The sequence below is a fragment of the Streptomyces sp. NPDC093591 genome (assembly GCF_044764885.1).
GTDB lineage: Bacteria > Actinomycetota > Actinomycetes > Streptomycetales > Streptomycetaceae > Streptomyces.
Window position 1 is genome coordinate 143,130 of record NZ_JBIWIY010000020.1, and the last position, 55,184, is coordinate 198,313.

Below are 55,184 nucleotides of genomic sequence, written 5' to 3' on the forward strand. Positions count from 1 at the left end.
GGGGGCCCCGCTCGGGTCACTCCGCCCGGCACTCCACCCGGGGGCCCCGCTCGGGTCACTCCGCCCGGCACTCCACCCGGGGGCCCCGCTCGGGTCACTCCGCCCGGCACTCCACCCGGGGGCCCCGCTCGGGTCATCCCGCCCGGCACCCCACCCGGGCGCACCACCGGGTCACCCCACCCGCGGAAACCGAGCCTGGAGTGTCCAGATGGCCGGGTTCTCGGCCAGGTCCTCGTGCAGGTCGATGAGGTCGGCGATCAGGTCGTGCAGGAAGTCGCGGGCCTCGCGGCGCAGCTCGGTGTGCGAGAAGGTCAGCGGGGGCTCCTCCGCCGGCATCCAGTCCGACTCGATGTCCACCCAGCCGAAGCGGCGCTCGAAGAGCATGCGGTCCGTGGACTCGGTGAAGTCCAGTTCCGCGTGTTGCGGCCGGGAGGCGCGGGAGCCGGCCGGGTCCTGGTCCAGCTGCTCGACGATGTCGCACAGGGCCCAGGCGAAATCGAGCACCGGCACCCATCCCCAGGCTGTGGACAACTCCCGGTCCGCCTTGGTGTCGGCGAGGTAGACGTCGCCGCAGAACAGGTCGTGGCGCAGGGCGCGGACGTCCGCGCGGCGGTAGTCCGTCTGCGGGGGATCCGGGAAACGGTTGGAGAGGGCGTAGCCGATGTCGAGCACGTAGGGGATGGTGTCACGCCCGAACTCATAGGATCACCGGCGTGTCCCGTTTCGTGCCCGTTGCCCTGACCGTCACCTCCGCCCTGCTCGTTCTCACCGCGTGCGGCGGCGTCCAGGGCACCCCCGGCGGTTCCGGCGTGCGCGACCCGTACTTCCCCAAGGCCGGCAACGGCGGCTACGACATCACCCACTACGCCCTCGACCTCGCCTACGACCCCGACGACCGCCACCTCACCGGCACGGCGGAGATCACCGCACGCGCCACCCAGGACCTCTCCGCCTTCGACCTCGATCTGAAGGGCCTGGACGTCGAGCGGGTCGGCGTGGAGGGCGAACGCGCTCGCTGGAGCCGTAACGGCCAGGAGCTCGTCGTCCGTCCGCGCGACGAGCTCGACAAGGGCGAGACCTTCCGGCTCACCGTCCGCTACTCCGGCACCCCCGAGACCGTCACCGACCCCGACGACTCCGCGGAAGGCTGGCTCCCCACCGCCGACGGCGCGCTCGCCCTCGGGGAGCCGACCGGATCCATGGCGTGGTTCCCCGGCAATCACCACCCGTCCGACAAGGCGTCGTACGACATCGACGTGACCGTGCCGGAGGGCCTGGAGGCCGTCTCCAACGGGGAGTTGGTGAACCGGAGGACCAGCGGCGGTCGAACGACGTTCCGTTGGCACACCTCCGAACCCATGGCGAGCTACGTCGCCACGCTCGCCATCGGCGACTACAGGATCAGCCGCTCCACCACCGGCAGCGGCCTGCCCGTGTACGTCGCCGTCGACCCGGGGCAGGCCGACGACAGCCGCGAGGTGCTCGCCCGGCTCCCCGAGATCATGGAGTGGGCGGAGGAGAACTTCGGCCCGTACCCCTTCTCCTCCACCGGCGCGATCGTCGCCGACGCGGACGCCGCCGACTACGCCCTGGAGACCCAGAACCGGCCCGTCTTCCCCGGCGCCCCCGACACCGAACTGCTCGTCCACGAGCTCGCCCACCAGTGGTTCGGCAACTCCGTGACACCGAAGAGCTGGCGGGACATGTGGCTCAACGAGAGCTTCGCGACGTACGCGGAGTGGCTGTGGCGGGAGGACGACGGCGGCGACAGCGCGCAGGAGACCTTCGACGCCCGGTACGACCACGGCGAGGACGACTACGAGGACCTCTGGGACTTCCCGCCCGCCGAGCCGACGAGCGCCGCGCACATCTCCGACTCCCCCGTCTACCAGCGCGGCGCGATGGTCCTCCACAAGATCCGCCAGACCGTCGGCGACGACGCCTTCTACGACATCGTCCAGGGCTGGGCGGCCGACCACCGGCACGGCAACGCGGACACCGACGACTTCACGGCCTACGTCGAGAAGAAGGCGCCGGACGAGGACTTCACCCCCATCTGGGAGGACTGGCTGTACGGGGACGGAAAACCCGACCACCCCTGAGGGGGGCTCCCGCCACTGAGCCCGGCCGACCGTCCCGCCCCCCAGTCAGGCCGTCCGTTCCGCCACTGAGCCCGGCTGTCCGCCCGCCCCCAGTCAGGCCGACCGTCCCACCACCAGGTCAGTCCGCCCGGTCAGGCCGTCAGGCCGCCCGCTCCAGATCCCGTCGCATCGCCGCACGCGCCGCCCATACCGCCTCGGCGTGCTGGAGGCGCCGCTCCTGCAACTCCGGGGAGTCGAGCGGTGGATCACCCGCCGCGAACACGTCCTGGAGGTCCCGCAGGGTCGCGTAGACCTTCTCGAGTACGTCCGACATCTCCTGCGGCGCGCAGATCAGGGCGGTCTCACGGGCCTCGTCGCAGCCCGACGCCCGGAACGCCTCCCGTACCGCCGCGGCCGTCTCCCGGGCCCCGTCCGCCCGGTCGCGACCGGTGACGGCCGCCGCGTGCATGCCCTCGTAGGCCAGCCGGTACTTGGTCAGGACGGTCACGTAGATCTGTTTGCGTTCCTGCCGGGTCCGGTCGGACAGGTCGCGGCGCCAGCGGGACCGGTCCGCGAGCAGCGTCGAGCCGACGCCGACGAGGGCGCCCAGGGCGGTGCCGGCGAGGGTCGTCCAGTCCATGCCGGTTCAGGCCCTCTTGCCCTCGTCCCACGTGTCCAGCAGCCGGGCCAGATCCGGTGGCCACACCGGCTCGGGGGTTTCCGCCAGCTCCTTCCGGGTCCACCAGCGCCAGCTGAGGATGCCGTCGGCGGCGTGGGCCGCGGGGAGGCCGGGGCCGGTCGGGGCGCGGTGGGGACCCTGGGTGACGTAGATGTGCTCGTGCTGGCGGACGGGAACGGAGGCGTGCGTGAAGTCGTGCTCCCAGGTGCACAGCAGGGGGCCCGGTTCCAGGTCCGTCCAGCCGGTCTCCTCGCGCAGTTCGCGCAGGGCGCCCTCGCGGGGCGTCTCTTCGGCCTCCAGGCCGCCGCCGGGGAGGGCCCAGTGCACGCCGACCTCGACGTTGTCGTACCGGAAGAGGAGGACCGAGCCCTCCGGGTCGAGTACGGCCACGCGGGCGGCTCGGCGCGGGGTGCGGGGGGAACTGGACAGCTGCTTGCGCAGGACCGTGCAGGGGCGGTCGAGTTGGCGGTCTCTTCCGTAGCCGATGGTCTCGTAGCCGAGGGCCGTCCAGAAGGCGAGGGCGTCGGGGTTGTTGTCGAGGACGGCGAGGCGTACGGCGGTGCGGTTCGCCGCGCGGAAGCGCTCCTCGACGAGTGAGGCCAACCGGCGTCCGTACCCCTGGCGTCGCGCGCCCGCGTCCACCATCAGGAGTCCGATCCAGGGGTCCGGGTCGGACGGGTCCGGATGCCGGGCCAGCGTGATCACGATCCCGGCCAGCTGTCCGGAGCTGCGTGCGAGCAGCACCTCGGCCCCGGGAACCCGCAGTTCCTCGGCCAGCGCGGCCGCCACCTGCTCCGGGCGGATGTCGTCCGGGTCCGGGAAGTCACCGCTGAGCGCGTGGAAGTCGCGGTTGGAGGCGTAGAGCGCGGTGAGTTCGGTGAGGAGCGGGCCCGGGATGTCATGGCCGGATATGCGGGGGAGGGGGTCGAGGATCATTCGGGCAACCTATCCAACGGCCCGAGCGCCAAGCCCCCCGACGCGGGGAGCCCCCGGCCGCGGCGTACCGCGGCAAGGGGCTCCGGCTCAGCGTGGCGTCCGTCAGACGTTCACGCCGAAGTCCTGCGCGATGCCCACCAGGCCCGAGGCGTAACCCTGGCCGACCGCGCGGAACTTCCACTCGGCGCCGTTGCGGTAGAGCTCGCCGAAGACCATGGCGGTCTCGGTGGCCGCGTCCTCGGAGAGGTCGTAGCGGGCGATCTCGGCGCCGCCGGCCTGGTTGATGATGCGGATGTAGGCGTTGCGGACCTGGCCGAAGTTCTGCGAGCGGTTCTCCGCGTCGTAGATCGAGACCGGGAAGACGATCTTGTCGACGTCGGCCGGGAGGCCGGCCAGGTTGACGTTGATCGCCTCGTCGTCGCCCGCGCCCTCGCCGGTGCGGTTGTCACCGGTGTGGACGATGGTGCTGTCCGGGGTCTGCTTGTTGTTGAAGAACACGAAGTGGGCGTCCGAGTAGACCTTGCCCTGCGTGTTCACGGCGATCGCGGAGGCGTCGAGGTCGAAGTCCGTGCCGGTGGTGGTGCGGACGTCCCAGCCGAGGCCCACGGTGACGGCGGTCAGGCCCGGAGCCTCCTTGGTGAGCGAGACGTTGCCACCCTTGGACAGGCTTACAGCCATTGTTGGGAGTCCCTTCCCTCGTTGCGGTACGGCTAGAAGCTACAGCTACCCCTATGAACGCGGAGAGGGGTACCTCAAGTTCCAGGTGTCTTTACTTTCTTTGCCAAAGAGCACCCGTAGGGGATATTCGCGTGACGTGGACCGGACAGGACAGGGAACATGGACGACATGTCTGGTCCCTACGTCATCCGCGGCTCCGTCTCCCTCCCCGAGGCCGAGCTCATGTGGCGTTTCTCGCGCTCCAGCGGCCCGGGCGGCCAGCACGTCAACACCAGTGACTCGCAGGTCGAGCTGCGTTTCGACCTGGCGAAGACCGAGGCGCTGCCCGAGGTGTGGAAGCAGCGGGCGCTGCAGCGGCTGGCGTCCCGCCTGGTCGACGGCGTCATCACCGTCCGCGCCTCCGAGCACCGCTCCCAGTGGCGCAACCGCGAGACCGCCGCCGTACGCCTCGCCGCGCTCCTGGCCGAGGCAACGGCCCCACCCCCCAAGCCCCGCAAGCCGACCCGCATCCCCCGAGGCATCAACGAACGCCGCCTGAGGGAGAAGAAGCAGCGCGCCCAGACCAAGCGGGGCAGATCGGGCCGAGACTGGTAGACCCTACGCACCTGCACCCGCGTACGGCGGCAAGGGGACGGGCCGGGGGGTGTCCGCCCGCAGAGTCGGGCGTCAAGAAACAGCACCTCCAGCCCGACGCCCACCGCCCGACCGAGGACGGACACCCCCCGGCCCGGCCCCGACCCACAACGCAACCCAAGGCGCTACGCGAACCCCCACCGAACACCAACAGGCCGCCGCAGGCACCCCCGGCCCAACCGCCGGAGGCACCCGTCACACCCGCGCCTCCCGATCCGTCATCCCACTGACGACGGACCGCGACGAGAGGCTGCGAGACATGAGCGCCGGAGACACCAACGACCCCGACTTCCTCGCCCAGCGCTTCGAGGCGCACCGCGCCCGCCTGCGCGCCGTAGCCCACCGCATGCTCGGCTCGGCCACGGAGGCCGACGACGCGGTGCAGGAGGCGTGGTTCCGGGTGAGCCGCTCCGACACCACCCGTGTCGACAACCTCGGCGGCTGGCTGACGACCGTCGTCGGCCGCGTCTGCCTGGACATGCTGCGCTCCCGCAAGTCCCGCGCGGAACAACCCCTGGACACAACGGCACCCGCTCCCGCCATCGCGGCGACCCCCACCGCCTTCGCGTCCGCCTTCACGCCCACCCCCGCGACCGACCCCGAGCAGGACGCGCTCCTCGCCGACTCGGTGGGCGTGGCCCTGCTCGTCGTCCTGGACGCCCTGACACCTGCCGAGCGGCTGGCGTTCGTACTGCACGACCTGTTCGGGGTGTCGTACGAGGAGGTCGCGGCCGTCGTCGACCGCACGCCGGCCGCCGCCCGGCAGCTGGCCAGCCGCGCCCGGCGCAGGGTGCGGGGAGCGGACGTGCCCGAGACCGACCGCGCCAGGCAGCGCCAGGTCGTGGACGCCTTCCTCGCCGCCGCGCGGGACGGTGACTTCGAGGGGCTGCTCGACGTCCTGGACCCGGACGTCGTCGCCCGCACCGAGATCGGCGTGGCCACGGGCGCGGCGGCGGTGGCGCGGGGCGCGGCGACGTTCGGCCCCCTCGCCGGTGTCGGGCGGCCCGCGCTGGTCGACGGCGCCGTGGGCTTCGTGGTGCTCGCCGAGGACAAGGTGGAGCGGGCCTTCAAGTTTGCGTTCGTACGGGATCGGATCGCCGCGATCGACATCGTGACGGACGCCGAGCGCGTGTCCCGGCTCGACGTGGCGCTGATCTAGCCGAGCTCCAGCACGCCCACCGTCTCGCCCTCGGACGTCTCCCCGTTGGGCCGGAAGCCCAGCCCGAGGTAGAAGCCCTCCGGACCGTCGGGCCCGGGGTGCCAGGTGACGTAGAGGTGCTCGCCGCCCCTGCGGCGGATCTCCGCGGCCACGGACTCGACCGCGAACCGTCCGTAGCCGCGGCCCTGCTCCTCGGCGGCGATGTTCAGCCGCCACAGTCCGGAACGGAACACGGTGCCGTCGCCACGCCAGTCGATGTCGAGGAACGCCATCAGGAACCCGACAGGACGGTCGCCGTCGACGATCAGGCGTGGCCAGGCGACGCCCGCGGGGTGGACGTATGCCTCGGCGAGGGACTGCATGACGGGGGAGACCGCGTGTTCCTGGTCGGGCCGGACTCTTATGCCGGTGGCGGCCTCGAAGTTTCCGGGTGTGATCTTTTCGAGCCGGGGCGCTGAAGTGGGTGACGTCATCCCGGCACGCTATGGCGGATGATCAGCCGGGGGCCAGGGAATTGTTCCCGACCTTCCCCCTTCCCGCCCTTCCCGCCCTTCCCCCCTTCCCGTCCCCCGCCCTCGACCGTGGAGTTCACCCCAACTGCCGGTACCGCCCCCGGAAATACGTCAGCGGCCCCCCGTCCGAACTCGGCAGCGAGGCCGACAGGACGCGGCCGATCACGAGGGTGTGGTCGCCGGCCGTCACCCGTTGCTCGGTGCGGCACTCCAGGGTGGCCAGGGCACCGCCCACCAAGGGGGCGCCGCTCTCCTTGCCGCGGCTGTACGGGATGTCGGCGAACAGCAGCCGGTCGCTGACGCGGCCCTTCATGGCGAAGCGGCCGGCGATGTGGCGCTGGCTCTCGGCGAGGACCGAGACCGCCCACAGGGGCTGCTCGGCGAGCAGGTCGTCCATACGGGAGCCCTCACGCAGGCTGACCAGCACCAATGGCGGGTCCAAGGACACCGACATGAAAGCCGTCGCCGTCATGCCGACGTCCTCGCCGACCGGCGCGTGCGGGTCGTCCGGGTCCAGCGGCGGCTCAAGGGCGGTCACCAGGACCACACCCGCGGCCAGCCGCGACATGGCGGCACGGAACTCGTCGTTGCTCACTCCCTCAGCATGCCCGGAAGCGCTCCGGGCGGCGGGGAGGACGGCGGTCACGGGCGGCGCGGGGGGAGAAGTGTTCGGCACGCCGAAAACGCTAATGTCGGTCCCGCACACGCCACATCGGCCATGCGCCCGAGAACGGACCTAGGACTACGGGCGGAGAGCCGACGCGCCTGTTCAGAACCGTTTGGTGGCATCTCCACACGCACACAAAGTTTGCGTTCAGTAAACACACAGGAAAAACGCAGAAACGCCGCTCAATTGTTCACGTTTCCCTGTGACTTGAGTCACAAGGGGCATTAATTGTTGACCCTGTGTACCGAGTGGGGAGCGCGCTGTGATTCAGTGGCGGGGAAGCTGCAAGGGCACGATCGATTAAGAAGCGCCGAAGAGCACCCTTGATTCGCTGCGAGGTCTCGGGGGGAGGGCGAGCATGGAGACCGAGTCGGAGCCGTACGTCCGTCTTGCGACCTTGCGCCAAGTGCACCAGGTCATGGCGGACATGAACACCGCCCGCAGCCTGGCGGACACGCTGCAGACCGTCGCCGACGGCGTCGTCGCCGGCCTCGGCTACGAGCTGGCGTGTGTCAACCTCGTGCGCCCCGACGGCGATCTCGTCGTCGCCGCCTTCTCCGGCAACCCCGCCGCCGAGGCCCTCATCACCGGCCGCGTCGGCTCCCGCGAGTCCTGGGACCGCCGGCTCGCCATGGGGGAGCGCTGGGGCGACCTGGTCTTCATCCCGCACACCGAGGGCTGGATACTCGACGACGACGACGTACCGCAGTGGTACACCGACGGCCCCGCACCCCGCTTCGAGGACGAGTGGCACCCCTCGGACCGGCTCTTCGCGCCGATGTACACACCGGGCGTGCAGGGCAGCGCCTGCGGCGAGCTGATCGGGGTCCTGTCCGTGGACCGGCCGCGCAACGGCCGGCTGCCGGGCGCGTGGGGGCGCGAGGCGCTCCAGATGTACGCGTTCCAGGCCGCCATCGCCATCAGCAACGCACGTCTACGCGCGAATATGCAGCGGGCACTGGTCCGCCTCGAGCGCGAGCAGCAGGCCCTGCGGGCGAGCGAGGAAAGCTTCCGGCAGGCCTTCGAGTACGCCCCCTCCGGCATGGCCATCGCCGAGATGGGCGGCGACCAGCACGGCCGGATCCTGCGCACCAACGACGCCCTGTGCCGCCTCCTCGGCCGCCCCGCCTCCGCGATGCGCCGCTACTCCTTCTCCGACCTCGTCCACCCCGAGGACATCGGCACCCTGCTGCGTACGTCGGCGGAGGGCGGCCGCGCGGAACTGCGCCTCGGCCGCCGCGACGGCACCTACGTCTGGGTCTCGCTGCGCAACTCCGTCGTCGCCGACGCCGCCGACGGCCCCCGCTTCCTGCTCACCCACGTCGAGGACATCGAGGAGCGCAAGCGCCGCGAGCTCCAGCTCGCCCACCGCGCCTCCCACGACTCCCTCACCGGCCTGCCGAACTCCGCCGAGCTGCGCTCCCGCCTCTCCGCGCGCCTGTGCGAGCGGCCCACCCACGTGGGTGCCCTGGAATCCACGGACGCGGCCTACGGCCACCCCGCCGTCTACGACGCCAACGGCCACGGCTTCGACTTCCCCGGCGCGGCGGTGTACGACGCCTACGACCATCACGAGCACACCGTCGCCCCGGTCGAGGGCGGGCGCGACGACGGCGCCAAGGGGCTCGCGGTCCTCTTCTGCGACCTCGACGGCTTCAAGTCGATCAACGACCGGTTCGGGCACAACGCGGGTGACGCGGTTCTCATCGAGGTGGCCCGGCGGCTGACGCGCGGGGTCCGCGACGGCGACACCGTCGCCCGGCTCGGCGGCGACGAGTTCGTGATCCTCGCCGACGGCCTCGGCCGGGCCGACGCCCAGGACCTCGCCGTACGCCTGCGCAACGAGATCATCCAGCCCATCCGGGCGGAGGGGCGCGCGGTCCGCGTCGGTGCCAGCTTCGGCATCGGGTGGGCACACTGCGGGATGACTGCGGACGAAGTGTTGAAGTCCGCTGACGAGCGGATGTACGTAGAGAAACGATCTCGTCCCAAACAGCACAGACGCGCCGGGTAACTCCCAGGTCAGCGAGCTGATGCGATCTGAGTCACCCGTTTGGGCCGGCAGGAGCGGGTAGGCTCGCCATTCTTCAGACCTATCGCATCCGCCCGCACCTGGTGAGGAGACCCAAGGGATGACGTCCGGCAACAACGGCGCCACTACGCCCGAGGACGACGACCCGTTCGGCTACCTCTACGCCGACGGGCAGGCCAACGGCGCCCAGCCGCCGTCCGGCGGCGGTGGGTACGGCTACCCGGGCTCCGTCAACCGGGTGCGAGCGGTCGGGCAGCGCCAGTACGGCCAGCAGCAGCCGACGTCGGCCTACGGCCAGATACCTCAGCAGCAGGGCGCGTACGGCCAGCCGAACGCGCACTACGCGGCGCCGGAGACGCACCCCGGCGGGGCGCCGACGGCCCAGCAGCAGCCGGCGTACAGCGGCGGCAGCGGCTCCGGCCGCGGCGGTGGCCCCAACACCAAGGGCCTGCTGATCGGCGCGATCGCTGTGGTCGCGGCGGTCGTCATCGGCATCGGTGTGGCGATGCTGGGCGGCGACGGCGACCAGGACGACAAGGGCAACGAGGCCGGCTCGACGCCGACGCAGTCCCAGCAGAGCAGCGCGCCGAGCCCGTCGAACAGCAACAGCCAGGCGGCGGAGGACGACCTGCCGACGATCGACGCCAAGGCGCTGGCCCTCGCCGGCGGCGCCACCACGGCGTCCGACATCAAGGGCGCCCAGGCGGACGGCGGCGTCTACGTGGCCGGCTTCAACCAGGTCGGCTCCTCGGTCACCTGGAAGGTGGACGGGATCCCCAAGGGCGGTAAGTACACGGTTTACGTCGGCTTCAGCGTTCCCGGCAAGGACGGCAACGCCACCCTGACGGTCAACGGCACGCCGTCCACCGCGCCGGTCAACCTCAAGAACTACGCGCACGGCCCTGAGGGCGACTACGAGAAGGGCTGGACGAAGACGTACAACTGGATCCAGCTCAACAAGGGCACGAACACGATCAAGGTGTCCTGCGAGCAGGGCAACCAGTGCGACGCCCTCCTGGACCAGATGTGGCTGGTGAAGGGCTGGGTCGAGTCGTAGCCGTCAGGCCGCGCTGACCTCCCCACTCACCGCCACCCGCCCCAGCAGCTCCTCGTAGGCCCGCTCGTCGAACTCCCCGGCCGCCGGCGCCACCACGCTCGCCGCGCTCAGCGCCGCCGCCCGGGCCAGTCGGTCCTGCCACGGCAACCGCTCGACCAGCCCCGACAGCAACCCCGCCACCGCCGCGTCGCCCGCGCCCGTCGGATTGCCGCGCAGGCGGGCCGGGGGAGTGGCTCGCCAGCGGCCCTCGGGGGTCAGGGCCAGCAGACCCGCCTCGCCGAGGGAGGCGACGACCGCTCGGGCGCCCCGCCTGCGGGCGTCCTGCGTCGCGCGCAGTGGCTCGTGGGAACCGGTGAGTTCGGCCAGTTCGTCGGCGTTGGGCTTGATGATGTCCGGGCGGGCGGCGACGCCCCGGCGCAGCGCCTCGCCGCTGGTGTCCAGCAGCACCGGAACCTCCGCCGCGCGTGCGGCCCGTACCAGACCGGCGTAGGCCCCCACCGGCACGCCCGGCGGCAGGCTGCCGCACAGGGCCACCGCGGATGCCGACGGGACGAGATCCTCGTACGCCTCCTGGAAGGCGGACCACTCGGCGGGGGAGATCGTCGGGCCGGGTTCGTTGAGCTGGGTGGTGTCGCCGGTCCGCTCGTCGACGACGGCGATCGTGCGCCGGGTCGCGCCCGTCACCGGGACCAGCGCGTCCACCACGCCCGGCGTGTCCGTCAGCCGCTCCTGTACGACCCGGCCCGTCGCGCCGCCCGCGAAGCCGGTGACCTTCACCTCGTGCCCGAGTGCCGCGAGGACGCGGGCCACGTTCACGCCCTTGCCTCCGGGGCGTTCGGTCACCTCGGAGATCCGGTGGGACGCGTGGGGCCGTAGCGCCCGTACGCGATAGGTGATGTCGAGAGCGGTGTTCAGCGTGACCGTGAGGATCACCTGGGCCGACCTCCCCCGAAGGAATTCAGAACGCTTTCGCCGTACGGAGGCTTGATCATGCCAAACGGACGGCGGCCCTCCCAGTCTCCCAGGACAACCGCCGCCCTCAACAGCAGGACACATCACCCCAGTTGGGGTTCAACCACCCATTCGCCGCGGCGCATCACGCCCTTGAGGTCGAAGTCGGCGTCCAGCAGCACCAGGTCGGCGTCCTTGCCGGGCTCCAGGGAGCCGATGCGGTCGTAGCGGCCGAGCAGCTTGGCGGGGTTGGCGGACAGGGCCGCCACCGCGTCCTCGACGGGCAGCCGGTCGATCGTCACCGCCCGCTTGAAGGCGCGGTCGAGGGTGAGGGTGGACCCCGCGATCGAGCCGCCTTCGACGAGGCGTGCCACCCCGTCGGCCACTTCCACCTCCAGCGGGCCAAGCATGTAGCGGCCGTCGCCGAAGCCCGCCGCGTCCATCGCGTCCGTGATGAACGCGACCCGGTCGGCGCCCGCGTGACGGAAGGCCAGCTCCAGCGCCGCCGGGTGCAGGTGCGTACCGTCGTTGATCAGCTCGACGGTCACCCGCTCGTCCTCCAGCAGGGCCGCGATCGGGCCCGGCTCGCGATGGCCGAGCGGCGGCATCGCGTTGAACAGGTGCGTGGCGACCGTCGCGCCCGCCTCGATCGCCTCCACCGTCTGCTCGTACGTCGCGTCCGTGTGCCCGATCGCCGCGATGACGCCGTGTTCGGCCAGGAGGCGTACGGAGTCGAGGCCGCCCGGCAGTTCGGTGGCGAGGGTGACCATCGTGGCGTGCCCGCGCGCCGCGTCGATCAGCTTGCGGACCTCCGCCGGATCCGGGTCGCGCAGCAGTTCCTCGGAGTGCGCGCCCTTGCGGCACGGGGAGATGAACGGGCCCTCGAAGTGGATGCCGGCGATGTCGCCCTGCTCGGCCAGTTCGGAGAGGAGGCCGGCTCGCTGGGCCAGGAAGTCCATGTCGCCGGTCACCGTGGAGGCGACGAGGGTCGTGGTTCCGTGCAGGCGGTGGGTGTGGATGCCGGTGACCACGTCGTCTGGCGTGCCTGAAGTGAACGAAGCTCCGCCGCCGCCGTGGTTGTGGATGTCCACGAAGCCGGGGACCACGTAGTGGCCGGTGACGTCGATGACCTGGGCGTTTTCTGGGGCTGTGCCGGTGATTCGGGTGCCGTCGACGATCACTTGGGCGTCTTTGACGGTTCCTGTGGGCATGACCGCGGTGGCGCCGGACAGGATGAGGGGCGCATTGCCGGTTGCGGGGTGCGGGTGGTGGGGGGCTGGTCGCGCCCCGCGGCGGAGCCGCATATCGGCGCTGTCCCGCGCCCCTGGGTGGGCTGGCATCAGGGAGTTACCTCCGTACGGTCGGTTCGGTCGAGGAGATCCCAGGCCAGGAGGCCCGCACCTAGACATCCGGCGGTATCGCCCAGGGCCGCGGGGACGATGGACGGCAGTCGTTGGAAAGTCACCCGCCGCCGGACGGCGTCCCGCAGCGGTGTGAACAAGACTTCTCCCGCCTCGGCCAGGCCGCCACCGATGATCAATATCCGTGGGTCCAGCAGAGTGAGGGCGGTGACCAGGCCGTCGGCGAGGGCGTCCACGGCCTCCTGCCACACCCGTACGGCGTTCGGGTCACCGGATGCGACGGCCTTCGCGCAGTCCGCCGCGTCCGCCTCCGGGTCCCCGCAGGCGGTGGCCCATGCCTCGCTCACCGCCGCCGCGGAGGCGAACCGCTCCAGACAGCCGTGCTGCCCGCACGGACAGGCGGGTCCGCCGGGCCGTACGACGATGTGGCCGATCTCGCCCGCGAAGCCGTGCGCCCCCGCCTCCACCCGGCCGTCGATGCCGATGGCGCCGGCGATCCCGGTGCCGAGCGGCACGAAGAGGAAACGGTCGGTGCCCTTGCCCGCACCGATGCGCCCCTCCGCGAGCCCGCCGGTGCGCACGTCGTGGCCGAGGGCTACGGGGAGGCCGCCGAGCCGTTCGGTGAGCAGCTGTCGCAGGGGGACGTCCCGCCAGCCCAGGTTGGCCGCGTAGGTGGCGATGCCCTGTTCCTCGTCGACGATCCCGGGGACGGCGACGCCGACGGCGGCCGCGGGCTCGCCGAAGTGCTGTTCGCCGTACGCGCGCAGCTCGGCGGCGAAGTCGAGGATGCCCTCGACGACAGCCTCCGGCCCGCGCTCGCGCCCGGTCGGGCGGCGGGCCTGGTGGAGGAGCTCGCCGCTCACGCGTGCCAGGGCGGCCTTCATCCCGGTGCCGCCCACATCGAGGGCGATGACATGTCTCACGGGGACAGTGTGTCTTGCGCACCCACGAGAGGTCTAGTCCACTTACGTGGTGTAGACCTTAGGGGGGCAATATGTATGACATTTCGAAAGTTTCGAACATGGGTGTGGGGCGGTTCTGCGTGCAGCGGCGTAGGCGTACGGAGCGTACGGAGCGTACGGGGCGTACCGGGCGTACGAGGACGATTGCGGCGGTGTCCGCGCTGGGCCTGACCGCGGTTCTGGGCGGCTGTGGGCTGACCGGTGGTTCGGACGAGGTGACGCTGAAGCTGGTCGCCGCGGACTACGGGGACAGTGGCGCGAACAGTTCCCAGAAGTACTGGGACAGACTCGTCAAGGAGTACGAGAAGGAGCACCCCGGCGTGCGGATCGACGTCACGGTGTACTCCTGGAACGACGTCGACGCCAAGGTCAAGGAGATGGTCGACGCCGGGAAGGCGCCGGACATGGCGCAGATCGGCGCGTACGCGGACTACGCCGCGAAGGACCTCCTCTACCCGGCCGACGACCTGCTCTCCATCACCGTCCAGGCCGACCTCGTCTCGCAGCTCGCGGACGCCGGGCAGGTCGACGGGGTGCAGTACGGCATACCCTTCGCCTCCTCCACGCGGCTGCTCTTCTACAACAAGACCCTCTTCCAGAAGGCCGGCCTCACCGCGCCGACCACCTGGAAGGAGCTGGCCGCCGACGCCGCGGCGCTCAAGGCGGAGGGCGTGAAGTACCCGTACGCGCTGCCGCTCGGGCCCGAGGAGGCACAGGCCGAGACGATGCAGTGGCTGCTCAGCGGCGGGGGCGGTTACACCGACGCCGACTACGGCACGTACAGCATCGACTCCACGGAGAACGTCGCCACCTTCGACTGGCTCAAGAACAACCTGGTCGGCAAGGGGCTCACGGGGCCGGTCGCGCCCGGCGAGCTCAACCGGGCCGACGCGTTCTCGGCCTTCGCGGCCGGGGACGTCGGCATGCTCAACGGCCACCCCTCGCTGATGCAGATGGCCGCGAAGAAGGGCGTGAAGTTCGGCATGGTGCCCATGCCCGGGGTGGACGGTCCCACCAAGATCTCCATGGGCGTGGCCGACTGGATGATGGCCTTCAAGCAGAACGGTCATGCCGAGCAGGTGGGCGAGTTCCTCGACTTCGTCTACGACGAGCGGAACGTCCTGGACTTCTCCCGCGAGTACGATCTGCTGCCCGTCACGAGCTCCGCGTCCACGGTGATGACCGGGGCCAAGCGGGATGCCGACCTCAAGCCCTTCCTCGAGGAACTCCCGCTGTCCGAGCTGTATCCGGTCGGACGGACCTCCTGGGCCGCGGTCAGCGCGGACATCAAGAAGCGGATCGGCAGGACGGTCGCGTCCGGGGGGAGTCCGTCCGTGGTTCTGGGGGAGTTGCAGTCGACGGCCGCGCGGGCGGAGAGTGCCGAGTAGCTCCGCCGGTGGTGTCGGTGGCGGGGTGGTGGCGTTGTCGGTGGCCGGGGCTACTGTGCGGGACATGAGCCAGGAACCGCCACCGCCCGAGTCCGCCGGCCTCGCGGAGCGTGAGCAGGCCATCCTCGCCCTGGAACGCCGGGGTTTTCCGGGGCCCGGTGCGAAGGAGCGGGCGATACGTGAGGAGCTCGGGCTGGCGCCCGTGCGCTACTACCAGCTGCTGAACGCCCTGCTGGATGACGCCCGGGCTCTGGCCCACGATCCGGTGACGGTGAATCGGTTGCGGCGGGTGCGGGAGGCTCGGCGGGCGGAACGGTGACGGGTGCGCGCCGGGCGGTTTCTCGCCCCCGCCGCCCCTACCCGTCCCATCCCCAGGGGCTCTGCCCCTTCGACCCCGCTCCCAGGGGGCTCCGCCCCCTGGACCCCCGCTCCTCAAACGCCGGAGGTGCTGGATTTCAGCCCGTCCGGCGGGGGTCTGGGGGCGCAGCCCCCAGGGGAGGGGAATGGGTAGGGGCGGCGGGGGCGAGAACCGTCCCGGGGCGGGCCCCCGCTGGATAGGGTCGCCCCATGGGCAGTCACAAGGATCTGACCGACTCCGGCTCGACCAACTCCACGGCCCCCCTGCCGACCCCCACCACCCAGCCCGGGCGCGACGGCCTCGCCGCCATCCTCGCCCGCCCGGAACGCGCACTGATCGCCCTCGACTTCGACGGCACCCTCGCACCGATCGTCCCGGACCCCGAGCAGGCCCGCCCCCACCCCGACGCCCTGCCGACCCTCGCCGCGCTCGCCCCGAAGGTCGCCGCCGTGGCAGTGATCACGGGCCGCCCGGCCGACATCGCCGTACGGTACGGCGGATTCACCGGAACCCCAGGACTGGAACACCTCGTCGTGCTCGGCCACTACGGCGCCGAGCGCTGGGACGCCGTCAGCGGTGAGGTCACCGCCCCCGACCCCCACCCCGGCGTAGCAGCCGTACGCGTCGAACTGCCAGGCGTCCTCGAAAGCACCCAGGGCACCTGGATCGAGGACAAGGGACATGCCATCGCCGTGCACACACGCCGCGCGGCCGACCCCCAGGGCACCTTCGACGCCCTCCGCGAGCCCCTCACCGACCTCGCCACCCGCAACGGCCTCATCGTCGAACCGGGCCGCATGGTCCTCGAACTGCGCCCACCCGGCATGGACAAGGGCGTGGCGCTCAGCGAGTACGTCCGCGAACTCGGCGCCGAGTCCGTCCTCTACGCCGGCGACGACCTGGGCGACCTCCCGGCCTACGCAGCCGTCGACGCCCTCCGCTCCGACGGCACCCCGGGCCTGCTGGTCTGCAGCGGCAGCGAGGAGGTCACGGAGTTGTCGAAGCAGGCGGACGTGGTGGTCGACGGCCCGGCCGGGGTCGTCCGGCTGCTGCAGGCGATCGCAGGTCAGACGGGCTGACCAGCCTCCTCGTCGGCCAGCGCGTGCAGCTGGTCCAGGAACCACTGGGCCGGCGGCAGCGCGGTGCCCGCGGCGGCCAGGCGCTTCGAGCGTTCCGCCCGCTCCTCCGGCCCCATGGACAGCGCCTCGTGCAGCGCCCGCGCGGTGTCCATCACGTCGTACGGATTCACGGCGATCGCGTCCTCACTCAGCTCCGCGAAGGCCCCCGCCTCCCGCGACAGCACCAGCGCGCACCCCTCGTCGGAGACGACCGGTACCTCCTTCGCGACGAGGTTCATGCCGTCCCGGATGGGGTTGACCAGCGCCACGTCCGCCAGCCGGTACGCGGCGAGGGAGCGCGCGAAGTCGTCCTTGACGTGGAGCACCACCGGGGTCCAACCCGGCGTCCTGTAGCGGGAGTTGATCTCCTCCGCCAGCCGCTGGACCGCCGCCGTGTACTCCCGGTAGACCGCCAGGTCCTGCCGCGACGGATACGCGAACGCCACGTGCACCACCCGCTCCCGCCACTCGGGGTGGTCGTCGAGCAGCTGCCGGTAGGCCAGCAGGCCGCGCACGATGTTCTTGGACAGCTCGGTCCGGTCGACCCGCACGATCGTCCTGCGGCGGCTCCCGTCCGCGGCCGAGCCGATCTCGTCCCGCAGCGCCGCCATCCGCTCGGCCACATCGGACTGATGCGCACGCGTTCGCAGGAAGTCCGCGTCCGCCCCGAGCCCGTGCACCCCGACCCGGGTGCCCCCGAGCCCTCCGGCGAACTCCGCGCAGCACGCCTCGAACGCGTCCGCCCACCGACGTGTGAGGAACCCCAGCCGGTCCGCGCCGAGCATGCCGCGCAGCACCTGGCCGGCGACATCGTCGGGCAGCATCCGGAAGTACTCCGGCGGCGCCCACGGCGTGTGCGAGAAGTGGCCGATCCGGAGGTCGGGGCGCAGCTCGCGCAGCATCCCCGGCACCAGGCACAGGTGATAGTCCTGCACCAGCACCGCCGCCCCGGGCGCCGCCTGCCCGGCCAGCGCCTCGGCGAAGGCCCGGTTGTACGCCTCGTACGACGCCCACTGGCGCCGGAACTCCGCGTCGAAGACCGGCTCCAGCGGCGTCTGGTAGAGCATGTGGTGGACGAACCAGAGGACCGAGTTCGCGATGCCGTTGTAGGCGTCGTCGTGTACGTCGGCGGGGATGTCCAGCATCAGGACGCCGTCCTCGCCGACCCCGCGCCGCACCGCCTCGCGGTCCCCGTCGGACAGCGCCGAGCACACCCACAGGGCGCCGGCGTCCGGCCCGATCGCCGACAGCCCGGAGACGACTCCGCCGCCGCCCCGCTTGGAGTGCAGCGAACCGTCTTCGCGTACCTCGTAGGAGACCGGGCCGCGGTTCGACGCGACGAGCACCTTGGCAGCACCCTGCGCATCCCGTGCGTCCTGCGTGGAAGCCATACGCCTCAACCTAGCCCGGCCCGGAACCGCTCAAACGTGCGGTTCACCTCACTGGCAGGGGCCGTATACGACGTTCAAGCCACCTTGCGGGAGGCGTACTCCGCGATCTCCGCCATCGGTGGCCGCTCCTCCGTGTCCACGGAGAACGTCCGTGGCTCGAAACCGTCCTCGCCCCGCTCGAACTGGGTGAGGGAGGGGCGGATGAGGTGTCCGCGGGCCAGCCGCAGCTGGGCCGTGCGGTAGATCGCGGCGGACATCCGGCCGAGGGCCTGCCCGTCCTGGTGGCGGTGTTTGCGGACGCCCACGTCCACCTGGGCCAGGGCGTCGAGGCCCACCAGGTGCAGGGCGTCGACCAGCATGCCGAGCTCGACGCCGTATCCGACGGGGAAGGGGAGCTGTTCCAGCAGCGAGCGGCGGGCCGCGTACTCGCCGCCGAGCGGCTGCACGAAGCCGGCCAGCTGCGGCCAGTGCATGTTCAGCAGCGGGCGGGCCATCAGCTCGGTCACCCGGCCGCCCTGCCCGGCCGCCGCGCCCAGGGGGCGGTCGTACATGGCCTTGACGAGGTCGACCTCGGGGTCGGTGAGCAACGGGCCGACGATGCCGGAGACGAAGTCGGAGGAGAACTCCTTCAGGTCCGCGTCGATGAAGCAGACGATGTCGCCGCTCGTGACGAGCAGCGAGCGCCACAGCACCTCGCCCTTGCCGGGCACGGTCGGGATGCGGGGCAGGATGTCGTCGCGGTGGACGACCCGGGCGCCCGCGGCGGCGGCCACCTCGGAGGTGCGGTCGGTGGATCCCGAGTCGACGACGACGATCTCGTCGACCAGCGGAACCTGCTGCATGAGGTCGTGACGGATGATCGCGACGATGTCGCCGACGGTCTCCTCCTCGTTGAGCGCCGGCAGCACGACGGAGACCGACTGGCCCGTGCGCTGCTTGGCGGCCAGGATGCGGTGGAGCGGGCGATCGGTCACGGACCAGGAGCGGGTGCTCAGCCAGCGCTCGACTTCTTCCAGCACGGTTGGCGGCTCCTCACTGTTGTCTCGCGGTTCGGACGGGCTCTCTCAACTGTCCTGGCCGTCGGTTACAGTCTTGAACAACGCGGATGACCATCGCATGTCCGGGGTCACGCCGCACACAACCGCATACAGCTCATCCAGAGGGGCAGAGGGAAACGGCCCGATGAAGCCCCGGCAACCCTCCAGTCGGTACTCGTAGCGATCACTGTCGATCGTCTCCGCGAGGCTCCCGGCTAGGGAAGGTGCCAAATCCGTCTCACGGCGAGATGCGTCGTGAGGAAGATGAGGAGAAAGGGCCTCGCCTCACATGGCTGTGCAGACTGTTGCAAGCACCACCGACTCCGCCGAGACCGTCGACCTCGGTCCCGCCGCGGCTCTTTCCTGCCGCGAGTGCGGTCACCGAGTACCCCTCGGACCGGTCTTCGCGTGCGAGGAGTGTTTCGGCCCGCTGGAGATCGCCTACGACTTCTCGGCCTACGACGCCGAGGAGCTCCGCAAGCGGATCGAGGCGGGTCCCGCGAACATCTGGCGCTACGCGCCCCTCCTGCCCGTCCCCGCCGACGTGGCCACCAAGCCGAACATCAACCCCGGCTGGACCCAGCTCGTCAAGGCCGACAACCTCGCGCGCGAGCTGGGTGTCGACGCCGGCCAGCTGTTCGTCAAGGACGACTCCGGCAACCCGACGCACTCCTTCAAGGACCGCGTCGTCGCCCAGGCCCTGGAGGCCGCCCGCGCCTTCGGCTTCACCACCCTCTCCTGCTCCTCCACCGGCAACCTCGCCGGTGCGGTGGGCGCCGCCGCCGCCCGCGCCGGCTTCCGGTCCTGCGTGTTCATCCCGCACGACCTGGAGCAGGGCAAGGTCGTCATGGCGGCGGTCTACGGCGGTGAGCTCGTCGGCATCGAGGGCAACTACGACGACGTGAACCGTTTCTGCTCCGAGCTGATCGGCGACCCGGCCGGCGAGGGCTGGGGCTTCGTCAACGTCAACCTGCGGCCCTACTACGCCGAGGGCTCCAAGACCCTGGCGTACGAGATCTGCGAGCAGCTCGGCTGGCGGATCCCGGACCAGCTGGTCGTGCCGATCGCCTCCGGCTCGCAGCTCACGAAGATCGACAAGGGGCTGCAGGAGCTGATCAAGCTCGGGCTCGTCGAGGACAAGCCGTACAAGATCTTCGGCGCGCAGGCCGAGGGCTGCTCGCCGGTGTCCGTCGCCTTCAAGGCCGGCCACGACGTCGTCCGCCCGCAGAAGCCGAACACCATCGCCAAGTCGCTGGCGATCGGCAACCCGGCGGACGGTCCCTACGTCCTGGACATCGCTCGCCGTACCGGCGGTGCGGTGGAGGACGTGACGGACGAGCAGGTCGTGGACGCGATCAAGGTGCTCGCCCGGACCGAGGGCATCTTCGCGGAGACCGCCGGTGGGGTGACCGTGGGTGTGACGCGCAAGCTGATCGAGAACGGTGTCCTCGACCCGACGAAGACGACGGTTGTGCTGAACACCGGTGACGGTCTGAAGACACTGGACGCGGTGGCCGGTACGGGGCTCACCGCGACCATTCGCCCCAACCTGGACTCGTTCCGCGAGGCTGGTCTCGTCTAGGGCCTGTCCCGTCGATTTCGTCTGCGGGCCGGGTGGGCCCTGGTCGCGCCCGCGCGGCGGTAGCCGCACATTGAACACAGCCCCGCGCCCCTAGGGGCGACTACCTGACCGGAGGTCACAACGTGAGCGTCACCGTCCGCATCCCGACCATCCTGCGCACCTACACCGGCGGGCAGGCTGAGGTCGCCGCCGAGGGGGGCACCCTCGGCGAGGTCATCGCCGACCTGGAGAAGAACCACACCGGGATCGCCGCCCGTGTCCTCGACGACCAGGGCAAGCTGCGTCGGTTCGTCAACGTCTACGTCAATGACGACGACGTCCGGTTCGAGCAGGGGCTGGAGACGGCGACGCCGGACGGCGCGGGTGTCTCCATCATTCCGGCCGTCGCCGGCGGCTGACCGAATGACCGATCATTACCCTCGGTAATGCCAATTACCGAGAGTTCACCGGATTGCCCCCTCCGTGAGAGAAGCGGAGGGGGCAATTCTGTGTGGTTGAGCGAGGTACAGTTGGGGAACATGCCGCCGATTCACGGGTCGGTGGCCCTTGATTTCATGCCGCACCCCCGACAAGAAGTAGCCAAAGTGTGCGGGTTTTTTGCGGCTTTTGTTCCCTTTATCGGGTCCGACTTGACCTGAAGTCAGGGGAATTGTCCCCACATTCCCGACCGGGCGTGCCCGGATTTCTCGTCCGATTGACCTGTTGCAGACGGCAGTTGGGCAGATACATTCAGCCGCGGTCGACGCGTTCCGGCGCACGCCCCCGACCGATGGGGGGTGAGGTCTGACCCGGATCCGCGAAGTGTGGATCTGTGCAAGGGCCAGTAATAGGGGAGTTAGGCATGGCTCAGGGCACCGTCAAGTGGTTCAACGCGGAGAAGGGGTACGGCTTCATCGCGGTCGACGGTGGTGCGGATGTTTTCGTCCACTACAGCGCGATCCAGATGGACGGGTACCGCACCCTGGAAGAGGGCCAGCGAGTCGATTTCGAGATCTCGCAGGGTCAGAAGGGGCCGCAGGCGGACATGGTCCGGCTGGCGGCCGGCTGAAGCACGCGTCGACTTAAAGCAGCGACGTTCTTCTTCGAAGGGCCCGCACCTCCCGGGGTGCGGGCCCTTCGCCGTGCCCGGGGTGCGGGGCGCCTTCACCATGCCCGGGCCTGCGTGTGGCCTGCCCGGACCTTGCCGAACCCTGTTCGCCCACTGCGGAGCACCCCGCCCGATCCCCGAGAGCCGCTTGCACTCGCATGGGTCGAGTGCTAATCATTGCGTTAGCACTCTGAAGGTGAGAGTGACAACGAAGGACCGGGTCGGTGAGGCCCGCAGGCCAGGTGGGGCAAGGAACCACGAGGCAGGCGAGCCGTCCGTCGCGGGCGCGGGCGCGGTCCGAAGGAATCACCCCCAGTCCTGGAGGGACCACTTCACATGGCCAAGATCATCGCGTTCGACGAGGAGGCGCGGCGCGGCCTCGAGCGCGGCATGAACCAGCTCGCGGACGCCGTGAAGGTGACGCTCGGCCCCAAGGGTCGCAACGTCGTCCTCGAGAAGAAGTGGGGCGCCCCCACGATCACCAACGATGGTGTGTCCATCGCCAAGGAGATCGAGCTCGAGGACCCGTACGAGAAGATCGGCGCCGAGCTGGTCAAGGAAGTCGCCAAGAAGACGGACGACGTCGCCGGTGACGGTACGACCACCGCGACCGTTCTCGCCCAGGCCCTGGTCAAGGAAGGCCTGCGCAACGTAGCCGCCGGCGCCAACCCGATGGCCCTCAAGCGCGGTATCGAGAAGGCCGTCGAGGCCGTCTCCGCCGCCCTGCTCGAGCAGGCCAAGGACGTGGAGACCAAGGAGCAGATCGCCTCCACCGCCTCCATCTCCGCCGCCGACACCCAGATCGGCGAGCTCATCGCCGAGGCGATGGACAAGGTCGGCAAGGAAGGCGTCATCACCGTCGAGGAGTCCCAGACCTTCGGTCTGGAGCTGGAGCTCACCGAGGGTATGCGCTTCGACAAGGGCTACATCTCGGCGTACTTCGCCACCGACATGGAGCGTATGGAGGCCGTCCTCGACGACCCGTACATCCTGATCGCCAACTCCAAGATCTCCTCGGTCAAGGACCTGCTCCCGCTCCTCGAGAAGGTCATGCAGTCGGGCAAGCCGCTGCTGATCATCGCCGAGGACGTCGAGGGCGAGGCCCTGTCGACCCTGGTCGTCAACAAGATCCGCGGCACCTTCAAGTCCGTCGCGGTCAAGGCCCCGGGCTTCGGCGACCGCCGCAAGGCGATGCTGAACGACATCGCCATCCTCACCGGTGGCGAGGTCATCTCCGAGGAGGTCGGTCTCAAGCTCGAGAACACCTCCCTGGACCTCCTGGGCAAGGCCCGCAAGGTCGTCATCACCAAGGACGAGACCACCATCGTCGACGGTGCCGGCTCCTCGGACCAGGTCGCGGGCCGCGTGAACCAGATCCGCGCCGAGATCGAGAACAGCGACTCGGACTACGACCGCGAGAAGCTCCAGGAGCGCCTGGCGAAGCTCGCGGGCGGCGTGGCCGTCATCAAGGCCGGTGCCGCCACCGAGGTGGAGCTCAAGGAGCGCAAGCACCGCATCGAGGACGCCGTGCGCAACGCCAAGGCGGCCGTCGAGGAGGGCATCGTCGCCGGTGGTGGCGTGGCCCTGCTGCAGGCCTCCCAGGTGTTCGAGAAGCTGGAGCTCGAAGGTGACGAGGCGACCGGCGCCAACGCCGTGAAGCTCGCGCTCGAGGCCCCGCTCAAGCAGATCGCCGTCAACGGTGGTCTCGAGGGCGGCGTCGTCGTCGAGAAGGTGCGCAACCTGACGGTCGGCCACGGCCTCAACGCCGCGACCGGCGAGTACGTGGACATGATCGCCGAGGGCATCATCGACCCGGCGAAGGTGACGCGTTCCGCGCTGCAGAACGCCGCGTCGATCGCCGCGCTGTTCCTCACCACCGAGGCCGTCATCGCCGACAAGCCGGAGAAGGCCGCCGCGCCCGCCGGTGGCGGCATGCCGGGCGGTGACATGGACTTCTGATCGACCTCGGGGGCTCGACCTCCGGTTGATCAACGTCCTTGCCGAGGGCGGCACCTCCTGTTCCGACAGGAGGTGCCGCCCTCGGGCGTGTTCGGGGTCACAGCGGGGCGGGGGCGGATGGGGAATGTGTGGCAGCGCATAGGCAGTTGCTTAATTGGGTGCAACAATGCGCGCGCACATACCAGACGGTCTGCAGAGCCGCTGGTCAATAGAAGCAACTCCCGAGGAGCCCTCCCCGTGACCGTCACCGAGTCCGCCGCCTCCCGTGCGGCCCAGATCCTCTCCCGGCCGACCATGATCAACGGCCTCACCGTCCCGAACCGCATCGTGATGGCGCCGATGACCCGTATGTTCTCCCCGGGCGGCATCCCCGGTGAGGACGTGCGCTCGTACTACGCCCGCCGCGCCGCGGCCGGGGTCGGCCTGATCGTCACCGAGGGCACCTACGTCGGCCACGACTCGGCCGGGCAGAGCAGCCGCGTCCCGCGGTTCCACGGCGAGGAGCAGCTGGCGGGCTGGGCGAAGGTCGCCGAGGACGTGCATGCGGCGGGCGGCACGATCGTGCCGCAGCTGTGGCACATCGGCATGGTGCGCAAGGAGGGCCAGTCGCCGTACCCCGAGGCCCCCGCCGTGGGACCCTCCGGTCTGCGCATCGGCGAGACCGAGCCCACCGGTAAGGCGATGACCCGGAGCGACCTGGACGACGTCATCGGCGCGTTCGCCCAGGCCGCCGCGGACGCCGAGCGCATCGGCTTCGACGGCGTGGAGCTGCACGGCGCCCACGGCTATCTGCTCGACCAGTTCCTGTGGGAGGGCACCAACCGCCGCACCGGCGCCTACGGCGGCGACCCGGTCGCCCGCACGAAGTTCGCCGCGGAGATCGTGGCCGCCGTACGCGAGAGGGTCTCCGCGTCCTTCCCGGTCATCTTCCGCTACTCCCAGTGGAAGCAGGAGGCCTACGACGCCCGGCTCGCCGAGACCCCCGAGGAGCTGGAGGCCATCCTCACCCCGCTCGCCGCGGCCGGCGTCGACGCCTTCCACGCCTCCACCCGCCGTTACTGGCTCCCGGAGTTCGACGGCTCCGACCTGAACCTGGCCGGCTGGACGAAGAAGCTCACCGGCAAGCCGACCATCACCGTGGGCTCGGTCGGCCTCGACGGCGACTTCATCGGCGCCTTCGTGGGCGAGGGCTCCACGGTCAAGGGCATCGACGACCTCCTGGACCGCCTGGAGCGCGACGAGTTCGACATGGTGGCCGTCGGCCGCGCCCTGCTCCAGGACCCTCAGTGGGCGGCGAAGGTGCTGGACGGACGGTTCGGGGAGCTGGCGGCGTACGACGCGGAGTCGCTGAAGACCCTGAGCTGAGCGCCAACTCGGGACTAGTGTCCGAGAGATGAGGATCCTTCATCTCTCGGACACGCACATCGAGCGCACCGACGCTCCCGACAAGAACGGCGTCAACGCCACCGATTCACTGCGCCTGATGCTCACCGAGCTACGGCATCTACGGGACGTCGACGCGGTGGTCGTCACCGGAGACATCGCCGACGACGGGGCCGTGGAGGCGTATACGGCCGTACGCGAGCTGGTGGGCGAGTTCGCGCGGCGGCTGGGGGCGCCGGTGTTCTATACGACCGGCAACCACGACGAGCGGGACGCCTTCGGGAAGGTGCTCGGGAGCGGGCACCCGGAACCGGAGCTGGTCCTGGACTCCGAGGTGTTGGAGCGGGCCGCGGTGAGTACGGTCGGCGGATGGCGCTTCGTGACGCTGGACTCGCTGGTGCCGGGGAAGGTGTACGGCGAGCTGAGTCGGCGTCAACTGAAGTGGCTCCGTGAGGTGTTGAGTCAGGGTCAGAGTCCTAGTCAGCCGTCCGAGCGGGGGACCGTCCTCGCCTTCCATCACCCGCCGATCAGCCTCGACATCTCGGCGACCCAGCCGCACTTCGGGCTGCGCAACCCGGGGGAGCTGGCGGAGGCGATCCGGGGGAGTGACGTACGGGTCGTGCTGACCGGTCACTACCACCTCCAGCTCTTCGGGCTGCTGGAGTCGGTGCCGGTGTGGGTCACTCCGGGTGTGGTCAGCCGCGTCGACCTGACGGCCGCGCCCGGAACGGAGCGCGCGGTGCGCGGGGCGTCGGCGTCGCTGGTGGAGCTGGGCGGGGCGACGGGGCCGATGTTCCATACCTTCCATGCGCGGGACCCTCGGGCGCACGAGACGGTGTACGAGCTGGACGAGGAGCAGGTGCGGGCGTTCGTGGAGCGGGAGGCGTGACCACGTGGCCTGCATCATCGGCGCCGGTGTCGGCTTCGGCTCGATGCCCGCGCTGATCATGAGCGCCGTGCCTGCTTCGGAGACGGCCGCGGCGAACAGCCTCAACACGCTGATGCGCTCGCTCGGCATGTCCACGGCGAGTGCCGTCGCGGGCGTGATCCTCGCCCAGATGACGACGAACCTCGGCGGTTACACCCTCCCATCCGAGAACGCCTTCAAGGTGGTCCTGGCCTAAGGGCGGACTGGCTCCTACAGGTTGCCCAGCGGCTCGATGTCGACCTTCACCGGCGTGCCCCAGACGCGCAGCACCTCATAGTCGGTGAACTCGTGCACGAGGCGGTAGGCCATGGCGGGGCGTGGGCCGCGGCGCTGGGCGGCGATATACAGCTCGGCCTCGCGGCGGTCGCGGCGCGGGGTGCCGCACAGCTGCCACTCCTGGCCGTTCCACAGCTCCGGCAGCCAGCGCTGCTGGGGCTGGGGGCGGTCGCCCCGGACGCCGTAGCGGGAGGGGGCGGTGTGCTCGGGGGCGCGGGGGACGTCGGGGGCCGGGCCGTTGAACTCGGAGCGGCGGGCCGCTCGGCGGCGGGTCTCGCAGAGCAGGCAGAGGTCGGGGGCGGCGGTGTCGACGGGGCCGTTGGGGTGCTCCGGGCAGCGGGTGGTGGGGGCGGCGCCGGTGACGCTCTCGTCGAGGAGGTCGAGGGCGCGGCGGAGGTCGGCCTTGACCTCGTGGAGTTTGCCGTCCGGGGTGGTGGCCGTGAGGGACTCGCCGTGTTCGCCGAGGAGGCGGAGGGCTCGGCCCAAGGCGGTGAGCTGGGCATGGTTCATGGGGTGGCTCCGGGGGCTTGCGGGGGCCTGGTCAGGTGGTGCGGTAGACCTTCAGCATGCACATGGAGGGTCCGCTGCCTCCAACCGGGCCATGTGGAGTTCCTCGGTATCCACAGTGAAGCCGAGAGGCTCGGGGAGTTCCACCGGGGCTCCCCAGGGGTGGGAGACGACGCGTTGGTAGCGGGCGTCCCTGGGTTCGCTGTACACGACAACGGTGTTGTTGTCACGGTCGATGAGCAGGTAGACAGGGAGGTCGACTGCCGCATAGCCGACGGGCTTGTCGATGCGGTCTCGCTGATGGGTGTCGCGGTCGTGGGACGTGATCTCGACAGCCATCACGATGCCGTTGGACCCGGACCACGATTGGCCATCGGGTGCGGGGACGCGTGCGCGGGCAGGGAGGTAGTACTGAGCTTGGCAGTAGCCACTGGATCGACCTCTAGCTCGATCTCGTGGGTCAAGCCCCCGCAGGTGTTGTGAGCACCTGGCGGGGGCTGTTCGTTATTCGGACGAACGCTCCAAGTCAACTCGCGGGGTGGGAGGGCGGGTTGAGACCCTCCAACCATTCCTTGCAAAGAGGGCTCGGCGCTGGCCGCTTGAGCTTCGGGCCGGAGGTATCGGGGCGTCAGCCCATGCTCTTCGCGCCGTCCAGGGACTCGCGGATGATGTCGGCGTGGCCCGCGTGCTGGGCCGTCTCGGCGGTGATGTGCAGCAGTACCCTGCGGGCCGACCATTGAGCCTCAGCCTCGAACCACGGGGCCTTGGGCAGCGGGTGGGCGGCGTTCAGGTCGGGCAGGGTCGCGACCAACTCGTCGGTGCGGCGGGCCACTTCCTCGTACTCGGCCAGCACGCCGGCCAGTGTCTCGCCGGGCAGCATCCGGAACTCGTCGGCGCGCTTCGCGAAGTCGGCCTCGGTCATGGCGGTGAAGTCGGGCATGGCCGATGGGCCGTGCTGGATGAAGGCCGCCCAGCCCCGTTCCACCGACGTGACGTGTTTGATCAGGCCGCCGAGACACAGTTCGCTGACGGTGGTGCGCTCGCCGGCCTGCTCGTCGGTGAGGTCGCGGGTCGTGAAGCGCAGGAAGTACCGCTGCTGGGCCAGCGACTCCAGCAGGTCGGCGCGCTCGTCGGTGGCGGTGTCGGTGACGGGGTTGTGCGTGGTCTCAGTCATGACGGCCACGCTAGGAGGCAATGAGGTCAGATCCTGACCGCTTTGACGAAGGCCGACCACGCCGATGCTCGGAATACGAGCTTCGGGCCGTGGGGGGTCTTGGAGTCGCGGACGGGGACGAGGGTGGGGATGTCGTGGGTGACTTCGAGGCAGTCGCCGCCGCTGCCCCCGCTGTACGTCGACTTGCGCCAGCGGGCGACCTCAAGGCAGTCGCCACCGTCGCCGCCGCTGTAGCTGGACTTCTTCCAGGTGACGCCGTCCAGGTCGTACTCAGGGATGTTCCTCATGGGCGTAATCCTGCGCCATCGCCTCAATCAGGGCCAGGGACTCCTGCGGCGAGAGTGCGCAGGCCATGAGGAGTTCGTAGGTGAACCTCTGGTGCCTGACGGTCGCCGGGTCGTCCTCCAGCCGTCCCGTGCCGACTCCTTCGAAGTAGACCAGCGGAGGGGCGTCGTCGAAGTCCATGAGCTTGATGGCGCCCTGCATCGCCGCATGTGCTCCCGCACCGAATGGCAGCACCTGCACGATGACCCGACCCCGGCGGCACAAATCGGCGATGTGACGAAGGGCCTCCGTCATCACCTCGGGCCCGCCCGTCACCCGCCGCAACGCCGCCTCGTCAATCACCGCCCACAACAACGGCTCTGTTGGATCGTCGAGGAGTCGCGTGCGCTCCATCCGGGCCGTCACTAGTTGCTCGATCTTCTTCTCCGGGGCTGTCGGCTGGTATGCCCGGCATACAGCCCTCGCGTACGCCGGCGTCTGCAGCAACCCGGGGATCAGCAGCGGCGCGTACTGCCTGATCGCCGTCGCCTGAGCCTCGGCCTCCGCCGCCTCCGCGAAGTGCTCCGGATACTTGGACTTGTTCGCTGCCTTGCAGTTCCGCACGAAGAAACCGTTCGTGCCCAGCACCTCGTCGGCCAGCGGTGCCATGTCGGGCCGCAAGCGCCGCGTACCGGCCTCAAGTTGGCCGATGAACGCGCCGCTGACGAACAGTTTCAAGCCCAGGGCCTCCTGGCTCAGGCCCTTCTTCTCGCGCGCGTGGCGCAACTCCGCGCCCAGCAGCGCGCGCGGCGAGGACGACGGATCGAGATCCTTCGGTGCTGGCATGTGTAACTCCCGGTCCACCAGACGAGGTTGTTGGGGCGCCCCGTATGGCCAGGTTAGGGGCGTGACCGCCACGCTGTGTTGTGAATCGCAAACTCTGCGTGGAGAGGTGAAGTCAACGTGCGGTCGACCGAAGAAGTCGTGGTGTCCCTGCGGGAGGCGCTCAGGGGAGTGGGCGTCGTACTGCCCTCCCTGTGTGTGGATCCGGTCACCGGCGCCGGAGACGAGCCGTTCGCTCTCGTCCAGCTCGGGCGCTGCAATGTCCGCACCGCGGAGCGGCTCGCGGCGGTGCTGCGGGGTGAGTCGGTGGAACCCGCGCCGACGAAGGAGGAGCTGTTGGCGCGGGTTCGGCAGGTCAACAAGGAGGGGAGACTGCCGCGTTAGGGATGGTCAGGCCGGCTCGGAGGCGCGGTCCAGGCGGTCGGCGTGATCACGGACGAGGTCGGCTGGCCCACGGCCGACCTTCTCGGCGCGTAGGCCGCCCACGCCGCCTGGCTCGTCGCCCAGCACGCCGACCGTCAGCTCAACGTCCAGCGGTGGGTGCTGCCGCAGATGGCGAGTTGGGCGTTTCGCGGAGAGCCGGGGGCGTCATGCTGCCGAGTGGGCGATGAAAGTGACTTCCTCGCCATCGTTGTCCAGGGCGATGTTCAGGGAGGCGTCCAGAGCCATGGCCAGGCGTCGCAACAAGGGAAGTGTTGGCACGGTGTCGGCGCCTTCGACCCGGGAGATCTTGGCCTGGGTGAGTCCGGCTCGCTCCGCGAGCTCAGTCTGGGAGAGCCCCAGTTCTGTGCGGCGGTCGTACACGGCCTTGGCGAAGGCCATGGCCAGTCGGATCTCGGCACGCTCGGCCGTGACCTCGGGGGACTCGGAGTACCCCTCGGCCAACGTCTTTTCGCGGCTCAGCTTCCAGCGGGCATGACTCATTGCGTCTCCCCTTCCTCTCCGCGGCTGTATGTACTGTGGGCCGGTCCGTGCTTGCTGTCGCACACTGTGCGGGCAGCCACCGCACGAGCGACCTGCGCCGCCTCGTGCATCCGGGTCTTCCGGAAGACGGTGAGGAGCACGATGCGGCGTCCCGGGGCGAACCAGTACGTGATGCGCGTGTCCACGCCGCCCAGCGTGGGGCGCAGCTCGTACACCCCCTCCTCGAGAGGTCGAGCGAACGGCATGGGCGTTTGCGGACCCAGTGTGGCCAGCAGCTCTGCGTACTCCTCCACTTTGCGGTGCTGTTTGTCGGGCAGGGACTCAAGCCAGGACCGCACCTCAGGTTCCAACTCGATCACGTACAGGGCGTCCATGTGGCGCACCGTATTATGTCGCCAACGGCATAATCGCATGGTTGTGAAACGCTCACCAGATGGAGTGACCTGGCACCGAGGCTGTGGCTTCAGGCAGTCTCTGCGCCCCCAGCGTGCCGTGGGCCGCTCCTCGTCGCCGTCCGGAGTTCCTGGCCGGGCTGGTCGCGCAGGGCGTAGGACGCGCCACTGGTTCGGCACGGCCGCTGGCCCTGTACCCGGTGTGCGGTTGCGGCGACCCGCACGCGCTCGACGTCGAGCCCGAGCTGAGCCCCGACCGCGTACTGGGTGTGCCACGAGGCGGGCGTGAAGGTCGCGGCAGTGGGGGCACGCCTGCCCACCAGTACGTGGGCGCCGTGGCCGCCGGTGCCGTGTAGATCAGCAGCCGCGAGGTGGTGCGGCAGCTGACGGCGGCCGGACTGCGTCGGCCGAGGTGGCATCTGGCTCCGTCGGAGCGGGGCTGAACCAGGTTTCGGCTTCGTGGCGGATACCGATCGCTGTGGCCGTCTCGGCGGCTTCGCGCAGCGACGTACCCGCTCGCATGGCTGTCACTGCCAGGGTGACAAGGGAGACCGAAGGGCCGTCGAGGTAGGGGACAGGGAGGTGGTCGGGGTTACGGAGCGCGCTGAACAAGGCTGTCTCCAGCTGACGCTCTCTTGACCACTCCTTCGCGGGCGATACCACGTCGAAGCCGAGGGCGGTGAGGGAGGCGGCGATCTCTTCGGTTTGTCGGCTGGTGTGGTCAGCGGCGGCGCGAACGGCGTCAGGCGAGATGGGGCTGAACTTCTCCGCTGCCGAGCGCCCAAAGGCAAGGCTTTCGACGTCTTGCTCCCTCAACGCAGAGACGGCCTTCGGATCGAAGGAGAAGTGGTACCCCAGGGAGGTGAATCGGCCGACTGCCTCGGCCAGGGAGATGCCGGCCCCGTGCGCGGCTCCGGCGACGCGGCTGAGGGAAACGGGACAACTGAGGTCAGCGAGTCCGGGGTCCGTGCCGAGGAAGGCGATGTCCTCTCGGGAGGGCAGGTGCTCGTCCTCGGGTACCTCCGACACCCTGTACCCGAGTTCACGGAGCCTGTCGGCCAGGGCGCGCGCAGGGCGGTTGAGATAGCGGGAAGCCGCCGCAACGTAGCGTAGTGACACGTCCCGGTCCACAAGCGGCTTCTGGGCCAGCAGGGCCCGGTCGTCATCGGTCAGTTCCTGTGGTTCCGCGGCTTTCGGCGGCAGGGTGAAACCGAGCTGCCCGAGGAACTCCCTGATGGAGCGCAGAGGCAGGTCCGTCGTATGCGCCACCGCTGTCAGCTGCGCCGAGGAGACGTGCAACGCCTTCTCGGGGGAGGGCCGCGTGCCGTACGCCTGCCACAGTTCCGCGATGACCTTGCGCTCCTCCTCGCTCCAGTGCTCCCGGACCGGGAACTCCGCTGGCACCGTGAAACCCAGTTCATCGAGCCGCTGTGCGGCCCAGGGCGTGCTGTGGGCGGCCTGTGCGGCGCTGACGCATATCTGGACCGGCGACAGCGTCGCACCGGGTGCCAGCCAGCCGTCCGGATCGCCCAGTGGGCGAAGCAGCGGCAGGTCGGAGTGCTGGGCCGCGGCGCAGCCCAGCAGGGGCTCGACACGGTAACCCCATTCGTCCAGTCGCTCGGCGACCTCCGCGGGCGAGCGACTCGTATGCGCACTCAGCTCGAAGGTGTCCGCAACGCTGACAGCAACGGCGGGATCACGCCAGCGGGGCAGTGCCATGATGCTCATCAGGCCGGTGCTGACGAGCTGTGGGGACGGCGTGCGAGCGGTGAGCCCGGACGTCAGCTGCCCCGTCATCCATCTCTCACGCCAGTGCCGCCAGTTGAGGAACCTACCGGTGACGTTCAGCAGCGCGAGATCCGACGGGCGGGCGCACTGCGCTTCGGCGCGGTCGATGTGCGGGAGCGAAACCTGCCCGCCGAGCCCCGCCGCGTACAGAGCACCCAGCCGCCGGCGGAGGACAGGCGGCGGCATGGTGAGGAGGAGCGAGGCGAGACCCGACCGATCGGACTCTCTGTGACGGCCGGTCACCAGGGGCAGCAGATCGGCGTCGGGCGGGAAGAAACCCACCTGACTGAAAGGTACGGAGACGTCGTCCTGGAGCCGCCAGGGGAGATCGGCCCGACGTGCCTGCCCGGCGACCCGGTCGGCGAAGGCCACGGACCAGGTGCTCGCGCCCTCCAGCCAGGCGGGATCGGGCAGTCCCAGGCGCGGCTCTGTGAGGCTGGGGATGGCGGAGGCCATGCGCTCCATCACGTGCGCCTTGTCGTAGGAGCGCACCTTCTTGCGGTCCACCGTCAGTTCCGGCGCTTGCCTTCCGGTGAGGTTGACGACAGCGCCGTACACCTTTTTGGCGTACTCGGTCTCCGCAAGCAGACCGTCTGCCAGGAGGATGCCGTCGCCTTCAAGCCACCACAAGCCCGGGTGGTCCGAGGGGATACACCACGCGGGCCTCTTGCGGACGAAATGCGCGCGTGGGTAGATCTCCAGGGCTGCAGGGGAAAGCTCGCCCGGCACCCACTCGCGGCACCGCGCCCCGTGGGTCGCCGATGTGCCATACGGCGCCACCCACAGCACCTTTTCCAGCGCGTCCACGCACGATACGGACCTGCGCTCCTTGCTGAGCAGCAGCTGGATCTCGGTCCCGGCGTCCTCCCCCGGTCCCAGGTCCTCCACCCGGAAGAAGTTGCCCGGTCCGGCGATGGTCACCTGCAACAGCCGCCCGGGCCGCCCGTCTCGCCCCATGCGGCAGGTCCGTACGACGATCTCGTCGGCGAGCATGAAATAGCTGAGCACGCCGATGCCGAACCGCGAGTTCGGATGGAGCTCCGGTTTCGGGTCGGGCAGCTGTGCCCAGGCCGCCTGCTCCTCGACGTACTCCGGCAGGTCGACGAAGCGTGCCCCACCCTGCGAGAAGACGGTGCTGAGCTCGGTGATGCCCATGCCGATGCCGTTGTCCCGGCACTGCAGATAGGGGCGGCCGTCGGAGCGGATGCCCTGGACGAACTCGATCCGCCCCTCCCAGGGGGCGACCGTCCGGTTCGTGCCCCGCAGATACTGTGTGCGGCAGTCTCGGTAGCGGAGGGCGTCCAGCGCGTTCTGGTACAGCTCGCGGACGGCCAGCTCGCTGTCGCCGTAGAGTTCCTCGCCCATGAGGAGTTCCTGGACGCGGTCCTCGGCCAGTTGGAAGCGGATGCCGTCGGAGAGCTGGTCGGGGGTGTTGCCGTCGAGGCGCACGCGGCTGCCGTCGGCGTAGGGCGGGAGCTTGTGGAGCGGGGCGAGGGCGGGGATGTCGCCGCGGTTGATGTCGCGCAGCAGTACGTCGACCCGGGTCGCGTGCCCGCGCAGTGCGACCTGGACCGCCGGGTGGGTGCACACCGCGTTCAGGGAGCGGCCCAGGCCGGAGACCCGCCAGTCGGAGCGTCGCACCGTGGCCAGGAGGGCGGCGGGATCGACGCTGTCGTGGACACCGATGTGTTCGACGACGATCTCGGGCAGGTCGACCGGATCGACGGCCATAGCGTGGGCGGCCTTGACCAGGGCTGTGACCAGGGCAGTGCGCACCTCGTGCTCGTCGCCTGTGCTGGCGGCGATGACGTCGTGGTCGTCGTCGTGCACGCGGAACCCTTGAGGCTCCGGGGCGGTGCTGGACCGACGGATGGTGAACGGCGCCGTGCGGTGCTCCCGGAGGAGCCGCGCCATGCGCTCCCCGGATATGGCGTCGGCGACCCAGGGTGGGTGTTCCCGGTCGGAGATCACGTCGCCGAGAAGGGACTTGAGGCGTTCGGCCGTGTACAGCTCTGGCTGCTTGAGGAGCCAGCGATGGAAGAGCCACCAGCTGATGCGCTGGGCCGAGTCGCCGGCGGCCTTCCGGTGTTCCAGAGCGCGCAGTCGGCGCTTGAGACGGGGAAAGCCCTGGGCGAACTTGTCGAAGTTGTGGTGGTCGGGGCCGTCAGCCGTCACGCCCTCGGCGAGTACGTTCCTGCGCTGGGCCGCTTCCTGGGCCCAGAACGTCTGGGTGACGAGGGGGAACAGGAAGGCGAGCGCGGCCTCGGTCGGTGACAGCGCTTCGTCGGTCAGCTGACTGACCAGGAAGCCGAGCCGATTGTGGGCGCGCTCGGCCAGTGCGGTGTCGTGCCACGGATCGTCGCCCAGTGCCCGCGCCGCCTCCTCGTACGCCGTTGCCAGCCGGCCCGCCAGGACCCGGCAGACGTCCTGGAGGATCTCCCGCGCCCTGCCCTCGGGAGTACGGTGCCACGGGTAGTCGTCGACGTCCCGTACCCAGGCGTGAACCTCGGTCCGTCGTTCGGCGCCCGGCAGCAGTGGGAAGTCCCGGCCGTCGGCGTCCGTCTCGCAGGTCACCTTCACCTGCTGCGGTCGGCCCGTCTTGCCGTAGGCCCGGTGGTAGACGCCGACCCGCTCCTGCACCTGTGTGGAGAACTCCCGCAGACCGAGGGCGTGTGGATCGTTGGAGATCACGTCGGCGACGGCGCGCGAGAAGAGGCTGAACGACTCGCCCTGTTGCGTCCCCACGTCGGAGCCGGGCCGGACTGTGTCCGTGTCCCGTACGAACAGGGCGACTTGGGGCTTCGCGCAGGCGTGGACGTAGGCGACTTTGCGGCGCAGGGTGCCGATGATCTCGGGTGCCCGCCAGGGCCGGGTACCGGGGATCGACTTGGTGTCCGGTGCCCTGCCCTCACGACAGGCGTCGATCAGGAAGACGACGCGTTCCGCGGGGGACTTCTCCACCTCCTTGTGCCAGCCGATCTCGATGCAGCCGTCGGTGAACGGTTCCGTGCCGGGGGCGTCCTCCGGCACCAGGTAGTCCTTGCCCTCGACGTGGATCCCGTGCCCGCTCAGCACGATGAGCAGGCAGTCGCCGGTGCGGGCATCGCTCAGGAACCGGTGGACGGCGCCGCGCACGGTGTTCTGCGTAATGCCGCGCCGGTTCTCGAGGACATCAGCCTGGAAGCCGCGGCTGGTCAGGACCTCGCGTAGCCGATGGAGGTCGTCGCGGACGAAGGGGAGGTCCCCGTAGCCCGGGATGTCGGAGTAGTCACTGGCTCCAATGAGCAGCGCCTTGTGCTGTGGCATGGGCGGCGCCGGATCAGGCGGGCCGCTTGAATGTCAGTGTCAGGCCCCGGGTGCCCTGCATTTGCCCGGTGCCGATGAGCTGGATGCCACCGCTTGCGGTGACCTGGAAGGAGAGCTGTGCCTCGGCGAGCGGGAGCGGGCCGCCGCGGTCGGCGACCTCCTGGAAGATCCCCTGCAGGGCGTCGACCGTCTCGGCGAGGCTCTTGCGGAGCGGACCGAGAGGCACCGAGCGCAGTACGGCGTCGCCATCGCGGCTGAACAGGCCCATGCTGTCGCTGCTCTGCGCGGCGAGCGCGATGTCCTCCTCGGTCGCCGTCACCCAGAAGTGCAGGGTCTGCCCGTCTTCCGAGGCCTGGACCATGGTGTCTTCCGTGACATCCCCGGCTCCCCCGACCCGGTCCAAGGCCTGCTCGCTCATGCTGCCCCTATCCCCTCAGCCATGATGCCTGTGCCACTGTCATCTGTTGGAGGGACAACTCTAGTTCCGTCAGGGGGGTGTACGGTCCGTGATACGGCAACTCGTTCCCGTCGCCCGCGTTCTTCGCGCAGTTCGTACGCGGACTGCTCCTCGTCCTCGCTCGCCTTCACGAACCCAGCGGGCCGCGCGGCCGCCCGCCGTACCCAGGACTTCGTCGAGCATGAGGGCGGCTTTTCGTCAGCGACTCGATCATCGGGGAGCTGGGCTGGCGGCAACGGCCCTGCCTCACACTCGATGTTGTTGGACTCCCGCAGGGGCTGGCCCGCCGAGCGGCTGGCGGCGGTTGTTGCGGGGCGAGCCGCTGCCGCCCCTGCCGACGACGGAGGAGCTGATGGCGCGGGTCCGGCAGGTCAACCGGGAGGGGAGACTGCCGCGCTAGGCCGCGTTAGGCCGAGTCAGGCCGACTCGGAGGCGCGGTCCAGGCGGTCGTACTGGTCCTGGGTCAGGGACACGGCGTTCGACCCCACGTTCTCCTCCAGGTGCGCGATGCTCGTCGTCCCCGGGATCGGGAGGATCACCGGGGAGTGGGTGAGGAGCCAGGCCAGGACGACCTGCGTCGGGGTCGCGTCGAGTTCCTTCGCGACCGCGGCGATCTCCGACCTCGCCCCCGACGTCCCCGCCGCCCCGGGCCGCCACGGCAGGAACGCGACGCCCGCCGCCTCGCAGGCCTTGAGTACGGGCTCGTGCTCGCGGTCGAGGAGGTTGTAGCGGTTCTGGACGCTGGCGATGTCGACGACGGTCCGGGCCTCCGCGAGTTCGGCGGCCGTGACCTCGGACAGGCCGATCCGGCCCACCTTGCCCTCGTCGCGCAGGTCGCGGAGGGCGCCGAGCTGGTCGGGGAGCGGTACGGCCGGGTCGAGGCGGTGGAGTTGGAGCAGCTCGATGCGGTCGAGGCGGAGGCGGAGCAGGGCCTCGTCGACCTGGGCGCGGAGGTCGGCCGGCTCGCCCGCGTGGCGCCAGCCCTCGCCGGAGGTGGTCCGGCGGATGCCTACCTTCGTGGCGATCAGGAGATCAGCGGGGTACGGGTGCAGGGCCTCGGCCAGGAGGTCCTCGTTCGCGCCCCAGCCGTACATGTGCGCCGTGTCGATCAGTGTGACGCCCAGTTCGACGGCCCGCCGGGCGACCACGACGCAGGCGGCGCGGGCCTCGGCGGTGTCCGGCCGTAGATGCATGGCCCCGAATCCGAGCCGTCGTACTTCCAGGTCGCCGCCGATGCGGAATGTCGTCGGTGCCGTCATGTGGCCACGCTAACAGGGGAGTTGGTGGCCATCTGAGACGTGGCTGAGAAGCTCCTGCCACTCCGACGAAATCGCTGACAATTTCGACCGGTGCAGTCCGTCCCGCAGGGCAGACTGTGTTCGAACACTGGACGAATGGGGGCGGCTTTGGACGGCATAGAGTTGACGTCGGCGGTGCGGGTCCTGCGGGACGAACTCGTGGCGGCTGCTGCGGCCGCGGACGGTGAGCGGATCTCATTCGAAGTCCAGGAGATCACCTTGGAGTTCGAGGTCGAGCTCCGTGCCGAGGCCCGGGCCAAGGCCGGCTTCAAGGCTTGGGTGGTCTCGGGGGAGGCCGATGGTGCCGTGGGCAGGAGGCGCGGTCACCGGGTGGCGCTGACGCTGAAGCCCAAGGACGCGGAGTCTGCAGGCGGTTCGGTGGAGATCGGCAATGACACTCAGACCGATCTGAGCGCGTTCGGGCTGGGGACGGGCGGTTGATCAGGCCGGGGGCGGAAATGTCGTCCGTCACCGAGCATCGCATCGCGATCGTGACCGCCGATCGCCAGGGCAGCGGTTATCTCTTGTCCAGCCACCTCGTCCTGACGACGGCGCATGTGCTGGGAGACAGACAGCCTGTCGTGGCCGTTCCCGGTGGCAGTGGCCCGCGGCGGGCCGTGGTCGTATGGCAGCGCCGTGACGAGCGCTGTGACGCCGCCCTGTTGCTGACGGACGCCGAGTTGGTCGATGCGGCGACCGCCGACGGTCTCTCGCGTGTGGCGTGGGGGCGTATCGCCGCACTCGACCCGCTGCCGGGATGCCAGGCCATCGGTTTTCCACAGGCCGCTCGCATCGAGGGCAGGCCCGACACCGAGCAGCTGGTGGGCACTCTCAAGCCCGGGTCGTCGCTGATGCGCGGCAGATACGTGCTGGACAGCGTCCACAACGCTCCTTCGCCGGGTGACGGTCCGTCACCCTGGTCGGGCATGTCGGGTGCCGCGCTCTTCGCCGAGGGGCTTCTGATCGGTGTGGTCTGCGGGGACCCTGTGGCCTGGGCACACGGGCGAGTGGAGGCCGTACCGGTCCAACTGCTTTTGGAAGACCCTGAGTTCACCGTGCTGGTGGAGCGGCACACAGGGGTCCGGCCCGTGCTGGCGCCGGTCGGGCCTCGTCCGTCGTCCTTCGCGGTCGACTTCACGTGGGAGCCCCTCTCGGGCACGGACCCCGTCAGGTTCGGTGCCCACCGGGTTCCGGACGGGGCCGGACTGCCGGACAGCGTCGGATACGTGCCACGTGACGTGGATCAGGAGCTGCGCGGCGCGGTCGGGTCACTCGCGGGGCGGGGCGGTCTGCTGCTGGTCACCGGCGACTCGGCGGCCGGAAAGACACGCTCCCTGTTCGAGGCGATGCGCGCCGAACTGGACGAGTGGGTGGTGTGCCGTCCGGATCCGGACGCGGACCTGGCCGGACTGGCCGGTTCGGCGGCCCGGCAGAGCGGGCGTACTGTGCTCTGGCTGGACGACCTTGAGATGTATCTGCGGCCGGATGGGCTCACATCACGGCTGCTGGACGAGCTCGAAGGTGTCGGGTGCGTGGTGCTGGCAACCATGCGATCCGAGTTCCACCGTGCCGTCGTTGCCGCGAGTGCGGCCGGGGCGGCCGCGACCGCCGCTCAGGGGCGGCATTCGTCCGCGCGAGTCGTCCGCCGTGCCGTACGGATCAGCCTCAAGCGCCAGTGGAGCGACGCGGAACGGTCGCGGGCACAGGAGCGGCAGGCGTCCGACTCCCGCCTGCGACAGGCCTTGGCCGCTGACACGGTGCACGGGGTGGCCGAGTACCTTGCCGCCGGGCCGCAGTTGTGGGACCTGTGGCAGGAAGCCGCGGAGGTGGGCGGCAACCCACGGGGAGCGGCGCTGGTGGCCGCGGCGGTCGACCTGGCCCGGACCGGACTGCGTGGTGCCGTGGAGACCAGCGTGCTAGAACGCCTGCACGGCTACTACTTGGAGGGAATGGGCGGTGCCGCATTGCGGCCGGAGCCGCTCGAGGACGCCTGGGCCTGGGCCACCGAGGTCATGCTCGGCGTCACCAGCCCGCTGATTCCCGCGGGCGCCGACCGCTGGCGGGCGTTCGACTACCTGGTGTCCGCCACGGCCCGTCGGTCGGCGCCGGGGAAACTCCCGGACATGGCCTGGCACGCGGCCGCGGCGATCGCCGAGGGGGCGGACTGGGAGTTCGTCTGGATGACGGCGGCGGCCGCCGACCGGCTCGATGTGGCCGCAACCGTACTGACGACCCCGGCCGAGGCCGGAGATCTGGAGGCCCTGGTGAACCTCGGCGGCATCGAGCTGCGGCTGGGGAACGCATCGGAGGCGGAGGGCTGGTGGGCACGTGCCGCCGACCGCGGAGAGGGGGTGGCCCTGCACAACATCGGCTGCCTTCGGATGCGTGCCGGCGACATGGCTGGGGCCCGTGAGTACTTCGAGCGCGCTGTCGATGCCGGCGCCCTCGCGTCCGTGGGAGCACTGGGAAACGTGGCCCGGGCGCTCGGCGACGACGAGGCAGCAGTCACTTGGTGGCGCAAGGGCACTGAGCTGGGGGACCCAGGCAGCGCGTTCAGCTACTCACGGTTTCTCCGCCAGGACTGGCGTCAGGACGAATCCATGGAGGCGCTGCGGGTGGCGGCCGAGGGCGACCATCCCCTCGCGGCTCTCTCGTACGCGGGAGTGCTGCTCTGCCGTGACGAGGGGGACCGGGCGAACGCGTTCATCAGCCGAGCCTACGAGGGGGCCCGCAGGGACGCACTGCTGACCGGCAACACGAGCAGTGCTCTGACTGCCTCAGTCGCCTCCATGGCCTTGGGAAACATGGAAGCTGGACGGACCTGGGAGGCACGGTACGTCGAGGAGGGAGGGGAACTGCCCTGGCGGATCGTCGACCGGCTGGGGACGGAGTCCGGGCTGCGGGCGCTGGCCGTCGACCCTGACACGTGGCAGCGGCTTGGTGAAGCCGAGGTACGCAGGATCATGGCCTGCCTGTGGACCGGCGACTGCATGGACTGCGGCTACCCGCTGGGGGACGGCGTTCCGGCTCTGCACGTCGACGAGCAGTCGGTGATGACGACTGCGGGGATCTACCACTTCGGGATCTGCCGGTACCCGGGTTGGAACGACTCCGCACTCGTCAACATCGTCTCCGGTAGCGGGGCCACATGGACGACCGCGTCGCTCGTGGCTGGGTACGGCACCCCGCACGCGTTCGCGATGGTGATCGTCAATCCCTCGCTGGAGCAGGTGAGCCTGGAAGAGGACGGATCGGGTGGCTGGCGTCTCGCGGCCCCGACCATGCACGCTCCCTTCGCGAAGCTGGCACCGTTCGACGCGCGCAACTCCCTGGCGATCGACCCGAGCAACGCTCCGGAGGGGGCACGGCTCGTGGGTGAAGAGCTGTATGTGCTGGTGGGCGTGACCACCTGGTGGGTCGGTCTGGAGGACGCCATCGCCGCACACGTGCGACAGCGAGGGGGATTCTTCCTCGTGGTCACCCATGGGCTGAAGGCGTCGCAGCAGGTGGATGAGGCGAACGTCATGGCTTCTCTGGAGACACCTCGGACCATGGGGGGCTGGATCAAGTTGAAGCACGACTGACCCTGCCCTGTGGGGTGTGCGCGCCCCCGGGCGTGCTGGTCAGCGGGCCGTCGCCAGCGCAGCGCGCAGCCGGCCGCCGGTCTCTTCCAGGAGGCGGGCGGCCGTGGGGCCGTCCACCTCGCCCAGCAGGATCAGGATCGCCGTCTTCACCTCGCCGCCCGCCTCGGTCAGGGCCCGCTCGATGTCGGCCTCGTCCGCGCCCGTGGCCAGCGCGACGATGCGGCGGGAGCGGGCCCTCAGCTTGTCGTTGGAGGCGCGGACGTCGACCATCAGGTTCCCGTAGGTCTTGCCCAGGCGGATCATCGTGATCGTCGACAGCATGTTGAGGACCAGCTTCTGGGCCGTGCCCGCCTTCAGGCGCGTGGAGCCGGTCAGCAGTTCCGGGCCCACGACGATCTCGATGCCGTGCTCGGCGGCCGCCGCCAGCGCGCTGTCCGGGTTGCAGGACAGGCCGATCGTCAACGCGCCCCGCGCACGGGCGTGCTCGACCGCGCCGATCGCGTACGGGGTGCGTCCGGAGGCCGAGATGCCGACCACCGTGTCGGTGGCGGTGAGCGCGAGGGCAGCGAGGTCGGCGCGGGCCAGGTCCTTGGAGTCCTCGGCGCCCTCGACCGAGGTGACCATCGCTTCCGGGCCGCCCGCGATGAGCCCGACGACCTGGGTGGGGTCGGTGTTGAAGGTGGGCGGACATTCGGAGGCGTCGAGCACGCCCAGGCGACCGGCCGTACCCGCACCGGCGTAGATGAGGCGCCCGCCCTGTGCCATCCGGTCGGCGGTGGCGTCGATGGCGGCGGCGATCTCGGGGAGGCGCGACGCGACGGCGGTGGGTACGGCCGCGTCCTCGCCGTTCATGAGACGGGCGATGTCGAGGGTGGGGAGCCGGTCGATGTCGGCGAGTTCGGGCCGGAAGGCCTCGGTGGTCAGGGAGTCCAACTCGGCGCGGACATCACGGGGGTTGGATGTCGAGGTCATGAGAGACGGCTCTTTCTGAAGTGCGGTGCGCTGTCTGACCTGGAGGGGCGCGGGACTGTATCGATATGCGGCTCCGCCGCGTGGGCGCGACAAGCCACATCCTGCCCGCAGACACCCACAAGCGGTCCGACCTACGGTCTACCGGCGATGCCGATGCGCCAGCGCCTCATAGGACGCGGCCAGCGCAGGCGCCGCACTCTCATAAGTCCGCTGAGCAACCCCCACGAACAGGCAGTCCACCACCAGCAGCTGACTGGTCCGGGACGACATCGCCGCAGGACGCAATTCACTCTCCCGAGCCGTCGACGTCGTAAGAATGTGATCGGCGTACTGAGCAACCGCCCCGTCCGGGCGCCCGGTGATGGCAACCGTCGTGGCCCCATGCTCGAAAGCCACCCGCAGCGGCTCGATGACATCGCCCGTCGACCCGGAATGCGTAATGGCGATCGCCACGTCACCCGCACGGAGCTGCACGGCGTTCGTCACGGCGAGGTGCGGATCGCTGTGCGCGTGGGCTATCAGCCCTATGCGCAGGAGCTTCTGCGTGAGGTCCTGCGCGACAAGGCCGGACGCCCCGACGCCGTACACGTCGATACGGCGGGCCCCGGCGGCGGCAGACACCGCCGCTCCCAGCTGGGCCGTGTCGAGGCCGGCGGCCGTGTCGGCGAGGGTCTGCTGCTCGTCGTAGGCGAGTTTCGCCACCACGTCGGCGATGGGGTCGTCCACCGCGATGTCGGTCGTTATGGCGGGGGCGCGGCCCGACTGCTGCTGGGCGGCGAGGCCGGCGAGGGCGAGGCGCAGGTCGCGGTAGCCGGGGTAGCCGAGGAGGCGTGCGGTGCGTACGACCGTCGCCTCGCTGGTGCCGGTGAGTTCGGCGAGGCCGGTGACCGTGAGCGCCGCGCAGCCCGCCGGGTCGCCCGCGACCGCTTCGGCGACGCGCTGCATGGAGCGGGTCATCGACGGGGCGAGGGTGCGCACCTTGGCGGCGAGGGCGGCGGGGGCCGGAGGGGGGCCGAAACTTTCCTTCACCTTCTGGGTCACGTGTGAAAGATATTTTCGGCTCGGCGTCCCGGTCAAGAGTGCGCACAATAGGTGCATGGAACCCATCAGTCCGCTGGAGCAGGCGCTGCACGCCGCCCGCGCCCTCGTGCTCGCCGACCTGGTCGCGGGCAAGGTCGCCGAGGCGGACGTCGTGTCGCTGGTCGAGGAGTCGGTCGTACAGCGGCGCTGGTGGGTGGAGCAGTGGCCGGAGGGCGCGGCGTACGTGGCGGGGCTGGTCGCCCAGGACGTACAGGACGCCCTGCTGGAACGGCACGGGCGCTGGCCGCTGTGCCCGGTGTGCGGCACCGGTGACCCGCATGCGCTGGACGTCGAGCCGGAGTTGGGGCCCGATCCGCACTGGGTGTGCCATCAGGCGGGGGTGAAGGTCGCGGCGGTCGGATCGCTGGGGTCGGCCGGCCCGGGCGGGGCGCCGTCCTCGTGAGACGCGTGACGTCGTGACGATCTACATAGACCCGCCGACCTGGCCGGGGCACGGGCGGATGTGGTCGCACCTCGTGAGCGACGTGTCGTACGACGAACTGCACGCGTTCGCCGAGAAGTTGGGGGTGCCGCGGCGCGCCTTCGAGCGGGATCACTACGACATCCCGTCGCATCGGTACGCCGATGTGGTGCGCGCGGGTGCCGTGGAGGTCAGCAGTCGTGAGGTGGTGCGGTTGCTGACGGCGGCGGGGTTGCGCAGGCCGAAGGGGCGGGCCATCGGCTGACGCCCCCTCGGCCTCGGGTGGAGCACTCCCGGCTAGGCGAACTGGCCGGGCTGGTAGCTGCCCGCGGGCTGCTGGATCATGACGTTCAGCCGGTTGTAGGTGTTGATCATGGCGATCAGGATCACCAGGGCGGCGAGCTGTTCCTCGTCGTAGTGCTTGGCGGCGTTCTCCCAGATCTCGTCCGGGACCCCGCCGGCGCCGTCCGCGATGCGGGTGCCCTGCTCGGTGAGTTCCAGGGCGGCGCGCTCGGCCTCGGTGAAGCAGGTGGCCTCCCGCCAGGCCGCGACCAGATTGAGGCGCAGCCAGTCCTCTCCGGCGGCCACCGCGTCCTTGCTGTGCATGTCGGTGCAGAAGCCGCAGCCGTTGATCTGGCTGGCGCGGAGCGTCACCAGGTGCTGTGTGCTGACCGGCAGCGGCGAGTCGTGCAGCACCTTGCCGGCCGCCGCGAAGTGCTTGATGACCTTGCCGGCGATCGGGTTCTCGAAGAGGTTCAAGCGGGCGTTCATGGCCAACTCCCATGCCGTTGTCGTCGGGTTACACGGATATGACGGAACGGCTCGGCGGGATGTGACATGGATGGATGTGACCTGGGTCACCGTCCTGCCCTCACTCTTGGGCGTGCTCGGTTCGGCGCATGGGGTACCAGGTCTCTCCGGTCGGCTGGGGCGGGTCGGACAGGTTCCAGCTCCAGGAGAGCGTCGGCGTGATGCGCAGGTAGTGACCGGGGCCCACCATGCCGACCCGCTCCACGGGGCCGTCCGCGACGCCGTACACGCGGATGCCGCGGGCCACGAACGGCTCGATGGAGAGCAGGTCGTCCACGACGAAGGCCACCTTGTCGCGGCCGTGCGCGACATTGCGGAACTTGCGCGTGCCGAGCACCTGCGCGCCGGTGCCGCCGACCCAGAAGTGGGTCCCGTCGAACTCCAGGGCCACCGGGACCACGTCGGGCTGCTCGCCCGCGCAGAGGCTGGCGAGGCGGGCGAGCGGGTTCGAGCTGAGGTAGGCGATCTCCTCGTCGGTGAACGACACGGCGGCTCCCTCCGGCGAGTTGGCTGGCTCCGCTCCAGGCTAGGCGCCCAGGGGCTGCTTCCTACGGACGTACAGCTGGAGTGCCGGGTCCATGTCGTGCTCCTCCCGTGCCATCCGCTCCTCCTCGATGCTCGCCCGGAGGTATCCGGCGCGCGTGGCCACGCCCTGCGACGGGACGTTGTCCCCCTCGATCGTCGCGAACAGCAGCTGGATGTCGTCCCTGGACAGGGCCCACTCGGAGAGGGTGGTCAGGGCCTCGGTCGCGTAGCCGTGGCCGCGGGCAGACTCCGCGAGGTCGTAGCCGACCTCGGCCCTGCCCTCGTCGTCCGGCACGCCGTGGAAGCCGATGCCGCCGACCGCGCGGCCGTCCTGTGGCCGTACGAGGACGAACAGCCCCCACTGAGGCCGGTGCACGCCCCCCTCGTACGCCTTCATCATCCACTCGGCGGCCTTACGCGTGCCGTCGAACGGCCCGCCCTCGACCCACACGAACCCGCCGTCCCCGCCGGCGCGCAGATCGGCGGCCGCCGCCGGGGTGACGCCCTGGAGGGTGAGGCGGTCGGTGGGGATGACGAGGTTGTTGCGCCAGCGCCACTCGGTGACCGGCGCACGGCCGGGCAGGTCGCCGCGGCCGGTGGCCCACAGCAGGGTGCGCCAGTGGTCGGGGCCGGGCTGGACGTGCGGGAAGAGCCGGGTGAGGACGAACTCGGGGAGTTCGGCGGGCGGTTCGTATGCCAGGCCCAGGCCCTCGGCGATGTCGTGCGTGTGGAGGAGGACCTCGGCGACTCCCATCGCGGCGAAGCCCTCGCGGTTCGCGCTGCGGAAGGGGTACGGGTGGAAGGCGCGGACCTCGGGGGGTGTGGTGCGGATGGTGGCGACGAAGAGGGCACCGGTCGTCTCGATGACGTGGATCAGACCGTGGTTGTCGGTGCCGTCGTCGAGGGTGATCTCGAAGGGGACGTAGTCGTCCTGGGCGCGGCCCGCCAACTGGGCGGCGTACGCGATGAGATCCTCGGCGATGTGGAACGCCGTCTGGTGGCAGGTCCACTCCAGCCGGCCGGCGTTCGCCCCTTCCCAGTCCCGGTCCGTCACCGTTCGCAGCAATGCCGCGCAGCTCGCGACGGCCTGTTCCACGCGTTCCCCGTTTATGTCTCGCATGCCGTGCAGGCTACGGCGGCGGGCCGGTCACAGCGACAGCATTTCCAGCTCGGCGGAGAGGTTGTAGCGGGCGGTGGCCTCCCACTTCTCCTTGCCGTACGGCGTGCTGAACAGGCTTGGCAGGGCGAGGAGTTGGCGCAGGATCGCGGCGCGGCCCTCGCGGAAGGCGTCGTTCGGGACGAAGTGGTACTCCTCGCGGACGGCGGCCGTGTAGGCGGCGTACGCGGAGGGCGGCGCGGCGAGGATCGCGAGGTCCGCGTCGCAGAGGACCTGGCCGTCGCGGTCGTCCGGGGCCGGGGCGTGGGTGGTGGTGAGGCGGACGAGGCGGGCCACCTCGGCGGTCCGCTCCGCGGGGACGCCGGCTTCCGGCAGGGCGCGTTCGGCGAGGCGGGCGGAGCGCTCCTCGTTCTCCGAGCGGTCGGGGAGGTACACGGCGTCGTGGAACCAGGCGGCGAGGCGTACGACGTCCGGGTCGTCGGCGTGGTCGGCCAGCTCGTCGATGTGGTCCAGGACCGCGGTGAGGTGGGTGAGCGTGTGGTAGTGGCGCTGCGGTTCCTGCCAGCGGGTGAGGAGGTTGTCGGCGTACGGGGCCGGGTCGGGGGTGGTGGCGGGGGCGCGGGTCGCGTCGAGGGCTCGGGTGAAGCGGGTGCGCAGGGTGTCGAGATCGGCCATGGCGTCATTGTGGCGGGTGTGCCGGCGATCTCCCGGGCACGCGTGCGGCTGCCTGGGCCTGTCCGGCGGATCGGACCGGCTGCGAGAAACGGTGCGGAACGCCGAGCCGGGCCCGGGGCGACGGGGGTGCCCCAAGCGCGAGCCGGGCGAAGCCGGTTCACGCGTGCGGGAGTCGGCAACCGACGGCAACGCGGCAGATACGCGTGCGGGAGTCGGCAACCGACGACAACGCGGCAGATGCGCGTGCCGGATCCCGCGAGACCGGCATGATTCGCCGGGCAGGTCCTAGCGTGGACGCCATGACTTCTGCTGACGTGCACGACGTACGGGATCCCGAGTTGCCGGGGCGGTTGCTGGTCGTCGAGCGGGATGCGCTGGTTCCGCTGTTGCGGGGGAGGCCGGCGGCGGACTTCGCGCTGCCGACCGTCGCGTGTCCGGGGTGGTCGGTGCGGGATGTGCTGGCGCACTGTTCGGCCGCGCTGATGCGGGTGGTGGAGAACCGGTTCGAGGAGGGCGTCTTCTCGCCCGAGTCCAACGAGCGGGACCTCGCCGAGCGGGCCGGCTGGACCGACGCGCAGGTCGTCGACGAGCTGGAGCGCGGGATGACCGAGGCGGGGCCGGTGATCGCCAAGGCCGGCGGGGCGTTGGACGGCATCGCGCTCGGGGAGTGGGTGCACGCCGGGGACGTACGGGAGGTGCTCGGGGAGCCGGGTGCGTACGCGGGGGCCGGGCTGCCCGACGCGCTCCGGCTGCTCGCGTGGCTGACCCGGGAGCGGCGGCACGTCCCGCTCCACGCCGACCTGGACGACGTCGACGAGCCCCTGCGCCTGGGGGAGGCGGCGGCTCCACGACCGCCGGCGCGGTACATCGGGGACGCCGCCACGCTCGTACGGCTGTACGCGGGGCGGCCAGTGGAGGGGGCGTCGTACGAGCTGGCGGGGGCGGAGGCAGGGGAGCTGAACATCTTCAGGTGACCCTGCGCCTCCTTCGGCGGGCCTGAACCACGTACGCTTGGATTGGACTAGACCTGTAGTCGCCGTCGAATGCCGAGGAATGGGGTCCCATGAGCGAGCGTGCAGTCCTGGAGGTGATCGCCCTCGGCGTCGAGGACGCGGTCGCCGCCCAGGCCGGGGGTGCGGACCGGCTGGAGCTCGTCACCGACATGGCCGCCGACGGACTCACCCCGTCCGTCGAGACCTTCGCCGGGATCCGGGCCGCCGTCGACATCGACCTGCGCGTGATGCTGCGGCTGGTGGACGGGTTCGGGGCGGGGGACGCCGAGCGGGTGGTCCGGTTGGCGCGGCGGATGCGGGAGGCCGGGGCCGAGGAGTTCGTGCTCGGGTTCCTGGACGAGGAAGGGGCCGTCGATCTGGCGGCCGTGGAACTGGTCGTCGCGGAGCTGGCCGGGTGCCGGTGGACGTTCCACCGGGCCATCGACCACGCGGCCGACCGGGACGCGCTGCGCAAGCAGCTGGCGGATCTTCCGGGACTCGACACCTACCTCACCGCGGGATCGGCCGCGGGAGTGGACGACGGTCTCCCCACGCTGCTCGCCGAGGCGGGGCGGAGCGGGGAGCCGGGGTACGAACAGCAACTCCTGGTGGGCGGCGGGCTACGGCTGGACCATGTGCCGCGGCTCCTCGCCGCCGGCGTCGACGGGTTCCACATCGGCGGCGCCGCCCGCCCGGAGGGCTGGGAGCGGCCGGTTTCGGCGGCGGCGGTCGCCCAGTGGCGGGCGGCGCTGGACCGGCCTTAGTCCTCCGGGTGCCTAACGCTTCAGCGGGCGCAGGCACAGATACGTCGCGTCGTCCTTGCTGTACATCAGGTAAGGCACGTAATCCCCGGCTTCGCACACACCGTTCGCCGGAGCGTAGACGCGGTACTGCGCGGCGGCGGCGTCACAGGGCTCGGGCTTGAGGTCCTGCGCGGGCCAGGTCTCGTCGTTGCGGGCACACGAGCCGGCCGTCAGGGTCGGATAGTCGCGCCGGGGCGTGGAGGCACCGCTGTCATCGCGGTCACTCGGCCCGACGGCCAAGCCGAGGAGCGCGAGCACCGGGAACGCCACCATCACCAGCCCGAGCAGGCACAGCGGGATCAGGGCCAACACCCCCGCCGGCCTCCTGAACACCGGCTTGCCCGGATCCAGCGGCGGCCGCCAGCCCGGCGCGACCGGGTCGGGCATGCGCTTGATCCCGGACAGCGCGCCGAGGTTGCTCAGCAGGGTGATGGGCGTGATGAACACCGACAGCGCTCCCCACCAGCCCAGCACCAGGGTGTCCGCCTGCATGTCCCGGAAGCTCGCCAGCGCGCAGGTGCGGCAGAACAGCCCCTCGCGCTTCAGGAACTTCATGATCACCACCATCCCCTGGTGACCTCGGACCGTCACCGGCGCGGCGGGCATCGCCCCGCACACCTGACAGACGGCCGTCGGCACGCCGTAGTGGTACGGCACCGGTATCGGCTGCTGCTGATACGCGGGATACGAGGGCGGGGGCGTGTTCAACGGAGGCCTCTCCAAAGGGACATGTCAGAACAGCACCGCACCCTACTCGGCGAGCTGCGGCGGCAGCGGCGCCGCGTGCGTCACGATCAGCCCGGACACCGCCCGCGTCAGGGCGACGTACAACCGCCGCAGCCCCGTCCGCTCGTCCGGCTCCCCGTCCACCACCGCCCGCGGCTCGTCCAGGACGACGTAGTCGTACTCCAGACCCTTCGCGAGCGACGCCGGGACCAGCGTCAGGCGGGTCTGCCGGGTCGTCTCCTCACCCGGCGCCAGGTACGTGATCCCCGCCTCCGTCAGCGCCTCTGCCAGGGCCGGGATCCGGGCGTCCGCGGCGATCAGGCCGATCGAGCCCTCGTGGCGCAGCAACTCCTCGCACGCGGCGACGACTTCGCCCGTCTCCGACACGCCACGGACCTCGAAGAACCCCGGATTCTCACGGATCGACGCCACCGGCGTCAGGCCCGGCGCGATGGACGGGAGGAGCCGGGAGGCGTACGTGATGACGTCCGTCGGGACGCGGAAGCCGGCCGTCAGCTCCTCGATCACCCCCTCCGACTTGCCGAGATGCGCCAGCGCCTCGTCCCAACTCCGCGTCGCCCAGGGGGTCGTGCCCTGTGCCAGGTCACCGAGGACCGTCGCCGAACCGGTCGTGCAGCGGCGGCCGACCGCCCGGTACTGCATGGGGGACAGGTCCTGCGCCTCGTCGAGGACGACATGGCCGAGGGACGGCGTGCGCGCGACGACGTCGTTCGCCTCGTCGATCAGCACGGCGTCGGCGGGGGACCACTTGGCGGCCTTGACGCTCCGCGCCGGCTTCGCCCACAGGATCGTCTTCTGCTCGTCCTCGTTCAGCAGCCCCTGAGCGTGTACGGCGAGGAAGTCCGCGTCCGAGAGCAGGCGCAGGACGAGTTTCGCCGGGTCGACCGGCGGCCAGATCGCCTTGACGGCGGCCTTCACCGCGCCGTTGCGGGCCACCGCGTCCTGCACCCGGTCGTCCGGCGCCTCTCCCGACCGCTCCATCTGCACCAGCACGGCGTGCGCGATGCGCTGCGGGAGGGCCTCGCGGGCGGCGCCGTAGCGGATGTCGCGGGCGAGCAACTCGCGGACGATCTCCTCGACTTCGTACGCCGGGACACGCCACCTGCGCGATCCGCGTACGACGACCACCGCCTCCGTCGGCATGGTCACATGCGAGTAGACGGCGCGCCGCAGCACCTCCGCCATCCTCGCGTCGCCCTTGACGACCGCGGCCGCCGCGTCGTCCGTGCCGCGCACCTCGACGTGCGCGACCAGGTCGTCGACCGTGGCCTGACGGACCGCCAACTCGCCCAGCGCAGGCAGCACTTGCTCGATGTAGTGCAGGAAGGACCTGTTCGGCCCGATGACGAGCGTGCCCGTGCGGGCGAGCCGCTCTCGGTGGGCGTACAGCAGATACGCCACCCGGTGCAGGCCGACGGCCGTCTTCCCGGTGCCCGGGCCGCCCTGCACACAGACGGTTCCGCCGAGCCCGGACCGTACGATCTCGTCCTGCTCCGGCTGGATCGTCGCCACGATGTCGCGCATCGGGCCGACGCGCGGGCGCTCGATCTCCTGCTGGAGCAGCTTGCTCGTCTTCGCCGCCTCCGCCGGGTCGGAGAGGTGCTCGTCCTCGTACGCCGTGAGGTCGCCGCCCGTGTAGCCGAAGCGGCGGCGCAGTCCGACGTCCATCGGGTCCTTCTTGGACGCCCGGTAGAACGGCTGGGACACCGGCGCCCGCCAGTCGATGACCATCGGGTCGCCCTCGGCGTCGTGCACATGCCGGCGCCCGATGTAGAAGCGCTCACCTTCCGCGCCTTCCGCCCCCTCCGCGCCGGGTGCGTGCAGATAGTCGAGCCGCCCGAAGAACAGCGGGGTGTCGCTGAGGTCGGCCAGCGCCTTGATGCGCAAGTCGATCTGGTGGGCGAGGACTTCGGCATTGACCCAGTTCGCGGTCACGTCGCTGATGTCGAGCGACTCGACGTCCTCCCGCATGGCACGCAGAGCGGCACGGGAGGAGGCGAGGTGGGAGCGCTCTCGGAAGAGCGGGTCGAGGGGGTCGTCGACGGGCGTGGCCAAGGGGGTGCCTCCGGGGGGACCTACAGGTAGGTGAGCGCAGGTAGGTGATCGAGAGAGCCGACCGGTTTCCGTCCGGGCGGCGGCACTCCGCGGGGGGAGGCGGGCAAGAGCGGAGATTTTAGGCGAGCGGAGAACACGAACGCCACCGAATATTGCGCCCGCCGGCCGCAGCGAATTCCGCCGGGGGTTTCGGTGTGTGGGCTGGCGGGGGTCGCGTGGGGGCTTCGGTCTGTGGGCTTGCGTGGATGTGTTGGGGGTTTCGGCCTGTGGGCCGGCGTGGGTTGTGTCGGGGGTCCCGAGCCTGTCGGCTCCCGTGGGTTCCGGCGCGGGTTCGGTCGGGAGTTCTGTCCCGGTGGCTGCCGTGGGTCCTCGGCCCAGTCTCCGCTGCGGATTCCGGTCTGCTGTCGGCCGTGGGTGCCCGGTCCGGACTTCGCCGTGGATCCCGCCGCTGCCCGCCGCGGGTCCTCGGCCCAGACTTCGTCGTGGACGCCGGTTCGCTGTCGGCTGTGGGTCCTCGGCCCAGGCTTCGTCGTGGATGCCAGTCCGCTGTCGGCCGTGCGTCCTCGGCCCAGACTCCGCCGTGGCTCCCGGTCCGCCGCCCGCCGCGCATTCCGCCCCAGGCTCCGGCCCGGATTCCGTCCCCTAGGGGGACGAGGCCCTCCCCCCTGAGGGGAAGCAGTCCGCCCGGAGGTGTACGTCGGTAGTAGGCGGCTTCGGCCCGCAGGCCGATGCGGTCTTTATGCCTGCGAATCCATCATGGAGACATGAGCGCAGCAACCATCAACCCAGCCCCCGTGGGTCCCCGCGGAGCGACAGCGCTCCAGGGGAGTCACCACCGTCATCGCCTCGGCGAAGCCCTGCGTGCCGTCAGGGTGTTCGCAGGTGCGGCCTTCGACGTGATCATCCTCGGCGAGTACGGCGAGGAGGCGGGCGTCCGCCGCAAGTGACCCTCTAGGGTCACCGCGTGGCCCGCCGATCACGCACCGACATCCTCCGATCGCACAACGCAACGCCCGTTGTCCTGCTGATTGTTTCCGGCCTCTCGCTGGCGGCCTTCACGGCCCTCTGCCTCCACCAGCGCATCCCGATGGCCGACGCGCTGGTCTACCGGGCGGAAGGACAGGCGGTCCTGCGCGGCGGCGGCGACCTCTACGGCTTCACCGTCACCGAGTGGCAGCTCCCCGCCACCTACCCGCCCTTCGCAGCGCTCCTCTTCGTCCCGGCGGCACTGCTCCCGGTGCCGGCCCTCAAAGCGACCTTCCTGGCGGGCAACGCGCTCCTGCTCGCCGCACTCGTCCAACTCTCCGCGCGCCTGGCAGACCTGCCGAAGATCCGCCTCCCGCGCCGGACGGCCCTCTGCGCCGCCACGGCCGCGGCCCTCTGGCTGGAGCCGGTCTTCCAGACCCTCCTCTTCGGCCAGATCAACCTCGCCCTGGCCTGTCTGATCCTGTGGGACCTCACCCGTCCGTCGGGCGCCCGCTGGAAGGGCGCCGCAATCGGAATCGCGGCCGGGATCAAACTGACGCCGGCGATCTTCATCGCGTACCTGCTGGTGCGCGGTCGGCACCGCGAGGCCCGGACGGCGACGGCGGCCTGCGCAGGGACGGTCGTGCTCGGCGCCCTCGCCCTCCCCTCCGCGAGCCTCGACTTCTGGACCCGCCGCCTCTATGAGACGGACCGCGTGGGCAAGGCCTGGATCGTCGACAACCAGTCGCTGCAGGGCCTGATCGCCCGCGCCCTCGGCGACCCGGCACCGGGCCCGGCGGCCTGGGCGCTGCCGTGCGCGGCGGTCGCGCTCACCGGCCTGTGGCTGGCCGCACGTGCCGTCGAGGACCGTCACGCGATCCTGCTCACGGCGTTCACGGCGCTGCTCGTCTCACCGATCAGCTGGTCCCACCACTGGGTGTGGTGCGTCCCGCTGATCGTCGTACTCCTGGCGGAGGGCCGTACGCGTACGGCCGCGCTCGTGGCCCTCGTCTTCACCGCCCGCACGATGTGGCTGCTGCCGCACCAGGGGGACCTGGACCTGCAACTGCCCTGGTGGCAGCAGCCGTTGGCGTCGCCGTACCCCCTCCTGGTGGCGGCTCTGCCGTTTGCGTATGACAGGATGATCATTCGCAATTCGAGCAATCGAGCAAATCAAGCAAACGGGGAAGCACCATGCGTTTCGCATCGCTTCGCAAGACAGCCGCCGGCCTGACCGCCGCCACCACCCTCGCCCTGGGCGCCACCCTCCTGGCCGCGCCCACCGCCTCCGCCGTCGGGTCCTCTGCCTGCACCACGAACATCAAGGACACGACCCGCCAGATCACGCGCTGGGGCGACACCATCATGCGCAACGGCCCGGGCGAGAGCTACCGGAAGAAGAAGGGGCTCTTCACGGGTGAGGAGGTCCGCGTGTACTGCAGGGCGTACAACAAGAACACCGGCACCTACTGGTACTACGGCAAGAACGGCAAGACCAAGGGCTGGGTCGACGAGTACGCCTTCTAGCCGGACTTCAGCCGTACGCCTTCCGGCTAACGGCCCTCGGTGAGGATGTCGTCCGCGTCCACGATCCGGTACGCATACCCCTGTTCCGCCAGGAAGCGCTGGCGGTGGGCGGCGAAGTCCTGGTCGATCGTGTCGCGGGCGACGACCGAGTAGAAGTGGGCCTGGTGCCCGTCGGCCTTGGGTCGCAGGACCCGGCCGAGGCGCTGGGCCTCCTCCTGGCGGGAGCCGAAGGTGCCGGAGACCTGGATGGCGACGGTCGCCTCCGGCAGGTCGATGGAGAAGTTGGCGACCTTGGACACGACGAGGACGCTGATCTCGCCCTGCCGGAAGGCTTCGAAGAGCTTCTCGCGCTGGGCGTTGGAGGTCTCGCCCTTGATGACCGGGGCGTTCAGGTGCTCGCCCAGTTCGTCGAGCTGGTCGATGTACTGGCCGATGACCAGGATCTGCTGCCCGGCGAAACGCCGGACGATGGCCTCCGTGACCTTCCGCTTGGTGTCGGTGGTCGCGCAGAAGCGGTACTTCTCCTCCTGCTCGGCGGTGGCGTACGCGAGCCGCTCGGAGTCCGTCAGATTGACCCGCACCTCCACACAGTCCGCGGGCGCGATGTAGCCCTGCGCCTCGATCTCCTTCCAGGGCGCGTCGAACCGCTTGGGGCCGATGAGGGAGAAGACGTCGGACTCGCGCCCGTCCTCGCGGACGAGGGTGGCCGTGAGGCCCAGCCGCCGCCGCGCCTGCAGATCGGCCGTGAACTTGAAGACGGGCGCGGGCAGCAGATGCACCTCGTCGTAGACGATCAGCCCCCAGTCCCGGGAGTCGAACAGCTCCAGGTGCGGATAGACACCCTTCCGCCTGGTGGTGAGCACCTGGTACGTGGCGATGGTGACGGGCCGGATCTCCTTGCGCGTCCCGCTGTACTCGCCGATCTCGTCCTCGGTCAGTGACGTCCGCTTCACCAGCTCGTGCTTCCACTGCCGGGCGGAGACGGTGTTGGTGACGAGGATGAGGGTGGTCGACTTCGCCTGCGCCATGGATCCGGCGCCGACGAGGGTCTTCCCGGCGCCGCACGGCAGGACGACGACCCCACTCCCCCCGTGCCAGAAGTTCTCCACGGCCTGCTTCTGATACGGCCGCAGCGCCCACCCGTCCTCGGCCAGCTCGATCGGATGCGCCTCGCCGTCGACGTACCCCGCGAGGTCCTCGGCGGGCCAGCCCAGCTTCAGCAGGGTCTGCTTGATCTGCCCCCGCTCGGAGGGATGGACGACGACGCTGTCCGGGTCGATACGGGCGCCGACGAGGGGCGCGATCCGCTTGGAGCGGAGCACCTCCTCCAGGACCGGACGGTCGGTGGTCGTCAGGACCAGCCCGTGCGCCGGGTGCTTGCTCAGGGTCAGGCGGCCGTACCGGTCCATCGTCTCGGCGATGTCGACCAGCAGCGCGTGCGGCACCGGATACCGGCTGTACTCCACCAGCGCGTCCACGACCTGCTCGGCGTCGTGCCCCGCCGCGCGCGCGTTCCACAGCCCGAGCGGCGTCACCCGGTACGTGTGGATGTGCTCCGGCGCCCGCTCCAGCTCCGCGAACGGCGCGATGGCACGACGGCAGTCGTCGGCCCGCTCGTGGTCGACTTCCAGGAGCAGGGTCTTGTCGGACTGGACGATCAGTGGACCATTCACGCGCGGCAACCTTTCCGTACGGCCGGACGGCGCGACCAAACGTCCAGTGTGCCTGATCGTCGCCCGGGC

Annotated in this window: 54 protein-coding genes, 2 pseudogenes and 1 riboswitch; of the genes and pseudogenes, 26 read left to right on the forward strand and 30 right to left on the reverse strand. The window is 70.4% G+C overall.

The genetic code is table 11. The features are described 5' to 3' along the window. Positions 1-171 precede the first annotated feature (171 nt). Positions 172-672, reverse strand: coding sequence for a hypothetical protein (locus ACIREI_RS36490; RefSeq protein WP_403342414.1), 501 nt, complete (start codon positions 670-672; stop codon positions 172-174). Between the two features lie 41 nt (positions 673-713). On the opposite strand from ACIREI_RS36490, the gene ACIREI_RS36495 reads away from it, so the two are divergent. After that, entirely contained in the window at positions 714-2,102 is a 1,389-nt protein-coding gene (locus ACIREI_RS36495) for a M1 family metallopeptidase (RefSeq protein ID WP_403342416.1), read from the forward strand. Positions 2,103-2,241: 139 nt separating this feature from the next. Here ACIREI_RS36495 and ACIREI_RS36500 read toward each other — a convergent pair whose 3' ends face one another. The 3 genes from ACIREI_RS36500 to ACIREI_RS36510 all read right to left on the reverse strand — a co-directional run bounded on the left by ACIREI_RS36500 (position 2,242) and on the right by ACIREI_RS36510 (position 4,374). Continuing rightward, positions 2,242-2,721: a hypothetical protein gene (locus tag ACIREI_RS36500; RefSeq protein ID WP_403342419.1), complete on the reverse strand. Its 480-nt coding sequence runs from the start codon at positions 2,719-2,721 to the stop codon at positions 2,242-2,244. Between the two features lie 6 nt (positions 2,722-2,727). After that, on the reverse strand, positions 2,728-3,696 hold the full coding sequence (locus ACIREI_RS36505; protein ID WP_403342422.1) for a GNAT family N-acetyltransferase: 969 nt from the start codon (positions 3,694-3,696) through the stop codon (positions 2,728-2,730). Positions 3,697-3,798: 102 nt separating this feature from the next. After that, positions 3,799-4,374: a TerD family protein gene (locus ACIREI_RS36510; RefSeq protein ID WP_403342424.1), complete on the reverse strand. Its 576-nt coding sequence runs from the start codon at positions 4,372-4,374 to the stop codon at positions 3,799-3,801. A 159-nt stretch (positions 4,375-4,533) separates the two neighbouring features. Between ACIREI_RS36510 and arfB the strand changes: the two genes are divergently transcribed. Together arfB and ACIREI_RS36520 are read left to right on the forward strand one after the other, a co-directional pair. Beyond that, complete coding sequence (arfB, locus tag ACIREI_RS36515) at positions 4,534-4,968, forward strand: alternative ribosome rescue aminoacyl-tRNA hydrolase ArfB (protein ID WP_403342426.1); 435 nt, start codon at positions 4,534-4,536, stop codon at positions 4,966-4,968. Positions 4,969-5,266: 298 nt separating this feature from the next. Further along, on the forward strand, positions 5,267-6,166 hold the full coding sequence (locus ACIREI_RS36520) for a sigma-70 family RNA polymerase sigma factor (RefSeq protein ID WP_403342429.1): 900 nt from the start codon (positions 5,267-5,269) through the stop codon (positions 6,164-6,166). On the opposite strand, the gene ACIREI_RS36525 is transcribed toward ACIREI_RS36520, so the two are convergent. Then, entirely contained in the window at positions 6,163-6,639 is a 477-nt protein-coding gene (locus ACIREI_RS36525; RefSeq protein ID WP_403342431.1) for a GNAT family N-acetyltransferase, read from the reverse strand. The two genes, ACIREI_RS36520 and ACIREI_RS36525, sit on opposite strands and share 4 nt — an antisense overlap. 115 nt (positions 6,640-6,754) lie before the next feature. Continuing rightward, positions 6,755-7,354, reverse strand: a complete 600-nt coding sequence (locus ACIREI_RS36530) for a flavin reductase family protein (protein ID WP_403342434.1) — start codon at positions 7,352-7,354, stop codon at positions 6,755-6,757. 349 nt (positions 7,355-7,703) lie between these two features. On the opposite strand from ACIREI_RS36530, the gene cdgB reads away from it, so the two are divergent. Both cdgB and ACIREI_RS36540 read left to right on the forward strand, forming a co-directional pair. Next, positions 7,704-9,359: a diguanylate cyclase CdgB gene (gene cdgB, locus ACIREI_RS36535; RefSeq protein ID WP_403342436.1), complete on the forward strand. Its 1,656-nt coding sequence runs from the start codon at positions 7,704-7,706 to the stop codon at positions 9,357-9,359. Between the two features lie 118 nt (positions 9,360-9,477). Further along, positions 9,478-10,434, forward strand: coding sequence for a CBM35 domain-containing protein (locus tag ACIREI_RS36540; RefSeq protein WP_403342439.1), 957 nt, complete (start codon positions 9,478-9,480; stop codon positions 10,432-10,434). Between the two features lie 3 nt (positions 10,435-10,437). On the opposite strand, the gene ACIREI_RS36545 is transcribed toward ACIREI_RS36540, so the two are convergent. The 3 genes from ACIREI_RS36545 to ACIREI_RS36555 all read right to left on the reverse strand — a co-directional run bounded on the left by ACIREI_RS36545 (position 10,438) and on the right by ACIREI_RS36555 (position 13,669). After that, complete coding sequence (locus tag ACIREI_RS36545) at positions 10,438-11,367, reverse strand: 1-phosphofructokinase family hexose kinase (protein ID WP_403342441.1); 930 nt, start codon at positions 11,365-11,367, stop codon at positions 10,438-10,440. Positions 11,368-11,489: 122 nt separating this feature from the next. Then, the gene (gene nagA, locus ACIREI_RS36550) at positions 11,490-12,596 is read right to left on the reverse strand and encodes an N-acetylglucosamine-6-phosphate deacetylase (protein ID WP_403342444.1); all 1,107 of its coding nucleotides are present in this window, start codon (positions 12,594-12,596) and stop codon (positions 11,490-11,492) included. Positions 12,597-12,724: 128 nt separating this feature from the next. Continuing rightward, positions 12,725-13,669: an ROK family protein gene (locus tag ACIREI_RS36555; RefSeq protein ID WP_403342447.1), complete on the reverse strand. Its 945-nt coding sequence runs from the start codon at positions 13,667-13,669 to the stop codon at positions 12,725-12,727. Between the two features lie 191 nt (positions 13,670-13,860). Here ACIREI_RS36555 and ACIREI_RS36560 point away from each other — a divergent pair, with 191 nt between their 5' ends. The 3 genes from ACIREI_RS36560 (at position 13,861) to otsB (ending at position 16,533) form a co-directional block, all read left to right on the forward strand. Continuing rightward, positions 13,861-15,096 (forward strand): extracellular solute-binding protein, encoded by a 1,236-nt coding sequence (locus ACIREI_RS36560; RefSeq protein ID WP_403342449.1) that lies wholly within the window; start codon positions 13,861-13,863, stop codon positions 15,094-15,096. A gap of 64 nt (positions 15,097-15,160) precedes the next feature. Next, positions 15,161-15,415 carry a DUF3263 domain-containing protein gene (locus tag ACIREI_RS36565; RefSeq protein ID WP_403342452.1) on the forward strand — a complete coding sequence of 85 codons (255 nt, stop codon included), beginning with the start codon at positions 15,161-15,163 and terminating at the stop codon, positions 15,413-15,415. A gap of 248 nt (positions 15,416-15,663) precedes the next feature. Then, on the forward strand, positions 15,664-16,533 hold the full coding sequence (otsB, locus tag ACIREI_RS36570; protein ID WP_403342455.1) for a trehalose-phosphatase: 870 nt from the start codon (positions 15,664-15,666) through the stop codon (positions 16,531-16,533). On the opposite strand, the gene ACIREI_RS36575 is transcribed toward otsB, so the two are convergent. Continuing rightward, positions 16,521-17,963: a trehalose-6-phosphate synthase gene (locus ACIREI_RS36575; RefSeq protein WP_403342458.1), complete on the reverse strand. Its 1,443-nt coding sequence runs from the start codon at positions 17,961-17,963 to the stop codon at positions 16,521-16,523. The genes otsB and ACIREI_RS36575 overlap by 13 nt on opposite strands. A 74-nt stretch (positions 17,964-18,037) precedes the next feature. Next, positions 18,038-18,982, reverse strand: coding sequence for a glucosyl-3-phosphoglycerate synthase (locus ACIREI_RS36580; protein WP_403342461.1), 945 nt, complete (start codon positions 18,980-18,982; stop codon positions 18,038-18,040). Between the two features lie 130 nt (positions 18,983-19,112). Next, positions 19,113-19,271, forward strand: a riboswitch (SAM riboswitch). 18 nt (positions 19,272-19,289) lie between these two features. Here ACIREI_RS36580 and thrC point away from each other — a divergent pair. The 7 genes and pseudogenes from thrC to ACIREI_RS36615 all read left to right on the forward strand — a co-directional run. Then, complete coding sequence (gene thrC, locus ACIREI_RS36585; protein ID WP_403342463.1) at positions 19,290-20,582, forward strand: threonine synthase; 1,293 nt, start codon at positions 19,290-19,292, stop codon at positions 20,580-20,582. Between the two features lie 122 nt (positions 20,583-20,704). Continuing rightward, complete coding sequence (locus tag ACIREI_RS36590) at positions 20,705-20,980, forward strand: MoaD/ThiS family protein (RefSeq protein ID WP_301999691.1); 276 nt, start codon at positions 20,705-20,707, stop codon at positions 20,978-20,980. 443 nt (positions 20,981-21,423) lie between these two features. After that, on the forward strand, positions 21,424-21,630 hold the full coding sequence (locus ACIREI_RS36595) for a cold-shock protein (protein ID WP_016436693.1): 207 nt from the start codon (positions 21,424-21,426) through the stop codon (positions 21,628-21,630). Positions 21,631-22,005: 375 nt separating this feature from the next. Next, positions 22,006-23,628 (forward strand): chaperonin GroEL, encoded by a 1,623-nt coding sequence (gene groL, locus ACIREI_RS36600; RefSeq protein ID WP_403342467.1) that lies wholly within the window; start codon positions 22,006-22,008, stop codon positions 23,626-23,628. A gap of 237 nt (positions 23,629-23,865) precedes the next feature. Continuing rightward, positions 23,866-24,993 carry an NADH:flavin oxidoreductase gene (locus ACIREI_RS36605; protein ID WP_403342470.1) on the forward strand — a complete coding sequence of 376 codons (1,128 nt, stop codon included), beginning with the start codon at positions 23,866-23,868 and terminating at the stop codon, positions 24,991-24,993. A 28-nt stretch (positions 24,994-25,021) separates the two neighbouring features. Next, a complete protein-coding gene (locus tag ACIREI_RS36610; RefSeq protein WP_403342473.1) occupies positions 25,022-25,900 on the forward strand; it encodes a metallophosphoesterase family protein in 879 nt (292 codons plus the stop codon). Between the two features lie 4 nt (positions 25,901-25,904). Beyond that, positions 25,905-26,132 (forward strand): annotated as a pseudogene (locus ACIREI_RS36615) (MFS transporter); the annotation flags it as partial. Positions 26,133-26,149: 17 nt separating this feature from the next. Here the strand turns inward: ACIREI_RS36615 and ACIREI_RS36620 are convergent. The 5 genes from ACIREI_RS36620 to ACIREI_RS36640 all read right to left on the reverse strand — a co-directional run bounded on the left by ACIREI_RS36620 (position 26,150) and on the right by ACIREI_RS36640 (position 29,006). Then, positions 26,150-26,725: a hypothetical protein gene (locus ACIREI_RS36620; RefSeq protein ID WP_403342476.1), complete on the reverse strand. Its 576-nt coding sequence runs from the start codon at positions 26,723-26,725 to the stop codon at positions 26,150-26,152. A 51-nt stretch (positions 26,726-26,776) separates the two neighbouring features. Then, positions 26,777-27,061 carry a Uma2 family endonuclease gene (locus tag ACIREI_RS36625; protein WP_403342479.1) on the reverse strand — a complete coding sequence of 95 codons (285 nt, stop codon included), beginning with the start codon at positions 27,059-27,061 and terminating at the stop codon, positions 26,777-26,779. Positions 27,062-27,350: 289 nt separating this feature from the next. Then, positions 27,351-27,896: a DinB family protein gene (locus ACIREI_RS36630; protein WP_403342481.1), complete on the reverse strand. Its 546-nt coding sequence runs from the start codon at positions 27,894-27,896 to the stop codon at positions 27,351-27,353. Positions 27,897-27,922: 26 nt separating this feature from the next. Further along, positions 27,923-28,183 (reverse strand): DUF397 domain-containing protein, encoded by a 261-nt coding sequence (locus ACIREI_RS36635; protein WP_403342484.1) that lies wholly within the window; start codon positions 28,181-28,183, stop codon positions 27,923-27,925. Continuing rightward, positions 28,167-29,006 carry a helix-turn-helix domain-containing protein gene (locus ACIREI_RS36640; protein WP_403342487.1) on the reverse strand — a complete coding sequence of 280 codons (840 nt, stop codon included), beginning with the start codon at positions 29,004-29,006 and terminating at the stop codon, positions 28,167-28,169. Before ACIREI_RS36640 ends, ACIREI_RS36635 begins: the two co-directional genes overlap by 17 nt. A gap of 117 nt (positions 29,007-29,123) precedes the next feature. Between ACIREI_RS36640 and ACIREI_RS36645 the strand changes: the two genes are divergently transcribed. Further along, a complete protein-coding gene (locus ACIREI_RS36645) occupies positions 29,124-29,387 on the forward strand; it encodes a hypothetical protein (protein WP_403342490.1) in 264 nt (87 codons plus the stop codon). Positions 29,388-29,591: 204 nt separating this feature from the next. On the opposite strand, the gene ACIREI_RS36650 is transcribed toward ACIREI_RS36645, so the two are convergent. Both ACIREI_RS36650 and ACIREI_RS36655 read right to left on the reverse strand, forming a co-directional pair. Continuing rightward, positions 29,592-29,927: a helix-turn-helix domain-containing protein gene (locus tag ACIREI_RS36650; protein WP_403342492.1), complete on the reverse strand. Its 336-nt coding sequence runs from the start codon at positions 29,925-29,927 to the stop codon at positions 29,592-29,594. After that, positions 29,924-30,301, reverse strand: coding sequence for a type II toxin-antitoxin system RelE/ParE family toxin (locus ACIREI_RS36655; protein ID WP_403342495.1), 378 nt, complete (start codon positions 30,299-30,301; stop codon positions 29,924-29,926). The genes ACIREI_RS36650 and ACIREI_RS36655 overlap by 4 nt, the downstream gene beginning before the upstream one ends. Before the next feature lie 143 nt (positions 30,302-30,444). Between ACIREI_RS36655 and ACIREI_RS36660 the strand changes: the two are divergent. Further along, a pseudogene (locus tag ACIREI_RS36660) lies at positions 30,445-30,706 on the forward strand (hypothetical protein); the annotation flags it as partial. On the opposite strand, the gene ACIREI_RS36665 reads toward ACIREI_RS36660, so the two are convergent. The 3 genes from ACIREI_RS36665 to ACIREI_RS36675 all read right to left on the reverse strand — a co-directional run bounded on the left by ACIREI_RS36665 (position 30,677) and on the right by ACIREI_RS36675 (position 37,129). Beyond that, positions 30,677-35,413, reverse strand: a complete 4,737-nt coding sequence (locus tag ACIREI_RS36665; protein ID WP_403342497.1) for a caspase family protein — start codon at positions 35,411-35,413, stop codon at positions 30,677-30,679. The pseudogene ACIREI_RS36660 and the gene ACIREI_RS36665 overlap by 30 nt on opposite strands. A gap of 13 nt (positions 35,414-35,426) precedes the next feature. After that, positions 35,427-35,831 carry a hypothetical protein gene (locus ACIREI_RS36670; protein WP_403342500.1) on the reverse strand — a complete coding sequence of 135 codons (405 nt, stop codon included), beginning with the start codon at positions 35,829-35,831 and terminating at the stop codon, positions 35,427-35,429. 455 nt (positions 35,832-36,286) lie between these two features. Then, a complete protein-coding gene (locus ACIREI_RS36675) occupies positions 36,287-37,129 on the reverse strand; it encodes an aldo/keto reductase (RefSeq protein ID WP_403342502.1) in 843 nt (280 codons plus the stop codon). Between the two features lie 135 nt (positions 37,130-37,264). Between ACIREI_RS36675 and ACIREI_RS36680 the strand changes: the two genes are divergently transcribed. Further along, positions 37,265-37,609, forward strand: a complete 345-nt coding sequence (locus ACIREI_RS36680) for a trypco2 family protein (RefSeq protein WP_403342504.1) — start codon at positions 37,265-37,267, stop codon at positions 37,607-37,609. Between the two features lie 50 nt (positions 37,610-37,659). Further along, positions 37,660-40,752, forward strand: coding sequence for a serine protease (locus ACIREI_RS36685; RefSeq protein WP_403342507.1), 3,093 nt, complete (start codon positions 37,660-37,662; stop codon positions 40,750-40,752). 39 nt (positions 40,753-40,791) lie between these two features. Here ACIREI_RS36685 and murQ read toward each other — a convergent pair whose 3' ends face one another. Both murQ and ACIREI_RS36695 read right to left on the reverse strand, forming a co-directional pair. Continuing rightward, entirely contained in the window at positions 40,792-41,724 is a 933-nt protein-coding gene (gene murQ, locus ACIREI_RS36690) for an N-acetylmuramic acid 6-phosphate etherase (RefSeq protein WP_403342510.1), read from the reverse strand. 138 nt (positions 41,725-41,862) lie between these two features. After that, positions 41,863-42,765 carry a MurR/RpiR family transcriptional regulator gene (locus ACIREI_RS36695; RefSeq protein ID WP_403342512.1) on the reverse strand — a complete coding sequence of 301 codons (903 nt, stop codon included), beginning with the start codon at positions 42,763-42,765 and terminating at the stop codon, positions 41,863-41,865. A 55-nt stretch (positions 42,766-42,820) separates the two neighbouring features. Here ACIREI_RS36695 and ACIREI_RS36700 point away from each other — a divergent pair, with 55 nt between their 5' ends. Both ACIREI_RS36700 and ACIREI_RS36705 read left to right on the forward strand, forming a co-directional pair. Next, on the forward strand, positions 42,821-43,207 hold the full coding sequence (locus ACIREI_RS36700; RefSeq protein WP_403342515.1) for a hypothetical protein: 387 nt from the start codon (positions 42,821-42,823) through the stop codon (positions 43,205-43,207). 13 nt (positions 43,208-43,220) lie between these two features. After that, positions 43,221-43,490 carry a DUF4031 domain-containing protein gene (locus tag ACIREI_RS36705; protein ID WP_403342517.1) on the forward strand — a complete coding sequence of 90 codons (270 nt, stop codon included), beginning with the start codon at positions 43,221-43,223 and terminating at the stop codon, positions 43,488-43,490. A 32-nt stretch (positions 43,491-43,522) separates the two neighbouring features. Here ACIREI_RS36705 and ACIREI_RS36710 read toward each other — a convergent pair whose 3' ends face one another. From ACIREI_RS36710 to ACIREI_RS36725, 4 genes are all read right to left on the reverse strand, one after another. Next, positions 43,523-43,996 carry a carboxymuconolactone decarboxylase family protein gene (locus ACIREI_RS36710; RefSeq protein WP_403342520.1) on the reverse strand — a complete coding sequence of 158 codons (474 nt, stop codon included), beginning with the start codon at positions 43,994-43,996 and terminating at the stop codon, positions 43,523-43,525. Positions 43,997-44,096: 100 nt separating this feature from the next. After that, positions 44,097-44,522 carry a PPOX class F420-dependent oxidoreductase gene (locus ACIREI_RS36715; RefSeq protein ID WP_403342522.1) on the reverse strand — a complete coding sequence of 142 codons (426 nt, stop codon included), beginning with the start codon at positions 44,520-44,522 and terminating at the stop codon, positions 44,097-44,099. A gap of 39 nt (positions 44,523-44,561) precedes the next feature. Then, positions 44,562-45,680, reverse strand: coding sequence for a GNAT family N-acetyltransferase (locus tag ACIREI_RS36720; protein WP_403342525.1), 1,119 nt, complete (start codon positions 45,678-45,680; stop codon positions 44,562-44,564). 27 nt (positions 45,681-45,707) lie between these two features. Continuing rightward, positions 45,708-46,352 carry an HD domain-containing protein gene (locus tag ACIREI_RS36725; RefSeq protein ID WP_403342527.1) on the reverse strand — a complete coding sequence of 215 codons (645 nt, stop codon included), beginning with the start codon at positions 46,350-46,352 and terminating at the stop codon, positions 45,708-45,710. A gap of 299 nt (positions 46,353-46,651) precedes the next feature. Here ACIREI_RS36725 and ACIREI_RS36730 point away from each other — a divergent pair, with 299 nt between their 5' ends. Further along, positions 46,652-47,326 (forward strand): maleylpyruvate isomerase family mycothiol-dependent enzyme, encoded by a 675-nt coding sequence (locus ACIREI_RS36730; RefSeq protein ID WP_403342529.1) that lies wholly within the window; start codon positions 46,652-46,654, stop codon positions 47,324-47,326. Positions 47,327-47,415: 89 nt separating this feature from the next. Next, on the forward strand, positions 47,416-48,108 hold the full coding sequence (locus ACIREI_RS36735) for a copper homeostasis protein CutC (RefSeq protein ID WP_403342531.1): 693 nt from the start codon (positions 47,416-47,418) through the stop codon (positions 48,106-48,108). A 12-nt stretch (positions 48,109-48,120) separates the two neighbouring features. On the opposite strand, the gene ACIREI_RS36740 is transcribed toward ACIREI_RS36735, so the two are convergent. Both ACIREI_RS36740 and ACIREI_RS36745 read right to left on the reverse strand, forming a co-directional pair. Beyond that, complete coding sequence (locus ACIREI_RS36740; protein ID WP_403342534.1) at positions 48,121-48,786, reverse strand: hypothetical protein; 666 nt, start codon at positions 48,784-48,786, stop codon at positions 48,121-48,123. 111 nt (positions 48,787-48,897) lie between these two features. Continuing rightward, positions 48,898-50,949, reverse strand: a complete 2,052-nt coding sequence (locus ACIREI_RS36745) for a HelD family protein (protein ID WP_403342536.1) — start codon at positions 50,947-50,949, stop codon at positions 48,898-48,900. 764 nt (positions 50,950-51,713) lie between these two features. Between ACIREI_RS36745 and ACIREI_RS36750 the strand changes: the two genes are divergently transcribed. The 3 genes from ACIREI_RS36750 to ACIREI_RS36760 all read left to right on the forward strand — a co-directional run bounded on the left by ACIREI_RS36750 (position 51,714) and on the right by ACIREI_RS36760 (position 53,442). Beyond that, a complete protein-coding gene (locus ACIREI_RS36750) occupies positions 51,714-51,896 on the forward strand; it encodes a hypothetical protein (RefSeq protein ID WP_403342539.1) in 183 nt (60 codons plus the stop codon). 140 nt (positions 51,897-52,036) lie between these two features. Next, positions 52,037-53,149 (forward strand): glycosyltransferase 87 family protein, encoded by a 1,113-nt coding sequence (locus ACIREI_RS36755; RefSeq protein WP_403342660.1) that lies wholly within the window; start codon positions 52,037-52,039, stop codon positions 53,147-53,149. Then, positions 53,110-53,442, forward strand: a complete 333-nt coding sequence (locus ACIREI_RS36760; protein WP_403342541.1) for a hypothetical protein — start codon at positions 53,110-53,112, stop codon at positions 53,440-53,442. Before ACIREI_RS36755 ends, ACIREI_RS36760 begins: the two co-directional genes overlap by 40 nt. 26 nt (positions 53,443-53,468) lie before the next feature. On the opposite strand, the gene ACIREI_RS36765 is transcribed toward ACIREI_RS36760, so the two are convergent. Continuing rightward, positions 53,469-55,115 (reverse strand): DNA repair helicase XPB, encoded by a 1,647-nt coding sequence (locus ACIREI_RS36765; RefSeq protein WP_403342544.1) that lies wholly within the window; start codon positions 55,113-55,115, stop codon positions 53,469-53,471. Positions 55,116-55,184: the final 69 nt, after the last annotated feature.

What these genes read in the sequence shown, in the direction of transcription:
- ACIREI_RS36500 (WP_403342419.1), bottom strand. Translation starts at nt 2,721, where the DNA reads ATGGACTGGACGACCCTCGCCGGCACCGCCCTGGGCGCCCTCGTCGGC.
- ACIREI_RS36505 (WP_403342422.1), bottom strand. Translation starts at nt 3,696, where the DNA reads ATGATCCTCGACCCCCTCCCCCGCATATCCGGCCATGACATCCCGGGC.
- ACIREI_RS36510 (WP_403342424.1), bottom strand. Translation starts at nt 4,374, where the DNA reads ATGGCTGTAAGCCTGTCCAAGGGTGGCAACGTCTCGCTCACCAAGGAG.
- arfB (WP_403342426.1), top strand. Translation starts at nt 4,534, where the DNA reads ATGGACGACATGTCTGGTCCCTACGTCATCCGCGGCTCCGTCTCCCTC.
- ACIREI_RS36520 (WP_403342429.1), top strand. Translation starts at nt 5,267, where the DNA reads ATGAGCGCCGGAGACACCAACGACCCCGACTTCCTCGCCCAGCGCTTC.
- ACIREI_RS36525 (WP_403342431.1), bottom strand. Translation starts at nt 6,639, where the DNA reads ATGACGTCACCCACTTCAGCGCCCCGGCTCGAAAAGATCACACCCGGA.
- cdgB (WP_403342436.1), top strand. Translation starts at nt 7,704, where the DNA reads ATGGAGACCGAGTCGGAGCCGTACGTCCGTCTTGCGACCTTGCGCCAA.
- ACIREI_RS36540 (WP_403342439.1), top strand. Translation starts at nt 9,478, where the DNA reads ATGACGTCCGGCAACAACGGCGCCACTACGCCCGAGGACGACGACCCG.
- nagA (WP_403342444.1), bottom strand. Translation starts at nt 12,596, where the DNA reads ATGCCCACAGGAACCGTCAAAGACGCCCAAGTGATCGTCGACGGCACC.
- ACIREI_RS36565 (WP_403342452.1), top strand. Translation starts at nt 15,161, where the DNA reads ATGAGCCAGGAACCGCCACCGCCCGAGTCCGCCGGCCTCGCGGAGCGT.
- otsB (WP_403342455.1), top strand. Translation starts at nt 15,664, where the DNA reads ATGGGCAGTCACAAGGATCTGACCGACTCCGGCTCGACCAACTCCACG.
- ACIREI_RS36575 (WP_403342458.1), bottom strand. Translation starts at nt 17,963, where the DNA reads ATGGCTTCCACGCAGGACGCACGGGATGCGCAGGGTGCTGCCAAGGTG.
- thrC (WP_403342463.1), top strand. Translation starts at nt 19,290, where the DNA reads ATGGCTGTGCAGACTGTTGCAAGCACCACCGACTCCGCCGAGACCGTC.
- ACIREI_RS36595 (WP_016436693.1), top strand. Translation starts at nt 21,424, where the DNA reads ATGGCTCAGGGCACCGTCAAGTGGTTCAACGCGGAGAAGGGGTACGGC.
- groL (WP_403342467.1), top strand. Translation starts at nt 22,006, where the DNA reads ATGGCCAAGATCATCGCGTTCGACGAGGAGGCGCGGCGCGGCCTCGAG.
- ACIREI_RS36610 (WP_403342473.1), top strand. Translation starts at nt 25,022, where the DNA reads ATGAGGATCCTTCATCTCTCGGACACGCACATCGAGCGCACCGACGCT.
- ACIREI_RS36620 (WP_403342476.1), bottom strand. Translation starts at nt 26,725, where the DNA reads ATGAACCATGCCCAGCTCACCGCCTTGGGCCGAGCCCTCCGCCTCCTC.
- ACIREI_RS36625 (WP_403342479.1), bottom strand. Translation starts at nt 27,061, where the DNA reads ATGGCTGTCGAGATCACGTCCCACGACCGCGACACCCATCAGCGAGAC.
- ACIREI_RS36630 (WP_403342481.1), bottom strand. Translation starts at nt 27,896, where the DNA reads ATGACTGAGACCACGCACAACCCCGTCACCGACACCGCCACCGACGAG.
- ACIREI_RS36635 (WP_403342484.1), bottom strand. Translation starts at nt 28,183, where the DNA reads ATGAGGAACATCCCTGAGTACGACCTGGACGGCGTCACCTGGAAGAAG.
- ACIREI_RS36640 (WP_403342487.1), bottom strand. Translation starts at nt 29,006, where the DNA reads ATGCCAGCACCGAAGGATCTCGATCCGTCGTCCTCGCCGCGCGCGCTG.
- ACIREI_RS36650 (WP_403342492.1), bottom strand. Translation starts at nt 29,927, where the DNA reads ATGAGTCATGCCCGCTGGAAGCTGAGCCGCGAAAAGACGTTGGCCGAG.
- ACIREI_RS36655 (WP_403342495.1), bottom strand. Translation starts at nt 30,301, where the DNA reads ATGGACGCCCTGTACGTGATCGAGTTGGAACCTGAGGTGCGGTCCTGG.
- ACIREI_RS36665 (WP_403342497.1), bottom strand. Translation starts at nt 35,413, where the DNA reads ATGCCACAGCACAAGGCGCTGCTCATTGGAGCCAGTGACTACTCCGAC.
- ACIREI_RS36670 (WP_403342500.1), bottom strand. Translation starts at nt 35,831, where the DNA reads ATGAGCGAGCAGGCCTTGGACCGGGTCGGGGGAGCCGGGGATGTCACG.
- ACIREI_RS36675 (WP_403342502.1), bottom strand. Translation starts at nt 37,129, where the DNA reads ATGACGGCACCGACGACATTCCGCATCGGCGGCGACCTGGAAGTACGA.
- ACIREI_RS36680 (WP_403342504.1), top strand. Translation starts at nt 37,265, where the DNA reads ATGGGGGCGGCTTTGGACGGCATAGAGTTGACGTCGGCGGTGCGGGTC.
- murQ (WP_403342510.1), bottom strand. Translation starts at nt 41,724, where the DNA reads ATGACCTCGACATCCAACCCCCGTGATGTCCGCGCCGAGTTGGACTCC.
- ACIREI_RS36700 (WP_403342515.1), top strand. Translation starts at nt 42,821, where the DNA reads ATGGAACCCATCAGTCCGCTGGAGCAGGCGCTGCACGCCGCCCGCGCC.
- ACIREI_RS36710 (WP_403342520.1), bottom strand. Translation starts at nt 43,996, where the DNA reads ATGAACGCCCGCTTGAACCTCTTCGAGAACCCGATCGCCGGCAAGGTC.
- ACIREI_RS36720 (WP_403342525.1), bottom strand. Translation starts at nt 45,680, where the DNA reads ATGCGAGACATAAACGGGGAACGCGTGGAACAGGCCGTCGCGAGCTGC.
- ACIREI_RS36725 (WP_403342527.1), bottom strand. Translation starts at nt 46,352, where the DNA reads ATGGCCGATCTCGACACCCTGCGCACCCGCTTCACCCGAGCCCTCGAC.
- ACIREI_RS36730 (WP_403342529.1), top strand. Translation starts at nt 46,652, where the DNA reads ATGACTTCTGCTGACGTGCACGACGTACGGGATCCCGAGTTGCCGGGG.
- ACIREI_RS36735 (WP_403342531.1), top strand. Translation starts at nt 47,416, where the DNA reads ATGAGCGAGCGTGCAGTCCTGGAGGTGATCGCCCTCGGCGTCGAGGAC.
- ACIREI_RS36750 (WP_403342539.1), top strand. Translation starts at nt 51,714, where the DNA reads ATGAGCGCAGCAACCATCAACCCAGCCCCCGTGGGTCCCCGCGGAGCG.
- ACIREI_RS36755 (WP_403342660.1), top strand. Translation starts at nt 52,037, where the DNA reads ATGGCCGACGCGCTGGTCTACCGGGCGGAAGGACAGGCGGTCCTGCGC.
- ACIREI_RS36760 (WP_403342541.1), top strand. Translation starts at nt 53,110, where the DNA reads ATGCGTTTCGCATCGCTTCGCAAGACAGCCGCCGGCCTGACCGCCGCC.